Origin of the sequence: Pseudomonas sp. AFG_SD02_1510_Pfu_092, from assembly GCF_003331055.1 — a bacterium.
Taxonomy (GTDB): Bacteria; Pseudomonadota; Gammaproteobacteria; order Pseudomonadales; family Pseudomonadaceae; genus Aquipseudomonas.
Map to the genome: position 1 here is coordinate 1 of NZ_PUQD01000033.1, position 55919 is coordinate 55919.

Annotated in this window: 51 protein-coding genes and 1 tRNA gene (1 of these 52 running past the window's edge); 24 read left to right on the forward strand and 28 right to left on the reverse strand. The window is 62.7% G+C overall.

Annotation, left to right across the window (positions count from 1 at the left end; all coding sequences use genetic code 11):
• Window positions 1–199 precede the first annotated feature (199 nt).
• From C6A77_RS15095 to ttgA, 5 genes are all read right to left on the reverse strand, one after another.
• The gene (locus C6A77_RS15095; RefSeq protein WP_114170188.1) at window positions 200–1123 is read right to left on the reverse strand and encodes a LysR family transcriptional regulator; all 924 of its coding nucleotides are present in this window, start codon (window positions 1121–1123) and stop codon (window positions 200–202) included.
• 202 nt (window positions 1124–1325) lie between these two features.
• On the reverse strand, window positions 1326–2579 hold the full coding sequence (locus tag C6A77_RS15100; protein WP_114170189.1) for an OprD family porin: 1254 nt from the start codon (window positions 2577–2579) through the stop codon (window positions 1326–1328).
• 301 nt (window positions 2580–2880) lie between these two features.
• The gene (locus C6A77_RS15105) at window positions 2881–4338 is read right to left on the reverse strand and encodes an AdeC/AdeK/OprM family multidrug efflux complex outer membrane factor (RefSeq protein ID WP_114170190.1); all 1458 of its coding nucleotides are present in this window, start codon (window positions 4336–4338) and stop codon (window positions 2881–2883) included.
• On the reverse strand, window positions 4335–7487 hold the full coding sequence (gene ttgB / locus C6A77_RS15110; RefSeq protein WP_114170191.1) for a multidrug efflux RND transporter permease subunit TtgB: 3153 nt from the start codon (window positions 7485–7487) through the stop codon (window positions 4335–4337). Before ttgB ends, C6A77_RS15105 begins: the two co-directional genes overlap by 4 nt.
• 3 nt (window positions 7488–7490) lie before the next feature.
• Window positions 7491–8645: a toluene efflux RND transporter periplasmic adaptor subunit TtgA gene (ttgA, locus tag C6A77_RS15115; RefSeq protein WP_114170192.1), complete on the reverse strand. Its 1155-nt coding sequence runs from the start codon at window positions 8643–8645 to the stop codon at window positions 7491–7493.
• Window positions 8646–8902: 257 nt separating this feature from the next.
• Here ttgA and ttgR point away from each other — a divergent pair, with 257 nt between their 5' ends.
• Window positions 8903–9535, forward strand: a complete 633-nt coding sequence (gene ttgR / locus C6A77_RS15120) for an efflux transport transcriptional regulator TtgR (RefSeq protein ID WP_114170193.1) — start codon at window positions 8903–8905, stop codon at window positions 9533–9535.
• 221 nt (window positions 9536–9756) lie between these two features.
• Here the strand turns inward: ttgR and C6A77_RS15125 are convergent, their stop codons facing one another.
• Window positions 9757–11208, reverse strand: a complete 1452-nt coding sequence (locus C6A77_RS15125) for an MDR family MFS transporter (protein ID WP_114170194.1) — start codon at window positions 11206–11208, stop codon at window positions 9757–9759.
• A gap of 450 nt (window positions 11209–11658) precedes the next feature.
• Between C6A77_RS15125 and C6A77_RS15130 the strand changes: the two genes are divergently transcribed.
• Window positions 11659–12528, forward strand: a complete 870-nt coding sequence (locus C6A77_RS15130) for an oxaloacetate decarboxylase (protein WP_114170195.1) — start codon at window positions 11659–11661, stop codon at window positions 12526–12528.
• Window positions 12529–12535: 7 nt separating this feature from the next.
• Here the strand turns inward: C6A77_RS15130 and C6A77_RS15135 are convergent, their stop codons facing one another.
• On the reverse strand, window positions 12536–13441 hold the full coding sequence (locus C6A77_RS15135; RefSeq protein WP_114170196.1) for a LysR family transcriptional regulator: 906 nt from the start codon (window positions 13439–13441) through the stop codon (window positions 12536–12538).
• A 103-nt stretch (window positions 13442–13544) separates the two neighbouring features.
• Between C6A77_RS15135 and C6A77_RS15140 the strand changes: the two genes are divergently transcribed.
• Window positions 13545–14420: an MBL fold metallo-hydrolase gene (locus tag C6A77_RS15140; protein ID WP_114170197.1), complete on the forward strand. Its 876-nt coding sequence runs from the start codon at window positions 13545–13547 to the stop codon at window positions 14418–14420.
• Between the two features lie 58 nt (window positions 14421–14478).
• Here the strand turns inward: C6A77_RS15140 and C6A77_RS15145 are convergent, their stop codons facing one another.
• Window positions 14479–15354, reverse strand: a complete 876-nt coding sequence (locus tag C6A77_RS15145; RefSeq protein WP_114170198.1) for a LysR substrate-binding domain-containing protein — start codon at window positions 15352–15354, stop codon at window positions 14479–14481.
• A gap of 114 nt (window positions 15355–15468) precedes the next feature.
• Between C6A77_RS15145 and C6A77_RS15150 the strand changes: the two genes are divergently transcribed.
• On the forward strand, window positions 15469–17106 hold the full coding sequence (locus C6A77_RS15150; RefSeq protein ID WP_114170199.1) for a 5-guanidino-2-oxopentanoate decarboxylase: 1638 nt from the start codon (window positions 15469–15471) through the stop codon (window positions 17104–17106).
• A gap of 72 nt (window positions 17107–17178) precedes the next feature.
• Here the strand turns inward: C6A77_RS15150 and C6A77_RS15155 are convergent, their stop codons facing one another.
• Window positions 17179–18099, reverse strand: coding sequence for an AraC family transcriptional regulator (locus tag C6A77_RS15155; protein WP_114170200.1), 921 nt, complete (start codon window positions 18097–18099; stop codon window positions 17179–17181).
• A gap of 202 nt (window positions 18100–18301) precedes the next feature.
• On the opposite strand from C6A77_RS15155, the gene C6A77_RS15160 reads away from it, so the two are divergent.
• Both C6A77_RS15160 and C6A77_RS15170 read left to right on the forward strand, forming a co-directional pair.
• On the forward strand, window positions 18302–18595 hold the full coding sequence (locus C6A77_RS15160; protein WP_114170201.1) for an antibiotic biosynthesis monooxygenase family protein: 294 nt from the start codon (window positions 18302–18304) through the stop codon (window positions 18593–18595).
• 164 nt (window positions 18596–18759) lie between these two features.
• Window positions 18760–18993 carry a hypothetical protein gene (locus C6A77_RS15170; protein WP_114170202.1) on the forward strand — a complete coding sequence of 78 codons (234 nt, stop codon included), beginning with the start codon at window positions 18760–18762 and terminating at the stop codon, window positions 18991–18993.
• Here the strand turns inward: C6A77_RS15170 and C6A77_RS15175 are convergent, their stop codons facing one another.
• Both C6A77_RS15175 and C6A77_RS15180 read right to left on the reverse strand, forming a co-directional pair.
• Window positions 18994–19599 (reverse strand): flavin reductase family protein, encoded by a 606-nt coding sequence (locus C6A77_RS15175; RefSeq protein WP_114170203.1) that lies wholly within the window; start codon window positions 19597–19599, stop codon window positions 18994–18996. It lies immediately after the preceding gene.
• 118 nt (window positions 19600–19717) lie between these two features.
• A complete protein-coding gene (locus C6A77_RS15180; protein WP_114170204.1) occupies window positions 19718–20083 on the reverse strand; it encodes a heme utilization protein in 366 nt (121 codons plus the stop codon).
• 343 nt (window positions 20084–20426) lie between these two features.
• Between C6A77_RS15180 and C6A77_RS15185 the strand changes: the two genes are divergently transcribed.
• Entirely contained in the window at window positions 20427–21179 is a 753-nt protein-coding gene (locus tag C6A77_RS15185) for a hypothetical protein (RefSeq protein ID WP_114170205.1), read from the forward strand.
• A gap of 98 nt (window positions 21180–21277) precedes the next feature.
• Here the strand turns inward: C6A77_RS15185 and C6A77_RS15190 are convergent, their stop codons facing one another.
• From C6A77_RS15190 to bglX, 4 genes are all read right to left on the reverse strand, one after another.
• Window positions 21278–22597, reverse strand: coding sequence for an MFS transporter (locus C6A77_RS15190; RefSeq protein WP_114170206.1), 1320 nt, complete (start codon window positions 22595–22597; stop codon window positions 21278–21280).
• 276 nt (window positions 22598–22873) lie between these two features.
• On the reverse strand, window positions 22874–24208 hold the full coding sequence (locus tag C6A77_RS15195; protein WP_114170207.1) for a sigma-54 dependent transcriptional regulator: 1335 nt from the start codon (window positions 24206–24208) through the stop codon (window positions 22874–22876).
• Window positions 24202–25959 carry an ATP-binding protein gene (locus tag C6A77_RS15200; protein ID WP_114170208.1) on the reverse strand — a complete coding sequence of 586 codons (1758 nt, stop codon included), beginning with the start codon at window positions 25957–25959 and terminating at the stop codon, window positions 24202–24204. Before C6A77_RS15200 ends, C6A77_RS15195 begins: the two co-directional genes overlap by 7 nt.
• 147 nt (window positions 25960–26106) lie before the next feature.
• Window positions 26107–28398, reverse strand: a complete 2292-nt coding sequence (bglX, locus tag C6A77_RS15210; RefSeq protein WP_114170210.1) for a beta-glucosidase BglX — start codon at window positions 28396–28398, stop codon at window positions 26107–26109.
• Between the two features lie 187 nt (window positions 28399–28585).
• On the opposite strand from bglX, the gene C6A77_RS15215 reads away from it, so the two are divergent.
• Together C6A77_RS15215 and C6A77_RS15220 are read left to right on the forward strand one after the other, a co-directional pair.
• Window positions 28586–29203, forward strand: coding sequence for a TPM domain-containing protein (locus tag C6A77_RS15215; protein ID WP_114170211.1), 618 nt, complete (start codon window positions 28586–28588; stop codon window positions 29201–29203).
• Between the two features lie 68 nt (window positions 29204–29271).
• Entirely contained in the window at window positions 29272–30486 is a 1215-nt protein-coding gene (locus C6A77_RS15220; protein ID WP_114170212.1) for an SAM-dependent methyltransferase, read from the forward strand.
• Between the two features lie 17 nt (window positions 30487–30503).
• On the opposite strand, the gene C6A77_RS15225 is transcribed toward C6A77_RS15220, so the two are convergent.
• From C6A77_RS15225 to C6A77_RS15240, 4 genes are all read right to left on the reverse strand, one after another.
• On the reverse strand, window positions 30504–31415 hold the full coding sequence (locus C6A77_RS15225; protein ID WP_114170213.1) for an EamA family transporter: 912 nt from the start codon (window positions 31413–31415) through the stop codon (window positions 30504–30506).
• Window positions 31412–32143 carry a hypothetical protein gene (locus C6A77_RS15230; protein ID WP_114170214.1) on the reverse strand — a complete coding sequence of 244 codons (732 nt, stop codon included), beginning with the start codon at window positions 32141–32143 and terminating at the stop codon, window positions 31412–31414. The genes C6A77_RS15225 and C6A77_RS15230 overlap by 4 nt, the downstream gene beginning before the upstream one ends.
• 17 nt (window positions 32144–32160) lie before the next feature.
• Complete coding sequence (locus C6A77_RS15235; protein WP_114170215.1) at window positions 32161–33549, reverse strand: saccharopine dehydrogenase C-terminal domain-containing protein; 1389 nt, start codon at window positions 33547–33549, stop codon at window positions 32161–32163.
• A gap of 384 nt (window positions 33550–33933) precedes the next feature.
• Window positions 33934–34815, reverse strand: coding sequence for a DNA-binding response regulator (locus tag C6A77_RS15240; RefSeq protein WP_114170216.1), 882 nt, complete (start codon window positions 34813–34815; stop codon window positions 33934–33936).
• Between the two features lie 443 nt (window positions 34816–35258).
• On the opposite strand from C6A77_RS15240, the gene C6A77_RS15245 reads away from it, so the two are divergent.
• The 14 genes from C6A77_RS15245 to C6A77_RS15310 all read left to right on the forward strand — a co-directional run bounded on the left by C6A77_RS15245 (window position 35259) and on the right by C6A77_RS15310 (window position 48069).
• Window positions 35259–35453 carry a Flp family type IVb pilin gene (locus tag C6A77_RS15245; RefSeq protein ID WP_114170217.1) on the forward strand — a complete coding sequence of 65 codons (195 nt, stop codon included), beginning with the start codon at window positions 35259–35261 and terminating at the stop codon, window positions 35451–35453.
• 37 nt (window positions 35454–35490) lie between these two features.
• Window positions 35491–36009 (forward strand): prepilin peptidase, encoded by a 519-nt coding sequence (locus tag C6A77_RS15250; protein WP_114170218.1) that lies wholly within the window; start codon window positions 35491–35493, stop codon window positions 36007–36009.
• Window positions 36010–36024: 15 nt separating this feature from the next.
• Window positions 36025–37359, forward strand: coding sequence for an AAA family ATPase (locus tag C6A77_RS15255; protein WP_114170219.1), 1335 nt, complete (start codon window positions 36025–36027; stop codon window positions 37357–37359).
• Between the two features lie 11 nt (window positions 37360–37370).
• Window positions 37371–38183, forward strand: coding sequence for a Flp pilus assembly protein CpaB (gene cpaB, locus C6A77_RS15260; RefSeq protein ID WP_114170220.1), 813 nt, complete (start codon window positions 37371–37373; stop codon window positions 38181–38183).
• A 63-nt stretch (window positions 38184–38246) separates the two neighbouring features.
• The gene (locus C6A77_RS15265) at window positions 38247–39758 is read left to right on the forward strand and encodes a type II and III secretion system protein family protein (RefSeq protein WP_241507428.1); all 1512 of its coding nucleotides are present in this window, start codon (window positions 38247–38249) and stop codon (window positions 39756–39758) included.
• A gap of 15 nt (window positions 39759–39773) precedes the next feature.
• Window positions 39774–40055, forward strand: coding sequence for a hypothetical protein (locus C6A77_RS15270; RefSeq protein WP_114170221.1), 282 nt, complete (start codon window positions 39774–39776; stop codon window positions 40053–40055).
• A gap of 10 nt (window positions 40056–40065) precedes the next feature.
• Window positions 40066–41409 carry a TadE/TadG family type IV pilus assembly protein gene (locus tag C6A77_RS15275; protein ID WP_241507429.1) on the forward strand — a complete coding sequence of 448 codons (1344 nt, stop codon included), beginning with the start codon at window positions 40066–40068 and terminating at the stop codon, window positions 41407–41409.
• 9 nt (window positions 41410–41418) lie between these two features.
• On the forward strand, window positions 41419–41889 hold the full coding sequence (locus C6A77_RS15280; protein WP_114170223.1) for a TadE/TadG family type IV pilus assembly protein: 471 nt from the start codon (window positions 41419–41421) through the stop codon (window positions 41887–41889).
• Window positions 41889–42395, forward strand: a complete 507-nt coding sequence (locus C6A77_RS15285; protein WP_114170224.1) for a TadE family protein — start codon at window positions 41889–41891, stop codon at window positions 42393–42395. Before C6A77_RS15280 ends, C6A77_RS15285 begins: the two co-directional genes overlap by 1 nt.
• Complete coding sequence (locus C6A77_RS15290) at window positions 42389–43606, forward strand: AAA family ATPase (protein ID WP_114170225.1); 1218 nt, start codon at window positions 42389–42391, stop codon at window positions 43604–43606. The genes C6A77_RS15285 and C6A77_RS15290 overlap by 7 nt, the downstream gene beginning before the upstream one ends.
• 3 nt (window positions 43607–43609) lie before the next feature.
• Entirely contained in the window at window positions 43610–45052 is a 1443-nt protein-coding gene (locus C6A77_RS15295) for a CpaF family protein (protein WP_114170226.1), read from the forward strand.
• Window positions 45049–46035: a type II secretion system F family protein gene (locus tag C6A77_RS15300; RefSeq protein ID WP_114170227.1), complete on the forward strand. Its 987-nt coding sequence runs from the start codon at window positions 45049–45051 to the stop codon at window positions 46033–46035. Before C6A77_RS15295 ends, C6A77_RS15300 begins: the two co-directional genes overlap by 4 nt.
• 26 nt (window positions 46036–46061) lie before the next feature.
• On the forward strand, window positions 46062–47030 hold the full coding sequence (locus C6A77_RS15305) for a type II secretion system F family protein (RefSeq protein ID WP_114170228.1): 969 nt from the start codon (window positions 46062–46064) through the stop codon (window positions 47028–47030).
• Window position 47031: 1 nt separating this feature from the next.
• Window positions 47032–48069, forward strand: coding sequence for a tetratricopeptide repeat protein (locus C6A77_RS15310; RefSeq protein ID WP_114170229.1), 1038 nt, complete (start codon window positions 47032–47034; stop codon window positions 48067–48069).
• Window positions 48070–48096: 27 nt separating this feature from the next.
• Here C6A77_RS15310 and C6A77_RS15315 read toward each other — a convergent pair whose 3' ends face one another.
• The 8 genes from C6A77_RS15315 to C6A77_RS15350 form a co-directional block, all read right to left on the reverse strand.
• The gene (locus C6A77_RS15315; protein ID WP_114170230.1) at window positions 48097–49104 is read right to left on the reverse strand and encodes a DUF4917 family protein; all 1008 of its coding nucleotides are present in this window, start codon (window positions 49102–49104) and stop codon (window positions 48097–48099) included.
• Between the two features lie 80 nt (window positions 49105–49184).
• Window positions 49185–49472 carry a NadS family protein gene (gene nadS / locus C6A77_RS15320; RefSeq protein ID WP_114170231.1) on the reverse strand — a complete coding sequence of 96 codons (288 nt, stop codon included), beginning with the start codon at window positions 49470–49472 and terminating at the stop codon, window positions 49185–49187.
• A complete protein-coding gene (locus tag C6A77_RS15325; protein WP_241507430.1) occupies window positions 49469–49768 on the reverse strand; it encodes a type II toxin-antitoxin system RelE/ParE family toxin in 300 nt (99 codons plus the stop codon). Before C6A77_RS15325 ends, nadS begins: the two co-directional genes overlap by 4 nt.
• A 206-nt stretch (window positions 49769–49974) precedes the next feature.
• Window positions 49975–51681: a SulP family inorganic anion transporter gene (locus tag C6A77_RS15330; RefSeq protein ID WP_114170232.1), complete on the reverse strand. Its 1707-nt coding sequence runs from the start codon at window positions 51679–51681 to the stop codon at window positions 49975–49977.
• Window positions 51682–51845: 164 nt separating this feature from the next.
• Window positions 51846–51919, reverse strand: a tRNA-Gly gene (locus tag C6A77_RS15335).
• Window positions 51920–52030: 111 nt separating this feature from the next.
• Entirely contained in the window at window positions 52031–52918 is an 888-nt protein-coding gene (locus tag C6A77_RS15340; RefSeq protein ID WP_114170233.1) for an alpha/beta hydrolase, read from the reverse strand.
• A gap of 447 nt (window positions 52919–53365) precedes the next feature.
• Window positions 53366–54058, reverse strand: a complete 693-nt coding sequence (locus tag C6A77_RS15345) for a pseudouridine synthase (RefSeq protein WP_114170234.1) — start codon at window positions 54056–54058, stop codon at window positions 53366–53368.
• A gap of 9 nt (window positions 54059–54067) precedes the next feature.
• Entirely contained in the window at window positions 54068–54280 is a 213-nt protein-coding gene (locus C6A77_RS15350) for a cysteine-rich CWC family protein (protein WP_114170235.1), read from the reverse strand.
• 143 nt (window positions 54281–54423) lie between these two features.
• Between C6A77_RS15350 and C6A77_RS15355 the strand changes: the two genes are divergently transcribed.
• On the forward strand, window positions 54424–54873 hold the full coding sequence (locus tag C6A77_RS15355) for a hypothetical protein (protein WP_114170236.1): 450 nt from the start codon (window positions 54424–54426) through the stop codon (window positions 54871–54873).
• A 25-nt stretch (window positions 54874–54898) separates the two neighbouring features.
• On the opposite strand, the gene C6A77_RS15360 is transcribed toward C6A77_RS15355, so the two are convergent.
• Window positions 54899–55919, reverse strand: the 3' portion of a protein-coding gene (locus C6A77_RS15360) for an enoyl-CoA hydratase/isomerase family protein (protein WP_114170237.1). Its footprint extends 86 nt past the window's final position; only the last 1021 of its 1107 coding nucleotides appear in the window; its start codon lies beyond the right edge, outside the window; the stop codon is at window positions 54899–54901.

Below are 55919 nucleotides of genomic sequence, written 5' to 3' on the forward strand. Positions count from 1 at the left end.
GGCCGGGGCTTTCCTTGGTCCCCCCCCGGCCCCCGCGGGGGCCCCCCCCCCCCCCCGGGGGGGGCGGCCCCCCCCCCCCCCCCCCCCCCCCCGGGCCCCCCCCCGGGGGGGGGGGGGGCCCCCCCCGCGAAGAGGCCAGCACAGGCAACCTTTGACCGGATAATGATCAGGATAGCCCGCCCCTGCCACCATCATCAGCTCAGCGAATGGCCGCAGCCCGCAACGGCGTATCCAGCCCCACCAGCGTCTCGATCATCGCCCGCGCCGCCGGCGACAGCCGATAACCGCTGCGGCTGACCACGCCGCAGCGCACGCTCAGCACTTCCAGCGCCGGCGGCAGGTTGCGCCAGTGCAGGCGCACCAGGCGGCCGCTGGTCAGGTCTTCGGCAACGGCCTCTTCGCTGGCGGTGCCGATGGCGTCGCTGGCCTGCACCACGCTGCGCAGCACGGCCAGGTGCTCGGTTTGCAGGTGCGGGGTGAAGTCGCTGCGCCCGCTCAGGTTGGCCAGGCGCTTGCGCACGCCGGGGGCGAGCAGGGCGCTGGCCAGCGGGTAGCTGAACAGGTCGTTGGTCGACAGGCTGTCCTTGGCCAGCAGCGGGTGCCCCGGGCGGCAGAAGAACAGGCCGGGGCGCGGCGACAAGGGTTCGGTGTTGAAGTTGGGGTCGGCTTCGAACGGGCGGATGTCGTCGACGAAAAACTCGATCTGCTCGCGGCGCAGGGCCTGGCCGAGGCGTTCGGCGTTATCCACCAGCAGCGAGGTGCGGATGCCCGGGTGGCGTTCCAGGAAATGCCGCAGGGCGTCGGGCACCAGGCGCACGGCCAGTGCCGGGCCGCTGCCGAAGTGCAGCTCGCCGGCGTCGAGCTTGGTCATCTGCAGCACTTCGTTGCTCAGCTGCGCAGCGCCCTGCACCAGGCGCCTGGCATGTTGCAGCACCACCAGGCCTTCGGGGGTGGGCGGCAGGGCTTTGCTGGCGCGGTCGACCAGCGGGCAGCCGAAGCTGTGTTCCAGGCTCTGGATGGCGCGGCTGAAGGCCGGCTGGGTGATGCCCATGGCCTCGGCGGCACGGACGAAACTGCGGTATTCGGTGAGGGCGATGAAGTAGCGCAGCTGACGGAGGTCCATGTCACGGCTCTGGGGCGGGGGTAGGGGGACTATTCAAACGGTTGCTGCATATGTCGTCAAAGAAGGTTTATTGATTTGTTTATAGCTTATGGTTATTTGTCGGGCCTATTCGCGGGTAAACCCGCTCCCACAGGTACTGCACAGGTCTTCAGGCTTGTGCAGTCCCTGTGGGAGCGGGTTTACCCGCGAAGAGGCCCTCAGGTCAAAGTAGATTCAGCGGGTAACTCACAATCAACCGGTTCTCATCGAAGGCATTGGTGCTGAAGTCCCTGCGCATGGTGGAGTTGCGCCATTTCAGCGACAGGTCCTTGAAGCTGCCCGACTGCACCACATACGCCAGCTCGGTTTCCCGTGCCCATTCCTTGCCATCGTCCACGCCACCCGCAGTGACGTTGTCACCCTTGATATAGCGGTTCATCAGGGTCAGGCCGGGTACGCCGATGGTGGCGAAGTTGAAGTCGTGGCGTACCTGCCAGGAGCGTTCCTTGGCATTGTCGAAGCTTGAGTTGTAGCTGTCGTTGGCCAGGGTGCCGCCGCTGGTGCCGTTGACCCGCAGCCAGGCGTCGTCGCCGCTGACTTTCTGCAGGCCGAGGTAGAAGGTGTGGCCCAGGTAGCGTGCCGAGAGCATCGCCGAGGCGGTGCGGTTGTCCAGTTCGCCGGCGCGTTCGGCGCCGTCTTCCTTGCCGATGAAGTAGCCGAGGTTGGCGCCCAGGGTCCAGTCGCCCAGCGGCTGGCTGTGCACCAGGTTGAGGTACTGCTGGCGGTAGATGTCCTTGAGCTGGGCATTCCACAAGCCGATCAGCGTGCGTTTGTCGTTGAAGGCGTACTCGCCGCCGGCAAAGTTGAAACGGTCAGAGGTGAACGCGGCTTTGCCGTTGAGCGACATATCTTCCATGCTGGCGTCGTTGCGCGGGCTGTTGCCGCGGAACTGGCCGGCGTACAGGGTCAGGCCGGCGATTTCCCTGGAGGTCAGCTGGCCGCCACGGAAGGTCTGAGGCAGTGAGCGGCCATCGTCCGCGCGCAGAATCGGCAGTACCGGCATCCATTCGCCCACTTTCAGCTCGGTTTGCGACAGCTTGGCTTTCAATGCCACACCCAGGCGGCCGAAGTCATCGGCGGGGCGGCCATCGTCGTGCACCGGCAACAGGTGGGTATTGGTGGTGCCTTTGCCGCCATCGAGCTTGAGCGAATACAGGCCCAGTACGTCCACGCCGAAACCGACGGTGCCTTGGGTGAAGCCTGAGCGGGCATCGAGGATGAAGCTCTGGGTCCATTCTTCGGCCTTGGCCTGCGCGTGGGCCGGGTCGACGAAATTGCGGTTGATGTAGAAGTTGCGCAGGTTGAGGGTGGCCTTGGCGTCTTCCACAAAGCCACCCTCGGCGGCGAACACGGGGAGGGCGCAGGACATGGCCAACAGGCCGGGCAGCAGCTGGCGTGCGGGTTGCAAAGTGCTCATCTGTCGTGGATCTCTTGTTTTTATGGGCGAGCCGCTGCGCTGCAGGATGCGGCCTGCAGGCGCGGGTCTTGTGGGATGAACCGGGGGCAACGTTGCGTGGGAGGATGGTGCGCGGTGGGGCAGAGGCGAGGCAATTCGCTGCAAACGGAAGCGGGCGATAATCGAACGGAATGTTCTGGGTGGTTAATTTTTTACCTGTGCTGGCCCCGTGGGAGCGGGCGAGCCCGCGAAGAGGCCGGTTCAGGCCACACAAAACAAAAAGCCCACCGCGTGGGTGGGCTTGATGCTTTGACAGCTTCAATCAGCTCTTCGGTGCTTCCACCGCTGTCTGCTGGTTGTTGGCCTGCCCGGTCTGCTCGTACCAGCCACCACCAAGCGCCTTGTACAGGTTGACCTCGCTGGTCAGCTGCGAGAGGCGGTCGCCGATCAGCGCCTGCTGGGCGCTGAACAGGTTGCGCTGGGCATCGAGGAAGGTCAGGTTGCTGTCGATGCCGATGCGGTAGCGGCGTTCGGCCAGGCGGTAGTAGTCCTGGTTCGCCTGCACCAGGTCACGTTGCGCCTGCAACTGCTCTTCGAAGGTCTTGCGCGCCGCCAGGCCATCGGAGACTTCCTGGAAGGCGGTCTGGATGGTCTTCTCGTACTTGGCGACGTTGATGTCCTTCTGGATCTTCGAGTAGTCCAGGCTGGCCTTCAGGCTGCCGGCGTTGAAGATTGGCAGGTTGATCTGCGGCTGGAACAGCCAGGTGCCCTGGCCACCGGCGAACAGATGGCCCATGTCGGGGCCCAGGCTGCCAGCGTTGGCGGTCAGGCTGATGCTCGGGAAGAACGCTGCGCGGGCCGCGCCGATGTTGGCATTGGCGGCCCTGAGCAGGTGCTCGGCTTCCTGGATGTCCGGGCGCCGCTGGAGCACGTCCGACGGCAGGCCGGCCGGTACTTCGGCCAGCTGGTCGGCGTCGAGCTCCAGTGGCTTGGCCAGGTTCGCCGGAATGCCGGTGCCCAGCAGCACGGTCAGGCTGTTGACGTCCTGGGCGACCAGGCGCTGGTACTGCGAGTATTTGACGCGGGCGCCTTCCACCGCGGTGCGCGCCTGGCTGACGTCGAGCGCCGAGGCCACGCCGACTTCGTTGCTGCGACGGGTGAGGTTGTAGCTTTCCTCGTAGGTCTTCAGCGTTTCTTCGGTCAGCTTGAACAGCGCCTGATCGGCCTGCCAGGTGTAATAGGCGTTGGCCACGCTGGCGACCAGGCTGATCTGCGTGGAGCGACGCGCCTGCTCGCTGGACAGGTAGGTTTCCAGGGCCTGCTCGGTCAGGCTGCGCACTCGGCCGAACAGGTCCAGCTCGTAGGCGCTGACGCCCAGAGTGGCCGAGTACTGGCTGGTGATGCCCGCTTCACCGGTCTGCGACATGTTCGCCGGCACCCGCTGACGGCTGCCGCTGCCGTTGGCCGAAACCGCCGGGAACAGGTCGGCCCGCTGGATGCGGTACTGCGCGCGGTAGGCGTCGATGTTCAGCGCCGCGACGCGCAGGTCGCGGTTGTTGACCAGCGCGGTCTGGATCAGTTGCTGCAGCGCCGGGTCGTGGAAGAACTGGCGCCAGCCCTGCTCGGCAGCGGCAACGTCCGCCGACTGTGTCGGCGAGTACGCAGGGCCCTGCGGCCACTGCGCTGCCACCGGCGATTCCGGGGTCTGGTAGTCAGGGATCAGCGAGCAGCCGCCAAGAATGAAAGCGGTTACCGCCAGGGACAACAAAGACTTGGTCATTGCCCAGCCTCATAACGTGGAGTTTCAGGGGTGGCGTCTTTTTCCGGCTCTTTGCTGCCGAACAGCGACGACACTGCGACGAAGAACAGTGGTACCCAGAAAATTGCCAGCACGGTCGCACTGATCATGCCGCCGATCACGCCAGTACCAATGGCGTGCTGGCTGCCGGCACCGGCGCCGCTGGCGATGGTCAACGGTACCACGCCGAGGATGAACGCCAGCGAGGTCATGATGATCGGGCGCAGACGCATGCGGCACGCCTCGATCGCCGCGTCATACAGGCTGCGGCCCTGCTCGTGCAGTTCCTTGGCGAACTCGACGATCAGAATGGCGTTTTTCGCCGCCAGGCCGATGGTGGTCAACAGGCCGACCAGGAAGTACACGTCGTTGGACAAGCCGCGCAGGCTGGTGGCGATCAGGGCGCCGATGATCCCCAGCGGCACGACCAGCACCACGGCGATCGGGATCGACCAGCTTTCGTACAGGGCCGCCAGGCACAGGAACACGAACAATACCGAGAGGGCGAACAGCGCCGGCATCTGCGAACCGGAGAGTTTTTCCTCGTAGGACATGCCGGTCCAGGAGAAGCCGATGCCGCTTGGCAGTTCGCCGGCGATGCGCTCGACCTCGGCCATGGCCTCACCGGTACTGTAGCCCGGCGCCGGTGCACCGAGAATTTCCATCGCCTCGACGCCGTTGTAACGCGACAGCTTCGGCGAACCGTAGGTCCACTCGCCTTTGGCGAAGGAGGAGAACGGCACCATTTCGCCGGCGCCATTGCGCACGTACCACTTCTGCAGGTCTTCCGGGCTCATCCGCGCGTTTGGCTCGCCCTGGATGTACACCTTCTTGACCCGGCCACGGTCGATGAAGTCGTTGACGTAGCTGGCACCCAGGGCAATCGACAGGGTGTTGTTGATGTCGGCGATGGTCACGCCCAGGGCGCTGGCACGTTCGTCATCGATGGTCAGCTGGTACTGCGGCTCATCGTTCAGGCCGTTCGGGCGCACCGCACTGAGGACCTTGCTTTGCGCGGCCTTGGCCAGGAACTGGTTGCGCGCTTCCATCAGCTTGGCATGGCCGACACCGCCACGGTCCTGCAGGAACACGTCGAAACCGGTGGCGTTACCCAGCTCAAGTACCGCAGGCGGGGCGAAGGCGAACACCATCGCATCGCGGAAGGTGAAGAAATGCTGCTGGGCACGCTGGGCCAGGGCGAACACGCTGTTCTCCTTGGAGCGCTCGCCCCACGGCTTGAGCATGATGAACGCCATGCCCGAGCTCTGGCCACGGCCGGCGAAGTTGAAGCCGTTGACGGTGAACACCGACGACACGGTGTCGGCTTCTTCCTTGAGCAGGTATTCACGCATCTGGTCGACCACTACCTGGGTGCGCTCGGCACTGGAGCCGGCCGGGGTCTGCACCTGGGCGAACAGCACGCCCTGGTCTTCTTCGGGCAGGAACGCGGTAGGGATGCGGGCGAACAGCCAGATCATGCCGACCACGATCAGCGCATAGGCCAGCAGGAACGGTACCTTGTTGCGCAGGATGGTACCGACGCTGCGCTCGTAGCCGGTAACGCTGCGGTCGAAGTTGCGGTTGAACCAGCCGAAGAAACCGCCCTTGGCCACATGGTGCTCGCCCTTCTTCAGCGGCTTGAGCATGGTGGCGCACAGGGCCGGGGTGAACACCAGCGCCACCAGTACCGACAGGCCCATGGCCGAGACGATGGTGATGGAGAACTGCCGGTAGATCACACCCGTGGAACCGCCGAAGAACGCCATCGGCAGCAGTACCGCCGACAGCACCAGGGCGATACCCACCAAGGCCCCCTGGATCTGCTCCATCGAGCGCTTGGTCGCTTCCTTGGGCGGCAAGCCTTCCTCGGACATTACCCGCTCGACGTTCTCCACCACGACGATGGCGTCGTCCACCAGCAGGCCGATGGCCAGCACCATGGCGAACATGGTCAGGGTGTTGATGCTGAAGCCCGCTGCGGCAAGGATGCCGAAGGTACCCAGCAACACCACCGGTACGGTCATGGTGGTGATGACGGTGGCGCGGAAGTTCTGCAGGAACAGGTACATCACCAGGAAGACCAGGACCACGGCTTCGATCAGGGTGTGGATCACGCCACTGATGGATTCGGTGACCACCGGGGTGGTGTCATACGGGAACACCGCTTTCACCCCGGGCGGGAAGAACGGTTCCAGGTCGGCAATGGTCTTGCGCAGGGCCTTGGCGGTGTCCAGGGCGTTGGCGCCCGTCGCCAGTTTTACCGCCAGGCCGGAAGCCGGCTTGCCGTTGAACTGGGCGCTGACTGCGTAGTTTTCACCCCCCAGGCCAACCTCGGCGACATCACCCAGGCGCACCTGCGAGCCGTCGCTGTTGACCTTGAGCAGGATCTTCTCGAACTGCTCGGCCGTCTGCAGGCGGGTCTTGCCGATGATGGTGGCGTTCAGCTGCGTGCCTGGCATGGCCGGCAGGCCGCCGAGCTGGCCGGACGACACCTGCACGTTCTGCGCGGCGACCGCGGTCTTGACGTCGACCGGGGTCAGCTGGAACTTGTTCAGCTTGGCCGGATCGAGCCAGATACGCATGGCGTACTGGGCGCCGAACACCTGGAAGTCACCCACGCCTGCGGTACGCGAGATCGGGTCCTGCATGTTGGAGACGATGTAGTTGGCCAGGTCGTCCTTGCTCATGCTGCCGTCTTCGGACACCAGGCCGATCACCAACAGGAAGTTCTTCACTGCCTTGGTGACACGGATACCTTGCTGCTGCACTTCCTGCGGCAGCAGCGGGGTAGCCAGGTTCAGCTTGTTCTGCACCTGCACCTGCGCGGTGTCGGGGTTGGTACCCTGCTCGAAGGTGGCGGTAATGGTCATGCTGCCGTCGGAGTTGCTTTCCGACGACACGTAACGCAGGTTGTCGATGCCGTTGAGCTGTTGCTCGATCACCTGGACCACGGTGTCCTGCACGGTCTGCGCCGAGGCGCCCGGGTAGGTCACGGCGATGGCGATGGCCGGCGGCGCGATGCTGGGGTACTGGTTGATCGGCAGCTTCAGGATCGACAAGGCGCCGACCAGCATGATCACCAAGGCGATCACCCAGGCGAAGATCGGGCGATCGATAAAGAACTTCGACATGGTTTACTCCGCTTTGCCGTCTGCTTTCGCCGCGTTGGCCTGATCAGGGCTGGCCGGCTTCTTGACGTTGGTGGCTTCGCTGACTTTTACCTCCACGCCCGGGCGTACGTACTGCAGCCCTTCGGTGATCAGGCGGTCGCCCGGTTTGAGGCCTTCCTCGATCAGCCAGTCGCTACCCAGGGTACGGTTGGCCTTGAGCTGGCGCAGTTCGACCTTGTTTTCCTGGTTGACCACCAGCGCGGTCGGCGCGCCCTTGAGGTCGCGGGTCACGCCCTGTTGCGGCGCCAGGATGGCGTTGGCGTTGACCCCGGCCTTGAGCCGCGCATGCACGAACATGCCGGGCAGCAGGGTGTGGTCGGGGTTGGGGAACAGCGCGCGCAGGGTGACCGAGCCGGTTGTCTCGTCGACCGCGACCTCGGAGAACTCCAGGCGGCCTTCCTGTTTGAACAGGCTGCCGTCTTCCAGCACCAGTTGCACCGAGGCAGCGTTGTCGCCGGCCTTTTGCAGCTGGCCGCTTTCCAGGTCACGACGCAGCTTGAGCAGCTCGGCAGTGGACTGGGTGACATCGACGTAGATCGGGTCGAGTTGCTGGATGGTCGCCATGGCATTGGCCTGGCCGTTGCTCACCAGGGCACCTTCGGTGAACGAGGAACGGCCGATACGGCCGCTGATCGGGGCCAGGACCTTGGTGTAGCGCAGGTCGATCTGCGCGCTTTTCAGCGAAGCCTCGGCCTGCAATCGTTTGGCATTGGCGTCGTCGTATTCCTGTTTGGAAACAGCCTGTTCGTCGATCAGCTGCTTGTAGCGTTCGGCCAGCGAGCGGGTAGCCTGCAGGTTGGCCTGGGCATTGGCCAGGTTGGCTTCGTACACGGCAGGGTCGATCTGGTACAGCTGCTGGCCTGCCTTGACCTCGCTGCCTTCCTTGAACAGGCGCTTGAGGATGATGCCGTTGACCTGCGGGCGCACTTCGGCGACGCGGTAGGCAGTGGTACGGCCCGGCAGTTCCGTGGTCAGGGTGAAGGCTTGCGGCTGGATGGTCACGACGCCGACCTGAGGAGCCTGCGCCGCTGGCGCTGCTTCTTCTTTCTTACAGCCACTGAGCAGGGTTGCCAGGGCGACGGCGGAAACCAGAGCGGTGACGGCTGGCTTGAATTGCATGAGGATCCTCGGGTCGCTGGAGCAGGGAGACGCTCAAGAGTAATGGAAGAGTCTTGATCTGGAAAAATTGCTATCCGGTGGATAAATAGCTTGCTAAGGAATATACTTACATTCATGGTTGTTTGTAAATACCGCTGGGTTGTACTTAGGTACTGCCACAGCCCTTGATTAGTTCATCCGCGAGGCACCCTGCAGAGGTGCCCCCGGAGCGTTCCCCGCCGCGCCGCGCGTTCGGGGCAGATGAGGTTTGTACTGCCATGGTCCGTCGAACCAAAGAGGAAGCCCAGGAAACCCGCGCCCAGATCATCGAGGCGGCGGAAAAGGCCTTCTACAAGCGCGGGGTCGCGCGCACCACCCTGGCCGACATCGCCGAACTGGCAGGTGTGACGCGCGGGGCGATCTACTGGCACTTCAACAACAAGGCCGAGCTGGTCCAGGCGCTGCTCGACAGCCTGCACGAAACACATGACCACCTGGCGCGGGCGAGCGAAAGCGAGGACGAACTGGACCCGCTTGGCTGCATGCGCAAGCTGTTGCTGCAAGTGTTCAACGAGTTGGTGCTCGATGCCCGAACCCGGCGTATCAATGAAATCCTGCATCACAAATGCGAGTTCACCGATGACATGTGTGAAATTCGCCAGCAGCGCCAGGGTGCGGTGCTGGATTGCCACAAGGGCATCACCCTGGCGCTGGCCAATGCCGTGCGCCGGGGCCAGTTGCCAGGCGAGCTGGATGTCGAGCGCGCGGCGGTGGCCATGTTTGCCTATGTCGATGGCCTGATCGGCCGCTGGCTGTTGCTGCCTGACAGTGTCGATCTGTTGCAGGATGTCGAAAAATGGGTCGACACCGGGCTGGATATGCTGCGCTTGAGCCCGGCTCTGCGCAAATGACACTTTGTTAAGGATTGTGAGGGAGTGTTTCCCCTTTGTGTTAAGGGGGGATTAATGCTTTCGGGTGACCTTGAACAAATCAAGGATCCTGTGGGAGCGGCCTTGTGTCGCGATAGGGCTGCGCAGCAGCCCCGACAATTTGTGCATCACTGCTGAAATCCTGGGGCCGCTTCGCGGCCCTTTCGCGACACAAGGCCGCTCCCACAGAGATCGTGTAGCTTCTAGCGTCCGCGCAGTTGCCGGTCGGGCAATGCAAACGCAGCAAACAGTCCCAGCACAGCTACCCCGGCACTGGCCATCAGCAACTGCCGGAACGTCTCCAGCAAGCGCCCCTGGGTCACCAGGTCCACCTCGCCCGCTTTCAGGCTGCCCAGCAACGGATTACCCAGCGCCCCGAACCCGCCCTGCTGCAGCAGCGCCAGCAGCAGGCTGGACATGCACGCCACGCCCATGGCCCCGCCCAGCGAACGGAACAGGTTGGTGGTGCTGGTAGCCACGCCGATGTCCTTGCCGGCCACCGCGCTCTGCGTACCGACCAGCGAGGTGGGGAACTGCAGGCCGCAGGCGATGCCGGTCAGCAGCATGAACAAGGCACTGGCCACGACCGATTGCGGCGGGGTGATCGCCATGGCGAAAATGGCCAGCGGCATCAGCAGCGCGCCGGCCAGAATCTGTGGCTTGTAGCGCCCGGTCCGGCTGGTCATGCGGCCACCGCTGAAGGCGCCCATGGGCAGGCCCATCACCAGCGGCAGCAGGTGCAGCGCGGCGCTGTCGGCGCCGGCGCCGGTGATGGCCTGATAGCGCAAGGGCATGAGCATGGTCAGCGAGATCGACTGGAAGCTGGCGAAGAAGATTACCCCCCAGCACAGCACCGCCACGCGGTTACCGAACAGGCCGAGCGGCAGCAGCGGCTCCGGGCAACGGCGCTCATGCACAATGAACAGCGCCAGGCCCAGCGCGGCGCAGGCAAACAGGGCCAGTACCGCCGGGTCGCCCCAGGCGTGGCCCTGGCCGACCAGGGTGATGCCCAGCAGCAGGCTACCCAGGCCTAGGACCAGCAACACGGCGCCGAGGTAGTCGACCTGCGCCTGGCGACGCTGCGCCGGCATGCCGCCGAGGGCGCGGCGGATCGCCCACAATGCGACCAGGCCCAGCGGCAGGTTGATCCAGAACACCCAGCGCCACGACAGGAATTCGGTCAGCCAGCCGCCCAGCACCGGCCCGGCGACGCTGGCCACGGCATACATGCTGCTGAAGTAACCCTGGTAGCGGCCGCGTTCTCGCGGTGGCACGTAATCGCCGATGATTGCCTGGCTCACCGAGACCATGCCGCCCGCACCAATGCCCTGCAGGACCCGGGCCAGCACCAGCTGCTGCATGTCCTGGGCCAGGGCGCAGGCGATCGAGGCCAGGGTGAACAGGCTGATGCCGGTCAGGATCATCCGCCGCCGCCCGTACAGATCGCCGAGTTTGCCGTAGATCGGCACGGCGACGGTCATCGCCACCATGTAACCGGAGATGACCCAGGCCAGCAGGCCGACGTCGTTGAACTGCGCCGAGATGGCCGGCAGCGAGACGGCGACGATGGTCTGGTCCAGGGCGCCGAGGAAAATGGCCAGCATCAGTGCGGTGAGCACGTTGCGCAGGGTTGCAGGGGGGAGGGCGGCGGTCACGGCAATACCTTGTATGACGGCGGCGGCCTTCTTCGCGGGTAAACCCGCTCCCACAGGCCCGGTGTCGCTCCTGAGGGCGGGACTTACCTGTAGGAGCGGGTTTACCCGCGAAGAGGCCATCAAGAAGTATGCGGATTGTACCCTGAGTTAGGTAGCTTCCTATGTACTATCTGCATCCCCTATGCAAGATCGGCATTGGCGCATTCATCCAGTGCGGCATGGCTGCGTGATATCGTTGATATGCCACAGAGGCTGAAAACCGCGGCCTGCACCAGCATGGTGCAGCATTATGCCGCAGTTTTTTCGCGCCTCTGTCTCCCACACCTTTTATTCCTCTGCCTGCATGTCGAGCATGACCGCCCGGATGGCGACGGTTGGAACAGGCCAGGTAGACCCGATTACAGGGGTCGGTAGTTACCGTTCGATTTTCCATTATTTTGCGGAGTGATCATGCCCAAGGCTTCCCATCAAGATCTGCGTTTTGCCTTCCGCGAGCTGCTCGCTTCAGGTTCCTGTTACCACACCGCCTCGGTGTTCGACCCGATGTCGGCACGCATCGCCGCCGACCTGGGTTTTGAAGTCGGCATCCTGGGCGGCTCGGTCGCGTCGCTGCAGGTGCTGGCCGCGCCGGACTTCGCCCTGATCACCCTCAGCGAATTCGTCGAGCAGGCCACCCGTATTGGCCGCGTGGCGCAACTGCCGGTGCTGGCCGACGCTGACCACGGTTATGGCAACGCGCTGAATGTGATGCGCACGGTGATCGAGCTGGAGCGTGCCGGCGTGGCCGCGCTGACCATCGAGGATACCCTGCTGCCAGCGCAGTTCGGGCGCAAGTCCACCGACCTGATCCCGGTCGAAGAGGGTGTCGGCAAAATCCGTGCTGCCCTGGAAGCGCGGGTCGATTCTTCGCTGTCGATCATTGCCCGGACCAATGCTGGCGTGCTCACCACCGAAGAAATCATCGTGCGTACCCAGAGCTACCAGAAGGCCGGTGCCGATGGTATCTGCATGGTCGGGGTGAAGGACTTCGAGCAGCTCGAACAGATTGCCGAGCACCTGACGGTGCCGCTGATGCTGGTGACCTACGGCAACCCGAACCTGCGCGACGACGCGCGTCTGGCACGGCTGGGCGTGCGTATCGTGGTCGACGGCCACGCGGCCTACTTCGCTGCGATCAAGGCCACCTATGACTGCCTGCGACTGCAGCGCGGCCAGCAGAACAAATCGGAAAACCTCAGCGCCACCGAGCTCTCGCACACCTACACCCAGCCTGAGGATTACATCCGCTGGGCCAAGGAATACATGAGCGTCGAGGAGTGACAGCGCGTCACAGGTCCCGATCCCACTCCGGTTCGTCCTTGAACCGCTGCACCAGAAAATCCAGCATGCTGCGCAAGGTCGCCGGCATGTGTTTGCGTGAGGTGTACACCGCATTCAGGTTCAGCTCGCGTGGCCTGGCCTCTGGCAGCAGGCGCACCAGTTCGCCCCGGCGCAGGGCCTGCGCGGCCTGGTAGGTCGGCAGCATGGCGATACCTGCGCCGGCCAGCGCCGCCTTCTGCAGGGTCATCGCCTCGTTGGCGCTGATGTTACCTGCCACCGGCACGGATACCTGCTGGCCGGCCACCTCGAAATGCCACAGGCTGTGGCCGAAGTAGGCGTGGGTCAGGCAGTTGTGCCGGCTCAGTTCCTCGACCCGTTGCGGCGTGCCGTGCTCGCGCAGGTAGGCCGGTGCAGCACACACTGCCGAGCGGCATACGCTCAAGCGCCGGGCGATCAGGTTGGGGTCCAGGTCATTGCTGGTGCGGATTGCCAGGTCGATGCGCTCGTCCACCAGGTTGACCGTGCGATCGAGCATCTGCAGTTCCACCTTTACCCCGGGGTAGCGCCGGACGTAGGCGGCCACTGCATCCACCAGCTGGGCCTGGCCGAATGAGGTGCTGACGCTGATGCGCATCGCGCCCTTGGGCGCGTCATCCGGTTGCTGCACCGCGGCTTGCAGGTCGCCGGCCAGTTCCAGCAGTTGCCTGCAGCGGGGCAGGGTTTCCTGGCCGGCGGCGGTGAGGCTGAGCTTACGTGTGGTGCGCTGCATCAACCTTGCGCCAACCCAGTCTTCCAGCTCTGCCAGGTAGCGCGACACCACCGGCCGCGACAGTTGCAGATGATCCGCCGCCGCCGATTGGCTGCCCAGGTCGACGACGGTGACGAAAACGCGCATGGCGTTGAGACGATCCATGATTTGTCCGGTTTCAGAAACAAACTATGTCCGAGCATCGCATTTTTTGTCACGGATTGGGCAACTAAGCTGTTGGGCATTGTTCATCTGACGGGCGTTTGCGATGTCGCTTTTCACTCCCTTGCATGGCCTGTTGCTGGCCTGTGTGACCCTGGCCGGCCCGGTGTTGGCCGCCGACCCCTTGCGGCTGGAGGTTTACAACCCCGGGCATGAGGCAATCTTTCCGGTCAGTTCGGTGATCGTCAGCGGCGAGCACGACGCCATTCTCGTCGATGCCCAGTTCGGCAAGGTCCAGGCCGAGCAGCTGGTGCAGCGCCTGCGGGCAGGTGGCAAGCAGCTGACCAGTATCTACATCAGCCATGGCGACCCGGACTACTACTTCGGCCTGGATACTCTGACCCAGGCCTTCCCCGAGGCCAAGGTGCTGGCGTCGGCCGCCACGGTTGCCCATATCCGCCAGACCATGGATGCCAAGTTGGCCTACTGGGGCCCGCAGATGGGCGCGGACAGGCCGGCGCGGCTGGTGCTGCCGCAGGTGCTCGAAGGCAACCGCCTGATGCTGGAAGGGCAGGCCCTCGAGGTGGTCGGCCTCGACGGCCCGCAACCTGATCGCAGTTTCGTGTGGGTCCCGTCGATCAAGGCGGTGGTCGGTGGCGTGGTGGTGTCGGAGAACATCCACGTGTGGATGGCCGACACGCAAACGGCCAAGTCCCACGCCGACTGGCTCGGCACTCTGGCGAACATCGAGGCGTTGGCGCCGCGCACGGTGATCCCCGGGCACTACCTGGGGGACAGCAGCCGATCGCTCGAGGCCGTGCGCTTCACGGCGAACTACATTCGTGATTTCGATGCCGAGACTGCCAAGGCTAAAGACGCCGGTGCGTTGATCGCGGCGATGAAGCGACGTTACCCGAACCTGGCCGATGAAAGCTCGCTGGAGCTGGGAGCCAAGGTCGCCAAGGGCGAGATGAAGTGGTAATTCCGTTTCCGATGGCGGTGTAGCACTTGTGGGAGCGGGTTTACCCGCGAAGGGGCCCTTACAGGCTGGCCCGATCCTCCAGCCAATCCAGCAATTCCAGCAAACCCGGCGGCAAGCTCTTGCTCTGGCTCACCAGGTAATACCCCTTGCCGGTCATCACCTTCAGCGCGAACGGCATGCACAACCGCCCCCCGCGCAAATCATCGCCGATCAGCGACCAGTCGCCGATGGCCACGCCGGTCCCCTGCGAAGCCATGGCCATCGCCATGTCCAGCGTCTCGAAATGCTGCTTCGGCCCTTGCTTGGCCAGCGTCACCCCGGCCGCCTGCAGCCACAAATGCCAGTCGTGTTCATCCCGCGACGGGTGCAGCAGCATGTGCCGCGCCAGGTCCTCGACCTGCCGCAACGGCACCGGCCCCTGGCGCAGCGCCGGTGCGCACACCGGCGTCAGTTGCTCATCGAACAGCTTGCGTACGCGCAGCCCGTGGTTCGGCGCATCGCCATACACCACCGCTGCATCGAACCCCTCGCGGCGAAAGTCCACCCCGTGCTGCACCGTGGTGGTCAGCTCCACCGGCACATCCGGGCGTAGCGCCTGCCATTCCATCAGCCGCGGCAACAGCCAGCGCATCACGCAGGTCGGCGCCTTGAGCTGCAAGGTCGCGCTGCGCCCACCCACCTCGCGTACCCCCTGCTCGATCAGCGCGAACACCTGCTGCACCCTTGGCAGCCAGTCCTGGCCTTCACGGGTCAGGCTAAGCCCGCGGGCCTGGCGCTGGAACAAGGCATAACCCAGATGCTCCTCGAGGGCCGCGATCTGTCGGCTGACGGCGCCCTGGGTGATGTGCAACTGCTGCCCGGCACGGGTGAAGTTGCAGTGCTGGGCCGTGACCAGAAAGGTGTGCAAGGCAGGCAGGGGCGGGAGGCGTTTCATAGTCGCAAGCCATGATTAAAGGACATGCCTAGTATGTGTTTTTTTGCATTGTGGCGATAGCTGTGGCTTGGGTCCAATAACGGCATAACCCAACAAGATTAGTGGTGACACCCGATGGCAACCTGCGGCGAAGTACTGGTAAAACTCCTTGAAGGCTATGGCGTTGATCATGTCTTCGGCATTCCCGGTGTACATACCGTGGAGCTCTACCGCGGCCTGGCGGGCTCGTCCATCCGCCACATCACCCCGCGCCACGAGCAGGGCGCCGGGTTCATGGCCGATGGCTACGCACGCACCCGCGGCAAGCCCGGGGTGTGTTTCATCATCACCGGCCCGGGCATCACCAACATCACCACCGCCATGGGCCAAGCCTATGCCGACTCGATCCCGATGCTGGTGATTTCCAGCGTGCAGTCCCGCGATCAGCTGGGCGGCGGCCGTGGCAAGCTCCACGAGTTGCCCAACCAGGGCGCGCTGGTGGCGGGTGTGGCCGCGTTTTCCCATACCCTGATGCGTGCCGCTGACCTGCCGCAGGTACTGGCGCGGGCCTTCGCGGTGTTCGAAGGCGCCCGCCCGCGCCCGGTGCATATCGAGATCCCGCTCGACGTGCTGGTCGAGCCGGCCGATCAACTGTTGCCAGCCCGCCCGGTGCGCAGTAGCCGAGCCGGGGCCGCGCCGCAGGCCGTGGCGCGCATGGCCGAGCGCTTGGCCAGTGCCCGCCGGCCATTGATTCTGGCCGGCGGTGGGGCCCTGGCAGCAGGTGCCGCGCTGGCGCGTCTGGCCGAACACCTGCAGGCTCCGGTGGCACTGACCATCAATGCCAAGGGCTTGTTGCCAGCCACCCACCCGCTGCAGATCGGCTCGACCCAGTCACTGCCGGCCACGCGCGCGCTGGTGGCCGAGGCCGATGTGGTGTTGGCGATCGGTACCGAACTGGCGGAAACCGACTATGACGTGACCTTCAAAGGTGGTTTCGAGATACCCGGTAGCCTGTTGCGCATCGACATCGACCCGGACCAGACCGTGCGCAACTACCTGCCGGAGCTGGCGTTGGTGGCTGATGCCGCACTGGCCGCCGAAGCGCTGCTCGGTGCCTTGCAGGCCCTGCCGCAAGCCCCATGCGAAGGCGCCTGGGGAGCGGCCCGCGTGGCCAGCCTGCGCCAGGCATTGGCGGCAGAATGGGACCAGCCGACCCTTAGCCAGACGCGCTTGCTGCGGGCGATTCTCGAACGCTTGCCCAATGCCGTTCTGGTGGGCGATTCGACCCAGCCGGTGTACACCGGCAACCTGACCCTGGACATGGACCAGCCACGGCGCTGGTTCAATGCCTCGACCGGTTATGGCACGCTGGGTTATGCCTTGCCGGCGGCCATGGGGGCCTGGCTGGGCAGCGCCGAGCAGGCCGGCGAGCGTGCACCGGCGGTGTGCCTGATCGGTGATGGCGGGTTGCAGTTCACCCTGCCGGAGCTGGCCAGTGCGGTGGAGGCGCAGGTGCCGCTGATCGTGCTGCTGTGGAATAACCAAGGGTACGAGGAAATCAAGAAATACATGGTCAACCGGGCGATCGAGCCGGTCGGTGTGGATATTCACACCCCGGACTTCATCGGTGTGGCGCGCGCGCTGGGGGCGGCGGCGGAGAACGTGGCGGATGTGGCGCAACTGAAGGCTGCACTGGGGCAGGCGGTTGAGCGCAAGGGGCCGACCTTGATCCAGGTTGACCAGAATCAGTGGCAGCGGACTGTGCTGGGCTGAAGTAGCGCTGTTGCCTGTACTGGCCTTTTCGCGGGCAAGCCCGCGAATAGGCCAGTACTGCCATTCAGAACTTCAACCAGCAGTCGCCCGCAACCTGGCCACATCCCGAATCGGTGGCGCGCCGTACAGCCGGCTGTATTCCCGGCTGAACTGTGACGGGCTTTCATAACCCACCCGATAGGCCGCCACCGCCGCCTCGAGCCCGTCGTTGAGCATCAACCGCCGCGCCTCTTGCAGGCGCAATTGCTTCTGGTACTGCAACGGGCTCATCGAGGTCACGGCCTTGAACCGATGGTGCAAGGTCGAGGTGCTGAGGTTGACCTCGCGGGCCAGGTCCTCGATGCGCAGCGGCTGTTGGTAGTTGTTGTTGAGCCAGGTAATGGCCTGGCAAACCCGGTGGGTCTGGCTGTTGGCCAGGGCGATTTCGTACAGCCGATAGCCCTGCGGGCCACGCAACAGGCGGTAGAGAATCTCCCGGCGGAACAGCGGCGCCAGCATCGCGATGTCACGCGGGGTATCCAACAAACGGATCAGCCGCAGCAGGGCGTCGAGCAACGCCGCATCGGTCCTCTCCACATACAGGCCACGGCCGGACGGCCGGTTGGGTACCAGCATCGGCCCACTCTCGGCGATCAGTTGGCTGATTTCGGCCGGGTCCAGGTCCATGCGCAGACCGAGGCTGGGCTGCTCCGGGCTGGCGTCGAGCCGCACGCCGCTCAGCGGCAAGGTCACCGAAACCACCATGTAGTGCAACGGGTCGTAGGCGTACTGCTCGTCGCCGAGGAACAGGCTTTTACTGCCTTGGGCGAGGATGCACAGCGCGGGTTGTGCCAAGGTCGGCACCGAGCGCACGTTCTCGGTGTAGCGCACCAGGTACAGGTCATCGATGGCCGAGGCGGGGCCGTAGGGGTCGCCGGCATGGCGACGAATCAGCTCGGCCAGCTCCTGGCGTTGCAGTTCCAGCGTCGGGTCGATGGGCGTGGCGGTGGTCATGATGGCTTTCCTCTGCTGACCGACGCAGCATAGGTTTGGGCAATGGTCGGCGCTAGTCGAAAGCTGCACGTGGATTGCCTGATCCTGCCGTGCTGCAGGATCAGGCAATCCACGTGCAGTAATGGCCTAACGCGGCGCGCGGGTGGCGGCCTAACCTCGGCAGCCTGGCTTTTCCGTTCGCCTGCTTCAAGGAGATTGAGCAATGACCCCGACACAACCGGTCACCCACCTCGCTTTCATCCGTGCCAGCAGCGGGCGCTCGGCGGAGCTGGGCGCGCGCCTGCGTGACCTGCTCGAGCCCTCGCTGCGTACGCCGGGTTGCCTGAGTTTCACGGTGCAGCGTTCGCAGGCCGATGCCGACCTGTGGCTGCTCAGTGGCAGCTGGCGGGACCAGCAGGCGATGAGTGGATACTTTGCGTCGCCGACGCTGGAGGTGTTTGGCGAGCTGGTGCAGGCGCAGGTGGTCAGCAGCCTGGACCTGCATACCTTTGATTGACCTGTCGCCTGTACCGGCCCTATCGCCGGCAAGCCAGCTCCCACAGGTACTGCACTGCCCTCAAAACCTGTGATTACTCTGTGGGAGCTGGCTTGCCGGCGATAGGGCCGGTACAGGCAAATAGGGTAAAATGCCGCCCTTCGATCAACCTGGCGGATTGCAACATGGCACGTAGGGAATTCCCGCATTTCGAAGCGGTTTCGGCGATGGTCCCGGTGGAAGGTGGCGGCTATCACGCCGCTATTGCGGTCAAGGCCTTGGGCATGGGCGGCGCGCCGCGCTTTCACAAGGTGCTCGATGGGCAGGTGTTCAAGGGCGCCGTGGCCGCCGACGAAGCGGCCACGGCCGAGCTGCAACGCCTGCAGGGCGTCAGTGAAGAGGGCGAGCTGATCTGGTGATCAGGCCGGCGGCCGGGCCATCTTGAACAGGTTGCCCAGCTCGAAATAATCCGCCGGGCCACCACCTCGCAGGATCGGTTCGGCGGCTGCGGTATCGTAGATGCCGTTGTTCAACAGGTGCTCGGCAATGTGCACCGCCACCACTTCGCCGAGGATCAGCCAGCTGGGTACCGGTTGCTGATCAGCCCGCTTGAGCTGGACGATCTGGCTGACCTTGCACTCGAACGCCACCGGCGTTTCGCCAACACGCGGCACGCCGACAACGCGTGAGGGTGTGGCGGTGAGGCCGCTCAATTCGAATTCGTTGATCTCGGCGGCAACCGGTGCGCAGCTCTGGTTCATCTGCTCGGCCAGCGAGCGAGTGGCCAGGTTCCAGACGAATTCGCCGGTCTGCTCGATATTGTTCAGGCTGTCTTTGCGCCCGACGCTGCAGAAGCCGATGATCGGCGGGATGTAGTTGAAGGCGTTGAAGAAGCTGTAAGGCGCCAGGTTCAGGCGGCCTTCGCGGTCCTGTGAGGAAATCCAGCCGATCGGGCGGGGGCCGACGATGGCGTTGAACGGGTCGTGGGGCAGGCCGTGGCCTTTGGCGGGTTCGTAGTAATACATCTGTGCTGGGCTTGCTGGCCCTACCTCTGGGTGGACAAGACCCCTAGTGTGCCAAGCCTGTGCCCGCCTGCAAATGATCAAGCCCGGCCAAAGCCGGGCTGGGTGCTCGCATCAGTGATCAGCTGATGCGGTGGGCGTTGGTGCGGTCGAAGCCATCTTCAGCGAAGCGCTGGCCACCGGTGCGGTCGAAGCCATCTTCAGCGAAGCGCTGGCCGCCGGTGCGGTCGAAGCCATCTTCAGCGAAGCGCTGGCCGCCGGTGCGGTCGAAGCCGTCTTCAGCGAAGCGCTGGCCACCGGTACGGTCGAAGCCGTCTTCAGCGAAGCGCTGGCCACCGGTACGGTCGAAGCCGTCTTCAGCGTAGGCGGCGGATTGGCTCTGGGCCGCTGCGAAGGTGTGGCCATTGGTGCGGTTGAAGCCGTCTTCGGCAAAGGCGCCAGTAGCGAAAACCGAGAGGGCCAGGGTCAGGATCAGTTTGTTTTTCATGGTCGTTGCTCCAGGGGTTCGAGAGGTTGTTTGTTTCTATGGGTTTAATCCTACGCCGATAAATCCGATTAAAAAGCGCAAAAAATAGCACTGAATAATCGTTTTATTCGATGCGTTAGGGCGCGCCTACTGTGGTCAAACGAGGGTCGCATTAAGGGCGAACCGACTTGCACATCGACGTTCTGTCAGCCGTGTCAGCTTGAGGGGGAGGGATTAATCCGGCGTTAAACAAGCCAACAATCTCTTATCGAAACCCGATCAACGCATTTTTCATCTATCGACCACCGATTTTTCAGCCACCGCTCAGCACCATCGCCGCATCTCAAACCGGAGCGGCACAACAATGAACAAACTCCCGCAAATCACCTTGGCCTTCTGGGTCATGAAGATCTGCGCCACCACCCTTGGCGAAACGGCGGGCGATCTGCTGTCGATGACCCTCGATATCGGCTACGCCCTCAGTTCGCTGCTGCTGATCAGCGTGTTCCTGCTGACCTTGCTCGGCCAGCTGTACTCGCGGCGTTATCACCCGATGCTGTATTGGCTGGTGATCCTCTCGACCAGCACCGCCGGCACCACCATGTCCGATTTCATGGACCGCACCCTGGGCCTGGGCTATGCCGCAGGTTCGGCCATCCTGATCGGCATTCTGTTGCTGACGTTCCTGGCCTGGCGCCTGAGCGGCAACCCGCTGGATGTCACGCGCATCAAGAACCGCTCGGGCGAGCTGTTCTACTGGGTAGCGATCCTGTTTTCCAACACCCTCGGTACCGCCCTGGGCGATTACCTGGCCGATGACTCGGGGCTGGGCTTTGCTGGCGGCGCGCTGTTGATCGGCAGTGCCATCGCCCTGGTTGTGGTGGCGCGTTACTGGACGCGTATTTCGGGCGTGGTGTTGTTCTGGATAGCCTTCGTGCTGACCCGACCGTTTGGCGCCACGTTGGGCGACTTCCTCACCAAGCCCCATGAAAAGGGTGGGCTGGACTTCGGCACGGTCGGTTCATCGGCGGTATTGGGCGGGGTGTTGCTGGTACTGGTGCTGATGGCCACCTGGTACCAGCGGCGGGAACCGCGTCAGGCGCTGGAGATGTCCTGAGCCTGCTTGCAGCTGCTGACCAGCCGATGGCCTGGGCTGTTCGGCTCGAAGGGCGCCCCGGAAACGGTGCGCCCTTTTTCATTGCGGCAAACGCGCACTCACTCGGTGGTGATGCGCGAATGCTGTTTGGTGTCCTTCATGGTGGCGTAAACCAGCAGCGAGCAGGCGATGCAGGCGGTCACGTACCAGTAGAAGCCGCTCTCCATGCCGGCGCTCTTGAACCACAGGGCCACGTACTCGGCAGTGCCACCGAAGATCGACACGGTCAGGGCGTACGGCAGGCCGACGCCCAGGGCGCGGATTTCGGTGGGGAACAGTTCGGCTTTGACCACGGCGTTGATCGAGGTGTAGCCGCTGACGATGATCAGCGCTGCCATGATCAGGAAGAACGCGCCCCACCAGGTCTGGATGGTGTGCAGGGTGCTGAGGATCGGTACGGTGAACAGGGTGCCGAGCACACCGAAGGCGATCAGGATCGGGCGACGGCCGATCTTGTCGGACAGGCCACCGATTACCGGCTGCAGGCACATGAACAGGAACAGCGTGGCCGCCGAGATGGTGGTCGAGTCGCTGATGCTCATGCCCACCGTGTTGACCAGGTACTTCTGCATGTAGGTGGTGTAGGTGTAGAACGCCAGGGTGCCGCCCATGGTCAGGCCGACCACGGTCATCAGTTCCTTGGGGTGGCGCAGCAGGGTGCGCATCAGGCTTTCCTTGGCCTTTTCCTTCTTGGTGAACGAGGCAGTTTCTTCCATGCCGCGACGCAGGTACAGGGCCACCACGGCGCACAGCGCACCGATCACGAACGGCACACGCCAGCCCCAGGCATACAGCTGCTCGGTGGTCAGGGTCTGCTGCAGGACGATCAGCACCGCCAAGGCGATGAGCTGGCCGGAGATCAGGGTCACGTACTGGAAGCTGGAGAAAAAGCCACGGCGGTCCTTGCTGGCCATTTCGCTGAGGTAGGTGGCCGAGGTGCCGTATTCGCCGCCTACCGACAGGCCCTGCATGAGGCGGGCGACCACCAGCAGGACCGGCGCGGCGAAGCCGATGGTTTCATAACCTGGGGTCAGGGCGATGACCAGCGAACCGGCGCACATCAGCAGTACCGAGGCCATCAATGCGGCCTTGCGGCCCTTGCGGTCGGCGTACAGGCCCATCAGCCAGCCACCGATCGGGCGCATGAGGAAGCCGACGGCGAAGATAGCGGCGGTATTGAGCAATTGAGCGGTGGAGTCGCCGGCGGGGAAGAAGGCCTTGGCGAAGTACAGCGAGAATGCGGCGTAGACGTACCAGTCGTACCATTCGACCATGTTGCCGATGGACCCGCTGAAGATCGACTTCAGGCGGCTGGCGGTGGTTTTTTCTGTGGCAGGCGCGGTGGCCGCCCCGGCGGGCAGGGAGGTGGTGTTATCCATCTGGGATACCTTCTCGTTGTTTTTGTGGAGCGCGCCGTGGCGCAGCTTGCACAGGTGATTGCAGAAGGTGTGCCAAAGGGGGGCGGCGTGACCCAGATGGGGGCGCCTTGCGCCCTTCGCGGGCGCGCCCGCTCCCACAGGGACTGCGCGACCTCTGACTTGTCGCGTTTCTCTGGGGGAGCGGGCGTGCCCGCGAAGGGCTGTAACGCACCCCCAAAAAAGCTGTTCATAAGCGGTTTTTTGCTTACTGGCTCAGCGCGATAGGCGGATTTCCGCTCATTCTCGCCCGATAAAATCCTCGCGCACCAAACCATGCCGCTGCATCTTCTCGTTAAGCGTGCGCCGCGGCAGCTGCAAGGCTTCCATCACCGCCTTGATCTCGCCGCCATGCTGGCGCAACGCCGCGCGCAGGCATTGCGCCTCGAACGCTTCCATCTGCTCGCTCAGCGACTGCCCGGCAGGCGCCACCTCGATACTCGGCGAGCCCAGCCCCAGCGCGTGCCGCTCTGCCGCGTTGGCCAGCTCGCGCACGTTGCCGGGCCAGTCATGCGCCAGCAACTGCGCCAGTTGCGGGCCTGACAGCGGCGCAGGCGAGCGCCCGAGTTTGGCTGCGGCGGCCCGGGCAAAGTGCTCGAACAACAAGGGTATGTCTTCACGCCGCTCGCGCAGCGGCGCCAGGCGCAACTCGGCCACGTTCAGGCGGTAGGCGAGGTCTTCGCGGAAGCGCCCGGCGCGGGCTTCTTCGAGCAAGTCGGGCTTGGTTGCGGCGATGATGCGCAGGTCAACGCTGATGCTCTGGTTGGCGCCCAGGCGCTCCAGCTTCTGCTCCTGGATCACTCGCAGCAGCTTGGCTTGCTGCGCCAGTGGCATGCTTTCGATCTCGTCGAGGAACACCGTACCGCCGTTGGCGTACTCCAGCTTGCCGATGCGCTTGCCCTGGGCACCGGTAAAGGCGCCGCTTTCATGGCCAAACAACTCCGCCTCGAACAGCGCCTCGGGGATCGCCGCACAATTGAGGGCGACGAAGGGCTTGCCGGCGCGTGGGCCGAAGTCGTGCAGGCAACGGGCCACGCGCTCCTTGCCGCTGCCGGTTTCGCCACGGATCAGCACATTGACCGGCAGGCTGGCCAGCTCCAGCACTTGTCGGCGCAGCTGTTGCAGGCCCTGGGACATGCCGAGCAGCGTGCCTTCCAGGCGCGACCTGAGGTCGGCCTGCTCGTGCAGCCGGCGGTTCTCCAGCACCAGCTGGCGCTTTTCCAGGGCCCGGCGCAGGCTGCCCAGCAGGTGCTGCGGGGTGAACGGTTTTTCCAGAAAGTCATAGGCCCCGCTGCGCATGGCTTCCACCGCCATGGGCACATCGCCGTGCCCGGTCAGCAGGATCACCGGCAGGTCGGGGTCGTCCGCCTGCAGGCGTTCGAGCAGCTGCAGGCCATCCATGCCCGGCATGCGCACATCGCTGATGATCACCCCCGGAAAGTGCCGCGGCAGGTGTGCCAGGCACTCTTCGGCGCGGGCGAACAGCTGCACGCTGAAGCCGGACAGGCTCAGCCATTGTTCGACCGCGGTGCGGATACTGGCTTCATCATCGACGACGATCACCGAATTCAACATACAGGCTCCAGGTCGCGGGGCAGGGTAAGGCTCAGGCGCGCACCGCCGGGCAGGTTTTCGGCCTGCAGCTGGCCACCGGCCTCGTGGACGATGCCATACGAAATGGCCAGGCCCAGCCCCAGCCCTTCGCCCACCGGCTTGGTGGTGAAGAACGGGTCGAAGACCTTGGCCAGATCGGCCTCGGCAATGCCGCCGCCCGAATCCAGCACGCTCAGGCGCCACAGCTCGCCGTCGCGCTCGATGCGGATCTCCAGGCGTTTGTAGCGCTTGTCGGCCATGGCGTCGAGGGCATTGCGCAGCAGGTTGATCAGCACCTGCTCCAGGCGAATGGCGTCGCCGCGCACCCAGGCCGGGCGCGCCAGGTACAGGGCGACTTCCACCGCTTCGCTGCGAATGCGTGCCTCCAGCAGCAGCAGGGCCTGGTCCACCACAGTGGCCAGGTCGAGGCGCTCGCGCAGGCCGACCGGGCTGTTGCGGGCGAAGGTCTTCAGATGGCTGGTGAGCGCAGCCATGCGCGTGAGCATCTGCTCCAGGGGTTCCAGCGCCTGGCGAGCTTCGTCATGACGGCCATGGTCGAGCAACAGGCGCAGGGTTTCCAGCTGCATGCGCTGGGTGGTCAGCGGCTGGTTGATCTCATGCGCCATGGCCGCCGACATCTGCCCCAGCGCAGCCAGCTTGGCCGATTGCACCAGGCCCTCCTGGGCGGTTCGCAGCTCGCGGGTGCGCTCCTCGACCTGGCGCTTGAGCTCCTGCCGGCTGCGCTGGCGCAGGCGGGCCAGGCGCAGGCGCTGGCTGACGAACAGCGCGGCGAACACCAGGCTCAACCACACGGCTGCGGCGCCAAGGGCAGCCGTGCGGCCGTCGGCAGCGACCTGCGGCTTGCGCAGCAGGTGCAAGGTCCAGGCTTCACTTTGCAGTGGCAGGCTTTCCCACAGGTATTCGGCGCTGCCCGCCGGGCCTTGCACGCGGCTGAGGGTGCTGTTCTCGTCAAAGCGGGTCAGCACCTGATGCTGCAGCGCCACCAACGGTTGCTTGTCGTACTGGCGGGTTGCGGCCAGCTCGGCACGGTCGGCGCCGGTGAGCGGGCGCAGTTCACGGTAGCGCCAGCCGTCCTGGTTGGCGATGAAGGTGATACCGCGAGCGTCGCTGACCAGCAGAATGTCGCTGCCCTGGCGCCACTCGCGTTCCAGTTCGGGAAACTCCAGCTTCACCACCATGGCGCCGAGAAAGCGACCCTGTTCGTCGCTCACCGCGCTGGCAAGGAAGTAGCCCGGCACGCCGCTGGTCACGCCCACGGCATAGAAGCGGCCACTGCCCTGGCTGCGGGCTTGCTTGAAGTACGGCCGGAAGCCGTAGTTGGAGCCGACGTAGCTGCTGGGCAGCCGCCAGTTGCTGGCGGCGATTGCCAGCCCGGTGCGGTCGAGCAGTTCGAGGGTGGAGGAGTTGGCGGCGCCATTGATGCGCTCGAGCTTGCGGTTCAAGGCGTCCTGCTGCGCTTCGCTGAGCGGGCCGCGCAGGGCGGCGATCAGCTCCGGGTCCAGCGCCAGTACGGCGGGCAGGGCACGGTAGCGGTCGATCAGGGTGTGCAGGGCATTGGCGTACAGGCCCAGCTGCTGGCTGGCACGCTGCGCATCGTCTTCCATGGCTTGGCGCTTGGCCTGGTGCATGGCCCAGCCGGCACTGAGGGCGGTGCCCAGCGCGATCAGCAGGGTGATCAGCCCCAGACGCAGGGCGCGAAAGGAAAAGTGCATTGGGGGCGGATCCGGATGATTGGATATCGGGGCCGGCCTCTTCGCGGGTGAACCCGCTCCCACAGGTACCACGCAGGTCATCTGCTTGCGGAGTACCTGTGGGAGCGGGTTTACCCGCGAAAGGGCCAGTACAGGCAAACCTGTCAGTTACAGCAGTTCAAAGCTCTGCTGCTGCACCGCCTGCGAATCCAGCCCGACCTGGACGTTGAATTCCCCAGGCTCGGCAACCCGTTGCAGCTGGCCATTGTAGAACTTCAGGTCTTCCTCGCTGATGCGGAAGCTCACCGTGCGCGATTCGCCAGGTTTAAGCATCAGCTTCTGGAAGTTCTTCAGTTCCTTCACCGGGCGGCTCATCGAGGCCGAAACATCCTGCAGGTACAGCTGCACTACGGTCTCGCCTGCCACCTTGCCGGTGTTCTTCACCGTCACCTTGGCTTCCAGCGTATCGCCACGCTTGAGGTCCTTGTTCGACAGCTTCAGGCCCGACAGCTCGAAGCTGCTGTAGCTCAAGCCATAGCCGAACGGGTACAGCGGGCCGTTGGGCTCCTCGAAGTACTGCGAGGTGTAGTTGCCCGGCTTGCCTGGGGTGAACGGCCGGCCAATTCGGGTGTGGTTGTAGTACATCGGAATCTGCCCGACCGAACGCGGGAAGGTGATGGCCAGCTTGCCGGACGGGTTGTAGTCGCCAAACAGCACATCGGCAATCGCATTGCCACCTTCGGTACCGGCGAACCAGGTTTCGAGGATGGCGTCGGCCTGTTCGCGCTCCCAGCTGATCGACAGCGGTCGGCCGTTCATCAGCACCAGCACCAACGGCTTGCCGGTGGCCTTCAGCGCCTTGATCAGCTCACGCTGGCTGGCCGGGATTTCCAGGGTCGTGCGGCTCGACGACTCGTGCGACATGCCGCGCGACTCGCCGACCACCGCCACCACCACATCGGCCTGCCTGGCGGCGTTCACCGCTTCGTCGATCAGCACCGCAGGCGGGCGCGGGTCATCGACGATTTCCGGCGCATCGAAGTTGAGGAAGTTCAGGTAATCGAACATCGCCTTGTCGCCGGTCACGTTGGACCCTTTGGCGTAGACCAGCTTGGCCTTGCCTTCCATGGCGCGGCGCAGGCCTTCGCGCACGGTCACCGAATGTGCCGGTTTGCCGTCGGCGGCCCAGCTGCCCATCATGTCGATCGGGGCATCGGCCAGCGGGCCGACCAGGGCAATCGTCCCGGCCTTTTTCAGCGGCAGGGTCTGGTTGCGGTTTTCCAGCAGCACCAGGCTGCGGCGCGCCACGTCACGCGCGGCTTCGCGGTGCAGGCGGTCGTTGCCGTAGTAGTCCTTCAGGTCGGTTTCGGCCTTGCCGATGCGCACATAGGGGTCCTTGAACAGGCCCATGTCGTACTTGGCACCCAGCACCTCGCGCACTGCCTGGTCCAGTTCGCCCTGGCTCACCTCGCCGGACTTCAGCAGGCCCGGCAGTTCTTCGCCGTACAGGGTGTCGTTCATGCTCATGTCGATGCCGGCCTTGATCGCCAGCTTGGCGGCTTCGCGGCCGTCGCGGGCGACGCCGTGGCGGATCAACTCCTGGATCGCGCCGTGGTCGCTGATGGTGACGCCCTTGAAACCCCATTCCTTGCGCAGCAGGTCGTTCATCAGCCAGGTGTTGGAGGTGGCCGGCACGCCGTTGATCGAGTTCAGCGCCACCATCACCCCGCCGGCACCGGCGTCCAGCGCGGCACGGTAGGGCGGCAGGTAGTCGTTGTACATTTTCGGCAGGCTCATATCGACCGTGTTGTAGTCGCGCCCACCTTCCACCGCGCCGTACAGGGCGAAGTGCTTGACGATGGCCATGATGCTGTCGGGGTTGGCCGGGCTGCTGCCCTGGAACGAGCGCACCATCACCTGGCCGATCTTCGAAGTCAGGTAGGTGTCTTCGCCGAAACCTTCACTGGTGCGGCCCCAGCGCGGGTCGCGAGCGATGTCGACCATCGGTGCGAAGGTCATGTCCAGGGCGTCGGCCGCGGCTTCGATGGCGGCGGTGCGGCCGACCTTGGCGACGGCGTCCATGTCCCAGGTCGCGGCCATGCCCAGGCCGATCGGGAAAATGGTGCGCTCACCGTGGACCGTGTCGTAGGCGAAGAACATCGGGATCTTCAGGCGGCTGCGCATCGCCGCGTCCTGCATCGGCCGGTTCTCGGGTGCGGTCCGCGAGTTGAAGGTACCGCCGATGCGGCCGGCGGCGATTTCCTCGCGAATCTTGTCGCGGGGCATTTCCGGGCCGATGCTGATCAGGCGCAGCTGGCCGATCTTCTCGGCTTCGGTCATCTGGCTGATCAAATGTTCGATGAACGCCTGCTTGTCCTGCAGGGGCGGGGCGGAGGGGGCGGCAAGGGCCGCCTGACTGGCAAGGCCCATGGCCAGGCCCAGCAAAGACAGTTTCATCATCAATTCCGTTGTGGGGCCTCTGCCGTATCCAGGTGGTACGCGCGCGCGGCCGAGGTTTTCAGGCGGCTATTGTTGTACGATTTGCAGGCATTTCTTCCTGCGGCGGATTATGCCTGAATATCGCGCCAGCGGATGAAGCCCCGAATGCCGGGACAACAACTATAAGAACGCTCAAGAGACCGATGGCATGACCCCCCTCGACGAATACCATCAGCGCCAGATCGCTGAAGCCATAGCCCGTGCCGAGCGGCGCACCGATGCCGAACTGGTGACGGTGCTGGCTCGCCGTGCCGATGATTACGCCTATTGGCCGTTGTTGTGGGCCGCTGTGCTGGCGCTGGCCGTGCCGGGCCTGTTGCATTGGCTGCTGGGCTGGCCTGGCGTGCGTGGTTTGCTGGTGGCCAACGTGCTGCTGTTTATCGGCCTGTGCCTGTTGCTGCGTAGCCCACGGCTGGCCGGCTGGCTGATACCCCGGGCGCTGCGCCGCTGGCGCGCTTCGCGCCTGGCCCGGCAGCAGTTTCGCGAACAGAACCTGCAGCGCACGGCGGGAGCCACGGGGGTGCTGATCTTCGTCAGCGAGGCGGAGCGGCATGTGGAAATTCTGGTCGACCGCGGCATTGAGCACTACCTGGATGCCGCCACGCGCGCGACGATTGTCGCCCGCCTGGCCGAGCAGGTGCGCCAGGGCCGCACCTTGCAAGGGTTTGTCGAGTGCATCGAGGCGTGCGGCGAGCTGCTCAGCGAACACGTGCCGCCGACCCATGCGCGCAACGAGCTGCCTAATCGGCTGGTGATTCTCGACTGATCGGTAGCGCCCTGTAGAATGCGCACATTGCGCCCTGCGCTTCCCGTTATCCGAGGCACCGCTTTCCCATGTCCGCCAGTTCTTCCGCTCCCTCCGCGCCGGATGCGCGCGCCCGGTTTCTCGACCTGCTGAGCGCTGCCCTGCACGGCAACACGCTGGTCAAACTGGTGCTGGCGCGCCATGTCGGTGCCGACCAGACCCTGCAACGCATCATTGCCAAGCCCTTGCAGGTCAAGGGCCAGCCGTGCCTGTCGCTGGTCTATCGCCATCAGACCCGCGACATCACCCGCAACCTGCCCCTGGACCAGGCCCAGGCCCTGGTTGCCGAGTTGCTGCCCGACAGCTTCCGCAACGCCCACCTGTTCGACGCCGACGGGGAAACGCAACTGACCATCAGCAAGAAGGGCAAGCCGATGCTCCAGCGCCACGGCGCACAGGCACCGCGCGAAGCCGCGCCGAGCAATGGCCATGATCGCGAGAAGAAGCGCTACCTGGAGCTGTCACGGCCGTTTCTGCGTGACCTCGGCGTGACGGATGCACAAGGCGCGCTGATCCCGTCCATGTCACGCAAGTGGAAGCAGATCAACAAGTTCATCGAGGTTTTCGACCACGCCCTGGCCAGCGCCCCGCTGGCGGCGGAACAGGCACTGCGGGTGGCCGACTTCGGCTCGGGCAAGGGTTACCTGACCTTTGCCATGCACGACTACCTGCGCAACAGCCTGGGCCGTGAAGCGCAGGTCACCGGCGTCGAATTGCGCCAGGACATGGTCGACCTGTGCAACGACGCCGCTTCGCGCCTGCAACACCCGGGCCTGGTGTTCCAGTGCGGTGACGTGCGCAGCGTGGTGCCCGAGGCCATCGAGGTGATGATCGCCCTGCATGCGTGCGACATCGCCACCGACTACGCCATCCACACCGGCATCCGCTGCAACGCCGCGATCATCATGTGTTCGCCGTGCTGCCACAAACAGATCCGGCCGCAACTGCACAGCCCGGGGTTGCTGCAGCCGATGTTGCAATACGGCCTGCACCTGGGCCAGCAGGCCGAAATGCTGACCGACAGCCTGCGCGCGTTGTACCTGGAAGCCTGCGGTTATGAAACCAAGGTATTCGAGTTCATTTCGCTGGAACACACCAACAAGAACAAGATGATTCTTGCGGTGAAGCGGCGCCAGGCAGGGGATAGCGCAGCGATGCTGGAGAAAATTGCCCAGCTCAAGGCGTTTTATGGGGTGCAGGAGCATTGTCTGGAGACGTTGTTGCGGGCGGACGGGTTGCTTTGATTGTCCCTGTTCCCGTTTCAGCCATCATGCAGTGATATGACTGCAACGCCAACCACGATGACCAAGATGGAAGTGATCTTGCGAGACAGACTGGTTGGCGCAATATCCTCGGTCAAGAAATTTGGAAAATAGCGTGTGGCTATGAAGCCGAATAGCAGAACGAATAACGGGTGTATGCTGACGACGACGGACACCAGCGCAGCCCCACCACCCGCCGACAGTGCAGCCATGAAGAATATGTAACCGCCGACATCAAAGGTGTTGGTGAGGCCAAAGATTGCAAATTGCCGCAGGTTCAGTTGTTTCAGGTCATGGAAGATCAGGCGTCGACAGCAAGGTATCGAGAGCAGTAAGAAGCCGCCCAGTGCATAACCCAGGAAATTGAATAGCAGTACGGATTCCAGGCTCTTGAATTTAAGTATCTCGTCCGAGATCATCGTTGATGTTGCACCAAAAAACGCAGAAACCAGAATCATCAGAATATGCTTTTTCTGGCCTAGCCCTTCGACGGTCTTGCCTGATGCACATAACAGTAGGATGCCTCCCGTTATCAAAAAAATGCCGCCTGTTTGCCAGTACGTAGGGATAGCATTGAATAGAAGCGCTGAAGCAATGAGAACGAACAGTGGCTCTGATTGGTGAATCGGAATCACGACCGATACGTCCATGTCTTCTAACGAATAGCTATAGGCGAAATACTGCATGAACACAGCGAGTCCAGAAACTACGTTGAGGCTTGCGGTTGTCAGGTCCAGGTCGGTTGGTTGTGTTGTGATATAAATTATGGCGGCAAAAAATATATTTCCAGCGCTTAATAGAAATATGAAAGAAATGTAGTTGGATGTGATGTTGTTGATCGCAAATTTATCGATCATGTTTGACAGGCTCCACAGAAGTGGAGCCATGAGTGAAAGATACAGCCAAGTCATGATGGTCTTCTCAATAGTTCAAGAATCGTATGCCTACTGCGATTCAGGAGGTCTAATGAGAAATCGTCGGTGTCGTGATCGAAAATGAAAGTGTTTTGGTATGTGAATCTGTGAGAGGTTTCGAAGTTGATGATGTCGTCCAGAAATCTTGGCGCTTCTTCGAATCGGCACGAGTGATGAAGTTTCAGAAGTTTCATGGCATTGCCATAATGTGCTGCCTCATCCCTTGCTGCATATCTTATCCATGTGGACAAGCAGCAGGGGCCAAGGCTGTCAAAAAGATCGAAGTCTTGTTTGTAAGCTCTGGTGCTGGTGATTTCGTCGAATGCTATAGACAATAATATCGTAAATTCGTCGCGAAGGAATGTCGAGACTGAGCCGAAATCCGGCTTTCTGGATTTTATTCTTTGATCAATCAGGTTTTCACTTTGGTTGTAGAGTACGCTGTTTATCTTGCGAAGCCCTCGGTAGTGATTCTGCTCGTCAAGATGCCATAGGCAAACAAATTCTAGAAACTCATCGCTGAGATTCAAGTCTGTCCGTTTCATGAGGTAATTGAGAAAGTGCTTTGAGTCGAACTCTGAACTCATGTCGTGCCAAAAATGTTGTTGTCGCGCCTCGATTTTTTTCTTGCAGCCGACAATTGTCTGCGGGCTCAAGTTTTTCAGCAAGTCGACAGATGACCAGTCATAGCATTTTAGGCCGATTGCTGTTTTTTTATAGCTCATGTCAGCGCTCCTTGTGCTTATTCCAGGAAATTTGCAAACTGCCAGACATCACCCATGTCGGCGTCGCACGAAAAAAACGGGCCATTTATATTGGTTGGGTTCCAGTCCGTGTAAGTGCCTACCATGTCGCCCAAGTATCTATGGGCAACACCCAGTATAAAATGAAAGTCCATTTCCTCCGACTCTACAATGCCTTGTCGCGGATGCTTGAGTGCCCACTTCACTCCAGCAAGTACACCAGCTGCTACTTGTAAGGTTGTGGCTGAACTTGCAGGACTGAGGGATTGGGCTATGGAGTTTTTTAGGACGGATCCGTACCAGTAGGCGTTTTTCTCGTGCCCCATTAAAAGTACGCCAAGATAGTCGGCTCCACCAATAATGTCATGCCCTTGTAATACCCGATGCTGCTGCTGTGGGCGCAGTGAGTTGCCGTTGAGCTCATGGATAGAAAGAATGGCATCATTGCAGGGATGATAGGCATAGGCGACAGTCGGCCTATAATGCTTTTCGCTACTTATGTTGTAAGTCAGGTAATCTGCTAATGAAATTGACTCGTTGTGTGTGATAAGAAATCCTAAGCTTGGCCCATAAGCAGGTGTCCAGGTTTTCAAACGAACAGAAGCACCGGGGCGGTTCAGATAAATTGTCTTCTTAGTGGCAGGGTTATGGAAAACGGCTTCCGCAGGTAATTTGACTTCGTGAGTACCCCAGCCAAGTTCAGAGGGTTGGCAGGCTTCTCCGATGAAACCAGCTACAGACCATGTATTTACAAACTCGCCAGGTGCTTTTACATGCTTGCTCGCTTGAGTGTCATGTTCGGCTATATGGATGGCTTTTATGTTGAGTTGCCAAGCCAGTCGCGCCCATTCTTGACGTGTGACAGGTACTGGATCATGTGGGCTGTGCAATTCGCGTCGAAGGTTGAGTAATGCTTGCTTGACGAAATGAGATACCAGTCCGGGGTTGGCCCCATGAGCGATGACTGCAGTCGGTCCATTTCGAAGAATTTTCTTCTTTGCCAGCAGGCTCTCGCGTAATGAATAGTTGGTTCTGTGCCGCAGGTCGATTTTATTGTCAGTATATTCTCCGGCCCAGGGTTCGATGCAGGTGTCTAGATACAGTGCGCCTTTTTCGTGGCAAAGTAATACGAGTGGGAGGCTGGCTACATCAACTGAAAGGTTGATGAGAAATGTATCCTCATCCAGATCATTGAGAATGCTCTTGTAGTTTTCTCTCGTCAGCGTTTCGGTGCACCAGACGATTGTGAGTCCATGCTCGTGCGTGCATTTATTCTGAATGCATGGGGCGATGATTTTTAGTGAGCTGATTTCGTTTCGAAGTTCGCTGGCCAGAAGGGGGAGGAGGGCTGAGGATACTGAACCGTAACCGACAATAACTATTTTCATTTTTTGGCTCCGGCTGGGCTTTTTGTTGTTTGCTCGGATGGGTTGGGTTGCTTGATTTTCAGGCATTGGAAGCAAGCGGTATGCGTGTTCAGATAAGGCTGTAGTGGCGGCGGGTGTCAATGTTTTTTGTGGATTTCATCGCAGTTTCAAATATGATTTACAGATAGGTATTAAAATTTTGTAAGAAACTTCTTAAATATTAAGTAGTGGATGATTTTTGATCTAGGTTCGGGTTCTAGATAAGTGCGGCACAAAAGGGGGCATGACACCGGCTATGGAGGTGCTTGCGGTTTACGCGCTTCTCGATTAGCGGGATATGCCGAACGGCGACGGTCGGCATCGTGGTCCGGCAGCAGGTGGCGCGAGCTTAGGCGAACTGAAGTTTCAGCGGTTCTTGTGAAACGCCGTACTTGTCAGGACGCCAGCCACTGCAGATGCGTTTGCATCTTCCAACGGCTCGGCTTCTCGGACCGCCCCTCCCGGCTGGCGGGCCTGGCGGTATTCGCTGGGGGTGCAGTTGGTGAACTGCTTGAAGGCGCGGGCGAAGTAGGAGGGGTCCTTGAAGCCGGCCTCATAGCCAATGCTGGTGATGGGCATCTGGCTGTTGAGGAGCAGGTCCATGGCCAGGTTCATGCGCTTGCTCAGGATGTAATCCAGAAAGCCAAGGCCGTTGATTTCCTTGAACAGGCGGCTGAAGCGGGCAGTGGTCATGCCGCAGCGCTGGGCCAGCGCCTTTTGATCGATGCATTCGCGAAAGTGCTGGTCGAGGTAAGGCATGACCGTGCTCAGCGCCTTGTGCTTGTGGTGTTCGCCGGTCAGGCGAATGCTGTCCGGCAGTGACGGCAGGTGATCGATCTGCTGCGCATTTGTCTGGCTTTTGACCGTGCGGCGTACCTCGCAGAGTTGCTTGAGCACCTCCAGGTAGCGACTCATCTCGCTGGTTGTAAGCGGCAATACCAGGTATTCCCAGACCCGCGAACGCATGGCCCAGACCGCCAGTTCTTCGGAGTGCTGTACCGTGAACATGGTGATCGGAATGGCAGGTGAGTTGCGCTTTACCTCCAGCAGCAGATTGAGGTTGAGGGTGTCGGGGCGATCGAAGTGCATGCAGATCATGTCTGCCTGGTGGCGTTCGGCATGCGCAACGGTCTTGGCCAGTTTGCATTCGCAGACATGGCTGAACTGTGCCATCAACGCTTCGGTGGAACGATCCCGTGTCAGATCGAACCACAGCAACAGGGGCTTTATGCCCGGGTTAGACATCATGCTTAACCGGCTCCTGGCGGGTTTCCCTACCTGCTGCAGTATTGACAACATGCCATCGGCTCGCTGATCGATTTGGTTATTAGTGCAGCTTATTTTTGCCTGGCAGATTCTATGATGCCGCCTGAACCCTGATGCCAGACGGGCTTGGGCTTTTTCTCTCGCCACGGCCCGGGTGACCGCCTGTCGCTTTTTGCCGACGGGACGCGAGGCCTGTTCGCCAGCGAGTGCGAATGCGTTCGCAAGTGCTTCTCATGTTTGCTTTTCGCGCCTGTTGCAAAGGGGGATGTGGCCTCTCTTCGGGTGATGGCACATGGCCGCAAAAAAGTCCTAGTGATTCGCAAAAGACTCCTAACGACTGTTGCATCGCCCTGACTAGGATTCCCCTCAGGCAGTGCAACACCACTGCCGGGAATAAAAATAAAGTCCTTAGCGAGGTGAGCGAAATGACTCTGCAAACTATCAAGGCTTCGGTCCTGAAGTTCGTCGAAGATGAAGATGGCCTGACCGTCGTGGAATATGCGGTGGCCGGTGGGTTGGTTGCCCTTGCCCTGATTACTGCGTTCACCAACTTGGGAACTGCAGTGAAGGGGAGGATCAACGCGCTGATTACTGCGCTTGGCGGCACACCTGCCCCTTGAACTGACAACTTCATCAAGCCCCAAGGGGGATGCAGCAATGTCAGCAGAGTCTCTGTTCGCCATTGTCGTGCTGCTAGGGCTGCTGGGTATCGCGGTGGTGGGGGATCTTCGTAACCACCGCATTCCCAACTTTCTGGTCTTGCTGGGGCTGGGGCTGGGGTTGGCCGGCCAGGTCCATGCCGCGGAACTTGCCGGGCTGGGTTATGGCGTGCTGGGCATGTTGATTGGCTTTGCCGTGTTCATTCCGATGTACGCGTTGGGAGGCATGGCAGCCGGCGACGTCAAGCTGATGGCCATGGTCGGTAGCTTTCTTGCGCCACAAGACGCACTTGGCGCAGCACTGTTCAGCCTGATTGCCGGTGGTGTATGCGGCATGTTGATAGTGCTGGTGCGCGGGCAGTTGAAACAGACCCTGGAACGCTACTGGTTGATATTGACGGCGCAAGCCTACTTCGCGCCGAAGGCGAATGAAGTAGCAGGCAAACCGTTCCCTTATTCAGTCGCGATCCTGTCCGGAACCCTTGGCAGCCTTATTTGGCAACCGCTTGGCCTATAGCCTGGGAGGCTAACGATGTACGCATTCAGAGACCGTGGTGCCTGCGCCTGTGACAAGGATGCAGTACAAAGCCTGGCACCTCAGCCACGTACAGTTCGCGAGACCGGCCTGGCGGAAAGTTTCCTCGGTGATCTGCTGTGCAAGCACCTGCATGACGCCGGCACGCTGGACCTGTCGCGCCTGGTGGAGCGCCTGGCGCTGACCGGCGCGGTGGTGGAAGAAGTGCTGGCCTTTCTGCGCAAGGATGGCCGCGTCGAAGTACTGGGCCAGGTCGGTGTACAGACGGGTGGGCAGGTGCTGCGCTACGGCTTGACCGAGCGCGGCCGCAGTACTGCCCGCGATGCCCTGGCGCGCAGCGGCTACATTGGCGCGGCGCCTTTCCCGGTAAATGCCTACCGTGACCTGCTCAAGCTGCAGACCATTCACCATGGCCGCATCACCACGCAGGACATGCATGCGGCCTTCACGGGCGTGGTGCTCTCCGAGAGCATGCTCGATCAACTGGGCGTAGCGCTGAATTCCGGGCGCGCGATCATGATTTATGGCCCTGCAGGCACCGGCAAGACCTACGTCAGCAGCCGGCTGATCCGCCTGTTCGGCGAGTCGATCTGGGTCCCCCATGCCATCGAGATCAACGAGTCGGTCATCGAGGTGTATGACCCCCAGGTGCATCAGCGCCTGGAGGAGGAGGGCCAACCCGCCAGCCTGTTGCTCAACGAAGGTATCGATCGGCGGCTGGTGCGCTGCAAACGTCCGGTGGTGATCACCGGCGGCGAACTGGGCATGGAGCAACTGGATGTCCGCTTCGATCCCAGTACCCGGCAATACCAGGCCTCCCTGCAACTCAAGGCCAGCAATGGCCTGTTCATCATCGACGACCTGGGCCGCCAGCGCATGGCCCCGGCCGAACTGCTCAACCGCTGGATCGTGCCGATGGAAGAGCAGCGCGACTTCCTCAGCCTGGGGGGCGGCCGGCACTGCGAACTGCCATTCGACCTGGTGCTGGTGTTCTCCACCAACCTCAACCCGCTGGAGCTGGCCGACGAGGCGTTCCTGCGGCGTATTGGCTACAAGCTGCAGTTCAGCTACCTGAAAGTCGACCAGTACGAACGCATCTGGCGCCAGGAATGCGAACGCCTGGGCCTGGCTTACGATCCCTCGTTGTTGCGTTACGCGCTCCAGGCGCTGTACGAGGCCGAAGGCGTGCCGCTGGTGCCTTGCCACCCTCGCGACCTGCTGAACATGGCCCTGGACCGCCAGCGTTACCTGGGTGGCGATGGCCCGTTGTCGGAGCAGGAACTGAAATGGGCCTGGCATAGCTACTTCGTCCAGATCGACTTCCTTGGTTAAGGAGATCACACATGAGTGCCCGTACGCTTACCCTGGTTGCCGTTTCCCTGACCTTGGGGCTTGGCGCTGCCTGGATGGCCAACAACTGGCTGGATGGACGGCTCAACAGCACCCCTGATGACAACATGAAGAACGTGGTGGTCGCCACGGTGGAGATCCCGTTCGGGCAGATGATCGAGGCCCAGCAGGTCGCCATCGTTCGTATGCCCAAGGACGCAGTGCCCGACGATGCGTTCGACAGCAACGAAAAGGTGTTGGGCAAGATTGCCACCTTCGCCTTGCTGCGCGGCGACGTACTGCGCAGTGCGCGCCTTGCCGAGCACTTGGGCGGCAGCACCCTGGCGTCGTTGATCGCCCCCGACAAACGGGCCATTTCGGTGCGGGTGGACGATGTGGTGGGCGTGGGCGGGTTCCTCTTGCCGGGTAACCGGGTCGATGTGCTGGCGACCAGGCAGAGCGATGGCAGCAGCAATGACGCCGAGTCCAGAACCCTGCTGCAGAACTTGCGAGTACTGGCCGTGGACCAGACGGCGGGTACCGACAAGACCCAACCGGTGGTGGTCCGTGCCGTGACCCTGGAGATGTCGGCCAAAGAGGCCGAGGTGCTGGTCAAGGCGCAATCGGAAGGCAAGTTGCAACTGGCCCTGCGTAACCCGCTGGATGCTCGCAAACAGCCGCCAGCCATTGCCGCTGTCGAGCCGGTCAAGGCCGCGCCAGCAGCCGTCAAACCACAACCCAGGCCGGTCGTGCAGCGCAGCAGTGACGGTGGCGCGGTGACGATTATCCGCGGCACTGAAGTCGAAGTCGCGAAAACCAGGTTTTAAGGCGGACGAGATCCGGATAGCCATCCTTCGGCGGGAACAAGATCACCTCGCAAGGAGTAGTGAATGAATACTTTGCAGAGATTAGGGCTGTACCTGTTGTGCGGGCTGGGTACGCAGCTGTCGTTCGCTGGCCTGGTGCAGGCAGCTGAACCGGGGGCGGCATACAGCGCCCTGCCGGCCGCCAACACCAACATGGTCCAGGTACCCATCTACAAGTCGCGCACGCTCAGCACCCGGACGCCGGTGCGGAAAATCTCGGTGGGCAACCCGGAAATCGCCGACATCCTCATCACCAGCCCGACTCAGCTCTACCTGCTCGGTCGCTCGCTGGGCACCACCAACGTATTGCTGTGGGACGGCAGCAACCGCTTGATCGACACCCTCGATGTGGAGGTGGTGCATGACTTGACCGGGCTCAAGACCAAACTGCACCAGCTGTTGCCCGAGGAGAACATCGAGGTGTTCAGTGCCCAGGGCGCGTTGGTGCTGCGCGGCCAGGTACGCAGCGCGGCGGCCATGGACACGGCGATGAAAGTGGCCAAGACCTACGCCGCACAGACTTCGAGCGTGGTGCAAGGCAAGGGTGAAGCCGCCGAGGTGGCCCCGGCCCAGTCGCTGGAGGTGATCAACCTGCTCAGCGTCGGTGGTAGCCAGCAGGTGATGCTGGAGGTCAAGGTGGCGGAGATGCAGCGCAGCCTGATCAAGAACCTCAATGTGCGCTTCAACGCCCTTGGCAGCTCCGGCAACTGGAGCGGTGGTGGCTTCAACAACGGCCAGGGGCTGGGCCTGAGCCCCGGTGGCGGCTCGATCCTGTCGCCAGGTTCGCTGATTGGCGGCGGCAAAGGCTTGTTCGCCCAGTTCCTGTCCGACGATTTCCTCTTCAACGTGGTGCTGGAAGCGTCCAAGGACAATGGCTCGGCCAAGGTACTGGCCGAGCCCACGCTGACCACGCTGACCGGCCAGCAGGCGGAGTTCATTTCCGGTGGCGAATTCCCCATCCCGATCACCGAGGATGACGGCATCACCATCGAGTACAAGGAATTCGGTGTCGGCGTGAAGTTCCTGCCGGTGGTGCTCGACTCCGGGCGCATCAACCTCAACCTGAATGTCTCGGTCAGTGAGCTTTCCAACGTCAACTCGCTGGTGCTCGACACGGGCCTGAACAGCATTCTGGGTGATGGTGTGACCCAGGTGATTCCGTCGCTGACCAAGCGCAGCGCCGAGTCCACGGTGGAACTTGGCAATGGCCAGACCATCGCCATCGCCGGCCTGATCAGTGAAAACACCCGCGATTTCGTCAGCCGTTTCCCCGGGCTGGGGGACCTGCCGATACTCGGCCACCTGTTCCGCAGCCAGTCGTTCATCAACGGTGAAACCGAACTGGTGATCCTGGTGACGCCGCACCTGGCCAAGCCTGTGGATGCCAAGGCGGTGCGCCTGCCCACCGAACGATTCGTCGAACCCAGCGACCGGGACTTCTACCTGCTCGGCAAGACCAAAGGCAGCGAGCCCGGGCGCGCGGTGCCCGTCAGCCTCGGGGTGAGCGGTGGCAACTTCGGCCATGACCTGAACTGAGCGGAGAGTACCAGCATGAAAAGCATGATCGTGTGTTGCGCGCTTGTAGCGGGGTTGTCCGGCTGCATGTCGTACGACGAAGGGCGGGTGGGCCCGCTGGGCTACAGCGTCTACCAGACCACCTACCAGCAGATCGCCGACAAGCAGACGGCTGCCAACCCAGGGACCGAACTGCCGGCCGCTGGCGCCGATGGGCCGTTGCTGGAGAAAGTGATCAACGGTTACCGGGGTGTGACCGGCGATGCCCAGCAAGTCGGCCAGCCGATCCAGATTCAAGTCACTGACTCGACTGATTGAGGGCGTGGCCATGACTCCTCGAGCCCAACGCATGTTCACCGCGCCGCCCGGCCAGCAGCGGGGCGCAGTGACTGTGATGATCGTGATCGCGCTGTTGGCGATCTTGATGATGGCAGCGTTGGTGCTCGACGGCGGCCACATGCTGTTGAACAAGACGCGCCTGCAGAATGCCGTGGACGCTGCCGCGCTGAGTGGCGCCAAGACCCTGAGCCAGGTAATGGGCTCTGGCAATGCCGCCACTACCGCACGTGATGCGGCACTCTTTACCCTCAACGAAAACGGCAAGGCGGCGGGCAACCAAGAACTGTCGACAGCCATCGGCGGCACCCCCGCAAGCTTCGCCGTGGTGGAGCTGGCAGACAACGTCTATGGGCCTTTCTCCTTCCCAGGGCCGGCCAACGCCACCTATGTGCGGGTCTCGGTACCGAACTACGCGCTGGCGGGCTTTTTCTGGAACTTCGCCCAGACATTCGGTACCGGCGCCCTCGGTGCCAAGAACGTGGCGGCGATTGCCACTGCCGGGCCGAGCCCGACCAGCCCTTGTGACCTTGCGCCGCTGCTGGTGTGCGGCAACCCGGCTCAGTACAACCCGGATGCCGGGGTGTTCTGGGGCTATCGCTTCGGTGATCTGGAGGTGTTGAAGTCCGCCGCCAAGAACAGCGACCCCATTGGCCCCGGCAATTTCCAGCTGCTCGATTTTGGCGCGGGCGGCAAGGCGGTTGGCGAGCTCATGGCCGGTGGTGGCTCGGTTTGCCGTAATGTCGGCGATAACGTCGATACCAAGCCAGGCAACACCGTCGGCCCTTCGGTTCAAGGCTTGAACACGCGCTTCGGCGATTACACCGGGTCGTTCAAGAATACCGACTATCCGCCCGACCTGGTGACTACCTACAACAACCCCCTGATGAAGTACAACGACACCACGACCCCGGCGCAGGTGGAATTCCAGGGCCAACCTGTCACGTCGAGCAATGGCAACCTCACCGCTGGCGGTACGCCATTGTTCGATTACAACGACTATGCCGCGCGCACAGTTGCGTGTGTCGCCGGGAGCGGCACGGGGTGCCAGTCGAACGGGGTGTTCGAACGGCGGATTCTGAAGATCGTGATGGGCGACTGTTCTGGAAAGAACGCCGGCGCCACCTCGATTCCGGTCATCGGTTTTGGTTGTTTCTACGTGCTGCAACCGGCCGAAAGCAGCGGTGGCGATTCGCAGATTTTCGGCCAGTTCGTCAAGCAGTGCGAAGGCGACAACGTGCCTGGGCCCACGCCACAAGATGATTCGGGGCCACAGATCATCCAGCTGTACAAAACCTTCATCAATGGCAGCGGCACACCGAGCACCGACTCCTAGGAGCGTGTCATGCAACTTCACCGGCTCAAGCGTGCGCAGCGCCAGCAAGGGGTGGCGATCGTCGAGTTCACCCTCACCCTGCCGCTGCTGTTACTGACGTTGCTGGCCTTCGGCGAATTCGGTCGCATGCTTTACCAGTACAACAGCTTGCTGCAAGGCAGCCGTGATGCCGCGCGCTTTGTCGCCAGCCAGGCCTGGAACCCGACCCTTGGCAAGGTCGAGGTCACTGCCGAACTCGAATGCATGACCCAATACGTCGCGCTGTACGGTGCGCCCACCACGCCGCCCTGCAGCCTGCCGAGCATGCCGGCCAACACCACGGTGCAGGTGGTCAAGGTGGCGGGCAGCAACGACCACGTGCAGGTGACCATCAGCCAGGTCTTTTCGCCGCTGATCGCCAGCGGCATTCCAGCCTTTGTCGGCAATGGCATAGCACTGAACGTGCCGTTGGTCGCCACCACCGTGATGAGGGCACTTTGATGAAGCGCAGAGGCATGCAGGAAGGCGTCTATGTGGTGGAGTTCGCGATCATCAGCGCGTTGCTGTTCACGCTGTTGTTCGGGGTGCTGGAAATTGGCCGGCTGTATTACACGGTGAACGTGTTGAATGAATCGGTACGCCGTGGCGCACGCCTGGCAGCGGTGTGCAACATCAGCGACCCGGTGGTGCTGCGCAGGGCGATATTCAACGGCGCGGGCGACAGTGGCGCCAGCAGCCTGCTGGCCGACCTGGATACCGCTGATCTGACCCTGCGCTATCTGGACCAGAACGGGGCACAGGTCGCCAACCCCGCAGACCTGGTCAGCGCCACCGGGTTTCGCGCCGTCCGTTATGTGCAACTGACCCTGCAGAACTTCCAGTTCAGCCTGTTCATTCCAGGATTCGGGGTGCCCATTACCTTGCCAGTATTCAAGGCGACCTTACCTCGCGAGAGCCTCGGGCGTCATACCGAGGCGGATGTCGTACCGGAGATCACGCCATGCTGAACCTTAGGGAATCTTCCGTATCCGCTACTTCCAGCAAGCCTGGCAGGCGTCTGCTGATCAGCAGCTCTGACGCCCTGGCCTTGCGCCAGTTGCAGGAAATCTGCCAGCGCATCCCCGGCCTGGAGGTCAATGCCCGCCAGGTCAGCAATGGCCATTGCGACCCGCTTTACGGGCTGGACCGGATGCCCGATTTCTTGTTGTTGCGCGTCGGTCAGCTGTGGCGTGAGGAGCTGGCCGCCCTGTTGCAACGCCCGGCCCATGAGCGCCCGCCGTTGCTGGTGTGTGGTCTGCTGGACGATCGCGAAGGCATGCGCCTGGCAATGCAGGCAGGCGCCCGCGATTTCCTGCCAGAGCCCGTGGTTGCCACGGAACTCATTGCCGCCTTGGGCCGTATGGTCGTGGAGACCCAGTCCAGCAGCGAGACGGGCGGGCGGCTGATTGCGGTGATGAATGCCAAGGGCGGCTCTGGCGGCACGGTAATGGCCTGCAACCTGGCGCATCAGCTGAGCCTCGAGGGCAACGCCCTGTTGCTTGACCTGGACCTGCAATTTGGCAGCGTGTCGCATCATCTGGATGTGGCGCAGTCGCACAGCCAGCTGGATGTATTGCAGCAGATAAAGGAAATGGACGGGGTTGCACTGCGCGGGTTCTGCAGCCATTTCAGCCCGTCGTTGCATGTGCTTGGCAGCCGGGCCAACGAGCTTTGCCTGCCGCAGGATGTCCAGGCCGAACAGCTCGATGCGCTGTTGCAGCTGGCCCGCGCCAACTATGACTGGGTGGTGGCGGACTTGCCACGGCAGATCGACCACATTACCGCGTCGGTGCTGGAGCAGGCCGACCGGGTTTACATGGTGGTGCAGCAGAGCGTCAACCACCTGCGCGACGCCAGTGCCCTGGCGCGCATCCTGCGTGACGACCTGGGCGTGCGTGGCAATCAGCTGGAAGTGCTGGTCAACCGCTACGACAAGGCGGCGCCGGTCACCCTCAAGGACATCGGCGAGGCGCTGCGCTGCACCAATATCGTCAAGCTGCCCAATGACTTCAGCGTCATCAATCAGAGCCAGAACACCGGTGTGCCCTTGGGCCTGCAAGCCCCTCGCTCGGCTATCGCCCAGGCGCTGCGCGGGCTGGCCGAGGAGTTGGTGGGCAAACAGGTGGACACTGACAGCGGGCTGTTCCAACGCGCCTTCAAGCGTGTTTTTCGGGGGTGAACCATGCTTAGTGATTTCCGTAACCGTTTGCGCAAACAGGCCGTCAGCGCCGAGGCATCGACGCCATCGAAGCACCCTGGCGCTGCGCAGGAGCCGGCAGAGGCGTTGATGGCATGGGAGCATGCAGCGCCGGATGTGCTTTTTGAAACGAAAAGTCAGGTCACCCAGGTAGAAGCCGAGTGGCGCGAGAAGACCTATCAGCAACTGCTCAAGGTCATGGACCTGTCGCTGCTCGATTCGCTCGAGCAAGCCGAGGCAGTGCGGCAGATTCGTGATATCTGCCAACGGCTGCTCGACGAGCATTCAGCGCCGGTGAGTTCTGCCAGCCGCCAGTTGATCATCAAACAGATCACCGATGAAGTGCTGGGCCTTGGCCCTCTGGAGCCGTTGCTGGCGGACCACACGGTGTCCGACATTCTGGTCAACGGCCATGACTCGGTGTACGTCGAACGCTTCGGCAAGTTGCAGCGCACCGATGTGCGCTTTCGTGACGATCAGCACCTGCTGAACATCATCGACCGCATCGTTTCCAGCCTGGGCCGGCGCATCGATGAGTCTTCGCCGCTGGTCGACGCCCGGCTCAAGGACGGTTCGCGGGTCAATGCGATCATCCCGCCGCTGGCCATTGATGGGCCAAGCATCTCGATCCGTCGGTTTGCGGTGGACCTACTCAATACCGACAGCCTGATCCAGGCGGGCGCGCTGACGCCGGCCATTGCCTTGCTGCTCAAAGCCATCGTGCGCGGCCGGCTGAACGTGCTGATCTCCGGGGGGACCGGCTGCGGCAAGACCACCATGCTCAACGTGCTGTCCAGTTTCATTCCGCATAACGAACGCATCGTCACCATCGAGGACTCCGCCGAGCTGCAACTGCAGCAGCCGCATGTGGTGCGCCTGGAAACACGCCCGGCGAACATCGAGGGGCGCGGCGAGGTGGGCCAGCGCGAGCTGGTGCGCAACAGCCTGCGGATGCGCCCGGACCGTATCGTGATCGGTGAGGTGCGCGGCGCCGAGGCGCTGGACATGCTGACGGCGATGAACACCGGTCATGACGGCTCGCTGACCACCATTCACGCCAACACCGCGCGCGATGCGCTGGGCCGGGTCGAGAACATGGTGCTGATGTCGGGTGCCACGTTCCCGATCAAGGCCATGCGCCAGCAGATCGCATCGGCCATCGATGTGGTGATCCAGCTGGAGCGCCAGGAGGATGGCAAGCGGCGCCTGGTCAGTGTGCAGGAAGTCAACGGCATGGAAGGCGAGATCATCACCATGACCGAGATCTTCTCGTTCGTTCGCAATGGGGTAGGCGAGCAGGGCCAGGTGCTTGGTGACTTCCGGCCCAGTGGCATGGTCCCGGCTTTCCGCGATGCATTGGCCAAGCGCGGCATCGAATTGCCGCTGGCGATGTTCCGGCCCGAATGGATGGAGGCTCGCCAGCCATGAGCCAGATCCCCGTCGAGTACATCCTGATATTCCTGGGCATGGTGTTCGTCGCCGTGTTTCTCCTCAGCCAGGGGCTGGTAGTGCCGGTGTTCGGCGAGGCGGGCAAGGTACGTAAACGTATCCGCGGCCGCCTGGTGATCCTGGAGCGGGCAAGCCATCTGCCGAACATGCAGACCGTGCTGCGGCAGAAGTACCTGGTCCGCCTGTCACCGTTGGAGGCGTGGCTGGAGCAGTTGCCTTTCATGGCCACGCTGACACAGCTGATCGAGCAGGCCGGGCATGAGTACCGGGCCTATCGGGTGCTGCTGGTGGGGGGGGTTCTGGCTGCGGCTAGCGCGATGCTGGCCTGGTTGTTCTTTCCTTACTGGTGGCTGGCGCTGGCGGCTGCGTTCGTGGCGTTCTGGCTGCCGCTGCTGAAAATCATCCATGACCGTGGCAAGCGTTTCGCCAGGTTCGAGGAAGGCTTGCCGGATGCGCTGGAAGCCATGTGCCGGGCATTGCGCGCCGGGCACCCCTTCAACGAAACCCTGCGCCTGGTGGCCGAGGAACACAAAGGGCCTGTGGCGCATGAGTTCGGCCTGACCTTCGCCGATATCAACTACGGCAACGATGTGCGCCGGGCCATGCTTGGCCTGCTGGAGCGGATGCCGAGCATGACGGTGATGATGCTGGTCACCTCGATCCTCATTCACCGCGAAACCGGCGGCAACCTGACCGAAGTGCTGGAGCGCCTGAGCAACCTGATCCGCGGGCGTTTCCGCTTTCAGCGCAAGGTCAAGACCATGTCGGCCGAGGGGCGGATGTCGGCCTGGGTGTTGGTCGCCATACCCTTCCTGTTGGCGGCAGCGATCATTATCACCAGCCCGGATTACCTGACGTTGCTGATCAAGGAGCCTACCGGGCAGAAGTTGGTCATGGGGGCTTTTGGCTCCATGTTGGTGGGGATTTTCTGGATTCGAAAAATCATCCGTATCCAGATTTAGGCAGTGCTGGCAGGGGAGCGGCGGTCATGGACTATTTGCTCGGTTTGTTGAGTGGGGTGACGGACAACGAGGCAGTGGCACGCCTGTTGATCGTCGGTGCGATCGGGGTGAGCACGGTCATTGCGGTCATTACCGTGACGCTGCTGGTGCTGGGGCTGCAGAGCCCGCTGCAGCGCCGTCTGGCATTGATCAAGCGCGACAACTCCAGCGCCGCGCCGGGGCGGGAGGCGCCAGGCAACCTGCAGCTGTTGCTTGAGCGGGTAGGTCGGCGCGTTACCCCGACCGCGCAGGGGCAGGTGTCGGCCACCCGCAGTCTGCTGACCCACGCCGGTTATGGTTCGGTGTCGGCGGTACAGGTGTACTGGGCGGTGCGTTTGCTGTTGCCGCTGTTGCTGGTAGGCGTCTCGCTGCTGGTACTGCCACTGGTGCCGAATCTTTCGCTGATGACCGGCATGGGGATCGTGGCCATGGGGGCTGCCACCGGATGGCTGCTGCCGGCAATGTATGTCGACAAGCGCAAGATGGCTCGGCAGGGGCGCTTGCGTGCGGCCTTTCCCGATGCCCTGGACTTGATGGTGGTTTGCGTGGAGTCGGGCCTGGCGTTGCCCCAGGCGATCGAGCGAGTGGCTGAGGAAATGGCGGTAAGCCAGGCCGAACTGGCCGAGGAACTGGCGTTGGTCAATGCGCAGATCCGCGCCGGCATCTCTAGCACCGAAGCGCTCAGGCAACTGGCGGATCGCACCGGGCTGGAAGACATTCAGGGCTTGGTCAGCCTGTTGGCCCAGAGTATCCGCTTCGGTACCAGCGTGGCGGCTACCTTGCGCATCTATGCCGAGGAGTTTCGTGACCGGCGCATGCAGGCCGCCGAGGAAATGGGCGCGAAAATCGGAACGAAACTGGTTTTTCCGCTAATTTTCTGTCTGTGGCCAAGCTTCTTTCTGGTAGCCATCGGCCCGGTAATCATCGGGATACTTAAAACCTTCGGGAATCCATGACATGAACAGGATCAGTTTGCTGTTGATGATGATAGCCGTGCTGTCCGGGTGCCAGAGCACGGGCCCGGAGGTGAATGGGATGCGCTCGGTCTATTCCGGCGGCAATTCGGTGCTCTACCAGGTGCAGTCGCAGAGCAATTCACCCGACCAGGCGATGCAGGTGGCGGCGATGGCTTACCAGGCCGGTGACCTGGACCAGGCACTGTACCAATACCTGCGCGTCCTCGAGCTGGCGCCGGAGCGTTATGAGGCACTGGTCTGGGTTGGCCGTATCCACCGCGAACGGGGCAATAACCAGCTGGCCGAAATGGCCTTCAGCGAGGTACTGGGCAAGGCACCTGAAAACGCCGACGCGCTGACCGAAATGGGCCTGCTGAACTTGTCCATGCGTAAACACGAGCAAGCCAAGGCGATGTTGTTGAAAGCCGTTGCCGTCGACCAGCAACGCTTCGCCAAGGACTCGGGCCAGGCCGGGGCGGCTGCGCTCAGGGTCGATGGCAAGTCGCCGCTCAAGGCGTACAACGGGCTGGGGGTGCTTGCGGATCTGCGCGACGACTTTGCCGAGGCCCAGATGTACTACCGCCTGGCCGAGCTCATCGAACCCCGTTCAGCGCTGGTGCAGAACAGCCTGGGTTACTCCTACTACATGGCCGGGCAATGGTCCGAAGCGGAACTCAGGTACAAGCGCGGTGTGAGCTACGACGGCACCTACAAGCCGCTGTGGCGCAACTATGGCTTGCTGCTGGCGCGCATGGGGCGTTACGAAGAAGCGGTGTCTGCCTTCGAACAGGTCGAAAAGCGCGCCGAGGCCAGCAATGACGTCGGCTATGTCTGCCTGGTGGAAGGCAAGCTGGATGTGGCCGAGCAGTTCTTCCGCAGCGCGATCGAGTTGTCACCGGGGCACTATGCCGTGGCCTGGGAAAACCTGAACAGGGTGCAGCAGATTCGCCAGATCCGGCAGATGGGTGGCAATGCGGCGATGCCTGAGCCAGTTGCAGTTGGCCCGGTGGAGCAGGTGATTACGGCATCGGCGCCTTGACGCGGTCGGCTTGATCGGCTGGATGGTTCAGCGGGTTGGCGGCACACCTGTCGCCAACGCCGCGCCACCCAACGGATGGGTAGTGGCATCGAAGAAATGGAGCTGCGTCCCGGGCATACCGGCGAACCGATCAACGAAGTGCTGCTTCTGGTTGATCACCGACGCCTCGCTCAATGGCCGGATGGCAACCGCCAGGTGTGTCGGCCGAGCCAGCCGGATGGCCTCCAGCAGATGCTGGTCGCTGTTGTCCAGGTGCTGCCCGAACAGGCACAGCCCGCCGTTTTCCTGCGCCAGTTGCCCCAGGCACCAGCTCAGGTAGTCCGAGTTGCGGATGGCGCGCAGTTTCTCGTCGCTGCGGTCTTCGTTGACGAACAGCGGCACTTCGCCCGGGATGTTGACGGCAAAGCCATCGAGCAGTTCGGCGCTGTCGGCGCTGCGTTGGCGGGTAGTGCCGTCGGGCAGCTTGAGCAGGTGCAGACCGCCATGCAGGTGCAGCACCCGGGTGCCTTCGCTGCCGGTGCGCCGCACATCGAAGAAGCCTTGCTCGTCGAACAGTTCGGCGAAGCCGTGCGCGGCGTGCTGCACGGCCCACGGCACCAGCAGGTCGTAGTTGCTGGTGTAGACGCTGCGGTAGCCGCGCAGGGCCTGGTTGAGGCTGGCCAAGGTGGCCGCCGGCATCAGCGGCCACGGCAGGTGCACGGTGCGGATGGCGTGGATCAGCGCTTCCTTGATCGAGTAGTAGCGGTTCAGCGGAGCGGTGGAGTTGATGGCCAGCGCGGCGTTGGCGCGCACCGTGGTGTTGAGGGCGCTGAGCACCGGCTCGAACAGTTCTGTGCCCAGCGACTTGAACAATGCCTGGTCGCTGACCGCCAGGCCTTTCTTGCGCCCGGCGCGTTGCGCCTCCTCGAACAGCGAGAAGTAGCCGAACGGCTTCCACAGCGCGCGGCTGGCGCCGTTGCCCAGCAGCAGGGCGTCGCAAGGGTGGCGGTCGGCGAGTTCTGGCCAGGGGGTGAGGGTGGCGTCGAGTGCGGGCATGCTGGGGTCCGTTGGGTGGAGCGGGAACGGGGGCGACTTTAGCATGCCCTGCCACGGGTGCGCGGGTTGGCGTGCAGGCGTCAGTGAGCGAGGGCCTTGAGTACATGATCCGGATCGTTGCGTATCGCACGTAGCAATGCTTTGGCCGGCCCGGTCGGTTCTCGCCGCCCTTGCTCCCAGTTCCTCAACGTGGCTACTTGAACATCGATCATCTCGGCAAAGCGTGCTTGTGAAAGTCCTGTTGCCCTGCGGATGTTACGTACCTGAAGAGCATCGATCTTGAACTCGCGAGACGGCGCGCGCTTGCCCTGGACGATATCGTCCATCTGGTGAACGCTCTCCATCAGCTCTTCAAAAAACCGGTTCATGCTTGCCTCCAGTGTTCAATGATGGATTTCAGCGCCTTTCGCTGTTCGCTGGACAGGTCGGACTGCTCATTTTTGCCGTATATGTAAAGCATCGCTATCTGTGATCTGGATATGAAGTGGTAGTAAATAACCCCGGCACCGCCGCGTTTGCCATGCCCGTTTGCGGACACGCGTATTTTGCGCAGGCCACCGGTTCCCTCAATCAAGTCACCTGCCTCAGGCGATGCCATGAGCCTGACTTGCAGCACGCGATAGGCGTCGTCAGCGAGAAGCTCTTTTACTCGCTTAGTGAACAAGGTCGTTTCAGTGAAAAGCCTAGCAGGGTATACGTCATTGGCGTAGCTTCCGGATCTCCGGAGCTACACATAAAAGGAGTGCCCGGCCAGTTTTCAGAACGGGATAGTGGGGCTAACGACCCCCGTGGTCGCTGGCCGATCATCCTTTTCCGACTGCCATGTAGTCCTTCTCTTTGTGGGGCCAAATGGGTGGCTCAACCTCGCTATCAGCGCTGTTCAGCCGTCTGCACGCTGCGCTTGCGGTTACGCCACACCCGATATGCCCGGATACCCGCCCGCACCGAGCCGAACAGCAGCTTGTCTTCCATTTCCCGCGCCAGCCCCGAGCGCACCAGCATGCGCAGGAAGGTGCCACGGGCGCGGGCGATGGCGAAGAAGATGCCTTGCGCCGCCAGGGTGTCGCGCACTTCGCGCAGCGCGGCAATGCCGCTGACGTCGATGCTCGTTACCGCTTCGGCATCGAACAGCACGGCCTTGGGCTGGTCCTGGCTCTGGACGGCTTCGAGCAGGCGCATCTTGAAGTAGTCGGCGTTGAAGAACAGGATTGCGTCATCGAAGCGGTACACCACCAGGCCTGGCACGGTCCGGGCATCCTTGTGCTTGCGGATGTCCACCTGGCCTTCGGTGCCCGGCAGCCAGCCCAGTACCGCGTCGGTCGGCTGGTAGATGCTGTACAGCAGGCGCAGGATCGCCAAGGTCACGGCAAAGACGATACCCGGCAGCACACCCAGGCCCAGCACCCCCACCGTGGTCAGCAGGCACAGCCAGAATTCGAAGCGGCTCAGGCGGCGAATGTGCCCCAGCGATTTGATGTCGATCAGCCCCCAGCCGGCCATCAGCAGCACGGCGCCCAGCGCGGCCTGCGGAATCCACGCCATCGGCGCGGTGAAGAACAGCAGGATCAGCGCGATCACCAGCGCGGCGATGATGCCCACCAGCTGGCTTTTGCCGCCGACCATGTCGTTGACCGCGGTGCGCGAGTCGGCACCGCTGATGGCAAAGCCCTGGGAAACCCCCGCCGCCAGGTTGCTTACCCCCAGGGCAACGAATTCGTGGTTGGCGTTGATCGCGTAACCGTGCCGGGCAGCAAAACTGCGTGCGGTGAGCATGGCGCTGCAGAAGCTGACGGTGGCGATACCCAGGGCGTCGCGCAGCAGGCTTTTCATTTCTGCCAGGCTGCTATGTGGCCAAGCCAGTTGCGGCATGCCCGCAGGCACCGGGCCGAGGATGGCGACGCCAAAGCGGTCGAGGCCGAACAGGCCGACCAGTAGCATGAACAGCGCCACCACCGTCAACGCCGAGGGCAGGCGCGGGTAGCGCCTTGGCAGCCAGATCAGCAGGCCCAGTGCGGCCAGGCCGATGAGCAGCGTCAGCCAATGGATTTCTCCCAGGCGCTGGAAAAAGTTGATCACGCTGAGAATGAACCCGTCGCCCTCGATCTTGAACCCCACCACCTTGGACAACTGCCCGGCGATCAGGCTCAGGCCGATGCCATTGAGGTAGCCGATCAGGATAGGCCGCGAAAAGAAGCTGGCGATGAACCCGGCACGGGCCACGCCGGCGGCGATCAGCATCACCCCGACCAGCAAGGTGACGATCACCGACAGTTCGGCAATCCGCTGCGGCTCGCCCATGGCCAGCGGCGCCACGGCACCGGCGATCATCGCGCAGGTAGCGGCGTCGGGGCCGACCATCAGCTGGCGCGAGCTGCCGATCAGGGCATAGACCATCATCGGCAGCACACAGGCGTACAGGCCGTACTGCGGCGGCAGGCCGACGATCTGCGCGTAGGCAATGGCGATGGGGATCTGGATCGCTGCCACCGAGAGACCGGCCTGCAGGTCGGCGTGGAACCACTCGCGGCGGTAGTGCAGCAGGTTGGCAAGGCCCGGTAGCCAGCGGGAGAGAAACATGCGTCGTCCTTTCGAAATGTTCCACGAATCCATCTTGCGCATTGAAGCGGATCGGCAGGCAAATGGCCATGGGACAGGTCAAAGGAGATGCAGAAACGAAAAAAGGAGCCAGGGCTCCTTTTGACAGCGATGACGTCAATGAAACGCCATGCGGTGAGGCGATGTGGAGCGGGTAGAGGGAATCGAACCCTCAACTAAAGCTTGGGAAGCTTTCGTTTTGCCACTAAACTATACCCGCATCTGCGATGCACTTTTTACCAGAACCCTCCGCGAATTAGAAGCCCGAGTTATAAAAAAGCTTGTCGGCACCCCGTAGCCTGCGGGTATCGGCTACAGGGCGCCGAGGCGCTCAGATGGCCAGTGCATGCTGCCCCTGTTGGATGTGCTGGTAGCGTTGACGAGGCTCGCGCACGGTCGGCTTGAGGAAGCCCAGCAGGGCGCTGCGGGTGTCCTCGCAGGCGGCCTTGTTCTCCATATCAAGGAAGTGGCCGGCATCACGGATCACGCTGAACTGGCTGTTGCCCACATGCTTGCCGAACTGCCGGGCATCTTCGACCGTGGTGTACTCGTCGCGGTCACCGTTGATGAACAGCACCGGGATGTCGATGTTGCGCGCGCCATTCAGGGCCCGTTGCAGGTCGTGCTGCAGCACTTCAGTGATGTGGAAGTGCATTTGCGCGTACTCGTGGCTGTCCAGGCTGCTGACGTGCCGGTAGTTGAAGCGCTTGAACAGCGACGGCAGGTGCTTGCCGATGGTGTCGTTGACCAGGTTACCGACCTGATAGCGATCGCAGGCGGCCAGGTACTGGCAGCCACGGTCCAGGTAGTCGCGCATCGGTTCGTTGATCACTGGCGAGAACGAACTCACCACTGCTTTCTTCACCCGCCGCGGCTGGTGCGCCAGCGCCAGCAGCGTACTCGCGCCACCCCACGAGAACGACATCACGTGGTCTGCCCGGAAGTGCTCGATCAGCTCGAGCAGAATGTGCGCCTCGGTCTCTTTGCTGATCAGCCGCTCCTGGCGATTGTGCGGCTTGGACTTGCCGGCATACGGCTGGTCGAACAGTACGACGTTGAATTGCGGGTGCAAGTTACGCACCGTCTGCGCGAACGAGGCGGTCGTGGCCAGCGAGCCATTGATCAGGATGATCGTTTTCTCGGCCGCATCCGCGCGATAGAACTCCGTGTAAACCCGATACTGACCTTGGATATCAAGTACAGCGATTTCTGGCCTCATGTCATCGACTCCTGGCGCAAAAAGGGTATTCGCGTCACCTAGGGTGCACGTTCTTTATGACAGGTAGGCATTTGCCTGAAGAGAAACCGGGGCCCTGTGTCGATCCTTGGCACGTGTGTCGACGGGTGTTGTTTTTGGCGGGCAATTTGCCGTGCCCCAAGGCATCGAGGCCCTGGGTGGCCGGCAAAAAGTGTCTTCGACCGCGGTTGTGACTTGGTAGTCACATGCGGACTGACGATTTGGATTCAAGCAGCGGGGCGCCGATCCTGCAAGTGCCGTTCGGGGGGAAATGTGACTTTTGTCGCTGAGCGGTCGTGTAGCGAGGCTGTGTCGCCTGTGCCGGCCTCTTCGCGGGTGAACCCGCTCCCACAGGAATGTCACATCTTCGGACTTACAGATGACCCCTGTGGGAGCGGGCGAGCCCGCGAAAAGGCCGGCACAGTCAACCTAGACCGTCGCTACTTCATCCGCAGTCAGCTCGCGAAACGCCCCCGGTGCCAACCCCGGGTCCAGGCGGATGGTGCCCATGCTCTCCCGATGCAGCCCCACCACCTTGTTGTCGAAATGGCCGAACATGCGCTTGACCTGGTGATAGCGCCCTTCGACGATCGCCAGCCGTGCCTGGCGCGGGCCCAGGATATCCAGTTCGGCAGGTTGCGTAGTCAGGCCCTCGAAGGCGAAGTAGAACCCCTCGCGGAACCTGGCCACATAGTGCGCGCCAATCTCGTCCTCGGTTTCCACCAGGTAGTGCTTGGGCAGCTTGGTCGCGGGCTGGGTAAGCCGGCGGGACCATTGGCCATCGTTGGTCAGAATCATCAGCCCCGTGGTGTTGAAGTCCAGACGCCCGGCTATGTGCAGGTCATCACGCAGCGCAGCGGGCAGCAGGTCGAGCACGGTGCGATGTTGCGGGTCGCGGGTGGCGCTGACGCAGCCGGCGGGCTTGTGCAGCATCAGGTAGCGCGCCGGGCGGCCGGCCTGCAACAATTGCTCGTCCAGCTCGACACGGCTGAATTCGCGCACTTCGGTCAGCGGGTCGCTGGCCACCTGGCCATCCACCCGCACGCGGCGTTGCGCCAGCATCAGGCGAACTTGCTGGCGGTTGTGGCTGGGCAGGTTGGCAAGGAAACGGTCGAGGCGCATGGCAAACGGTCAGTGGGCAGTGGGGTCGCGCAGTTGTGCTTCAACGGCGGCGCAGCGCGGGCACAGGCAGGCCTTGTCGCGCAATTCGGCCGGCAGTGCCTGGAGCACCGCCGGGTCGATGCTTACGCTGTAGCACCAGCAGGCCTGGGTGGCGCGGCGTGGGTCGGCCAGGCTGCATTGATTGAGCGCGCCACAGGCAGGGCAGTGTTGGTCGTCTGGCATGGCGGCCGTGCACCTGTATCAAATTGTTGCGGAAATGGCACTGCACCTCGGCGCCACGGTCTTATTCAGTGCCGATGATCGCATTTCGCATCGACGCTCGCCAGCGCCGCTGTTCGGGCACTCCAGCGGTCCAGGAGGCCGCCATGTTCCATCGAATCCTGTTGATCGCCCTGCTGGGGCTGATGACCTCCGCCTGCGTTCCGTACTACGAGGACGGGGGCTACTACCGTTCGGACCGTTACTACTCCGACCGCTATGTTTCGCCGGGTTATTACCGTTATGACCGTTACTATGTGACGCCGCAGCCGCGCTATTACTACCAACCGGCACCGCGCCACTACTACCGCTCGGCGCCTGCGCCTCATTACCGGTCGTATCCGCAGCCGGGAATGAAACAGTGGCGTGGCAACCCGCGGGATGACTATGGCAACCGCCAGCGCTATGACTATGGCCGCGACCGGGATCGCCATGACTATCGCGGCGGCGGCCAGCGCTACCAGAACGAGCGTTGGCACTCCAACGGGCGCGGCGACGGTGACCGCCGTTGGGATGGCCGGCGCGGGTCGGGGCAGGGAGGCAACTGGCGGCGATAGCATGCACTGAACGCAGGGGCTGCATTCAACCCAGGTCCGCCAGCGGATGCCGCCCCTCCCATACCTTGGCGAAATGCGCCTCGACCACCGCCGCCGGCACTTGCGCCACATCGGGCCAGTGCCAGCGCGGCTGGTTGTCCTTGTCCAGCAGGCGCGCACGCACGCCTTCGCTGAATTCGGGGTGGCGGCAGCAGTTCAGGCTCATGCTGTATTCCATCTGGAACACCTGCGCCAACGACATGTGCCGCGCCCGGTGGATCTGTTCCCACACCAGGTGTGCGGTCAGCGGGCAACCTTCATGCAGGCGTTGGCCGGCCTCGGCCAGCAGCGGGTCGTCATGCTGCTTTAGCCCCTCCAGTGCCCGCCAGGCGGCGGCCGCATCGGCCACGTCGAGCAACTGGTCGATCACCTGCCGGCGCGGCAGCCAGCGTGCCTCCGGCAATTCGGCGCAAGCGCGGCGCTGTTCGGCCTTGAGCAGGCTGTTCAGCTGCAGCGCCGTCTGTTCCTGCCAGTTCAATTGCAGCAGTTCCTCGATCAGCGCCTCTTGCTGATGTTCCCCCAGAAAGCGGTCGGCCAGCCCCAGGTCAAGGGCGTCATGAGCGTTGATCGGCGCGCCCGTCAGGCCGAGGAACAACCCCAGTTTGCCCGGCAGCCGGGCCAGGAACCAGCTGGCGCCTACGTCCGGGTACAGGCCGATGCTGATTTCCGGCATGGCCAGCCGACTGCTCGGTGTGACGATGCGCACATTGGCGCCCTGCAGCAAGCCCATGCCACCGCCCAGCACATGCCCGTGGCCCCAGCACAGTAGCGGCTTGGGGTAGGTGTGCAGGGCGAAGTCCAGGCGGTATTCGGCGGCAAAGAAAGTGGCGGCCGGTGGCGGCACGCTGCCGGGCTGGTCGCGGCAGGCCTGGGCCAGCGCGCGCACATCGCCGCCGGCACAGAAAGCCTTGGCCCCGGTGCCGCGCAGCAGTACACAGACGATGCCCGGGTCGCGGGCCCAGGCGTGCAACTGTTCGCCCAATACCTCGATCATCGGCAGGTTCAGG

Excerpts from the sequence above, each read along its gene's own strand:
- C6A77_RS15160 (WP_114170201.1), top strand. The coding sequence starts at position 18,302 with ATGACCCCGACACAACCGGTCACCCACCTCGCTTTCATCCGTGCCAGC.
- C6A77_RS15270 (WP_114170221.1), top strand. The coding sequence starts at position 39,774 with ATGAAAAGCATGATCGTGTGTTGCGCGCTTGTAGCGGGGTTGTCCGGC.
- ttgR (WP_114170193.1), top strand. The coding sequence starts at position 8,903 with ATGGTCCGTCGAACCAAAGAGGAAGCCCAGGAAACCCGCGCCCAGATC.
- C6A77_RS15345 (WP_114170234.1), bottom strand. The coding sequence starts at position 54,058 with ATGCGCCTCGACCGTTTCCTTGCCAACCTGCCCAGCCACAACCGCCAG.
- C6A77_RS15245 (WP_114170217.1), top strand. The coding sequence starts at position 35,259 with ATGACTCTGCAAACTATCAAGGCTTCGGTCCTGAAGTTCGTCGAAGAT.
- cpaB (WP_114170220.1), top strand. The coding sequence starts at position 37,371 with ATGAGTGCCCGTACGCTTACCCTGGTTGCCGTTTCCCTGACCTTGGGG.
- C6A77_RS15275 (WP_241507429.1), top strand. The coding sequence starts at position 40,066 with ATGACTCCTCGAGCCCAACGCATGTTCACCGCGCCGCCCGGCCAGCAG.
- C6A77_RS15145 (WP_114170198.1), bottom strand. The coding sequence starts at position 15,354 with ATGAAACGCCTCCCGCCCCTGCCTGCCTTGCACACCTTTCTGGTCACG.
- C6A77_RS15200 (WP_114170208.1), bottom strand. The coding sequence starts at position 25,959 with ATGCACTTTTCCTTTCGCGCCCTGCGTCTGGGGCTGATCACCCTGCTG.
- C6A77_RS15295 (WP_114170226.1), top strand. The coding sequence starts at position 43,610 with ATGCTTAGTGATTTCCGTAACCGTTTGCGCAAACAGGCCGTCAGCGCC.
- C6A77_RS15305 (WP_114170228.1), top strand. The coding sequence starts at position 46,062 with ATGGACTATTTGCTCGGTTTGTTGAGTGGGGTGACGGACAACGAGGCA.
- C6A77_RS15340 (WP_114170233.1), bottom strand. The coding sequence starts at position 52,918 with ATGAGGCCAGAAATCGCTGTACTTGATATCCAAGGTCAGTATCGGGTT.
- C6A77_RS15220 (WP_114170212.1), top strand. The coding sequence starts at position 29,272 with ATGTCCGCCAGTTCTTCCGCTCCCTCCGCGCCGGATGCGCGCGCCCGG.
- C6A77_RS15310 (WP_114170229.1), top strand. The coding sequence starts at position 47,032 with ATGAACAGGATCAGTTTGCTGTTGATGATGATAGCCGTGCTGTCCGGG.
- C6A77_RS15135 (WP_114170196.1), bottom strand. The coding sequence starts at position 13,441 with ATGGATCGTCTCAACGCCATGCGCGTTTTCGTCACCGTCGTCGACCTG.
- ttgA (WP_114170192.1), bottom strand. The coding sequence starts at position 8,645 with ATGCAATTCAAGCCAGCCGTCACCGCTCTGGTTTCCGCCGTCGCCCTG.
- C6A77_RS15140 (WP_114170197.1), top strand. The coding sequence starts at position 13,545 with ATGTCGCTTTTCACTCCCTTGCATGGCCTGTTGCTGGCCTGTGTGACC.
- C6A77_RS15185 (WP_114170205.1), top strand. The coding sequence starts at position 20,427 with ATGAACAAACTCCCGCAAATCACCTTGGCCTTCTGGGTCATGAAGATC.
- C6A77_RS15355 (WP_114170236.1), top strand. The coding sequence starts at position 54,424 with ATGTTCCATCGAATCCTGTTGATCGCCCTGCTGGGGCTGATGACCTCC.
- C6A77_RS15265 (WP_241507428.1), top strand. The coding sequence starts at position 38,247 with ATGAATACTTTGCAGAGATTAGGGCTGTACCTGTTGTGCGGGCTGGGT.
- C6A77_RS15100 (WP_114170189.1), bottom strand. The coding sequence starts at position 2,579 with ATGAGCACTTTGCAACCCGCACGCCAGCTGCTGCCCGGCCTGTTGGCC.
- C6A77_RS15240 (WP_114170216.1), bottom strand. The coding sequence starts at position 34,815 with ATGATGTCTAACCCGGGCATAAAGCCCCTGTTGCTGTGGTTCGATCTG.
- nadS (WP_114170231.1), bottom strand. The coding sequence starts at position 49,472 with ATGAACCGGTTTTTTGAAGAGCTGATGGAGAGCGTTCACCAGATGGAC.
- bglX (WP_114170210.1), bottom strand. The coding sequence starts at position 28,398 with ATGATGAAACTGTCTTTGCTGGGCCTGGCCATGGGCCTTGCCAGTCAG.
- C6A77_RS15300 (WP_114170227.1), top strand. The coding sequence starts at position 45,049 with ATGAGCCAGATCCCCGTCGAGTACATCCTGATATTCCTGGGCATGGTG.
- C6A77_RS15215 (WP_114170211.1), top strand. The coding sequence starts at position 28,586 with ATGACCCCCCTCGACGAATACCATCAGCGCCAGATCGCTGAAGCCATA.
- C6A77_RS15190 (WP_114170206.1), bottom strand. The coding sequence starts at position 22,597 with ATGGATAACACCACCTCCCTGCCCGCCGGGGCGGCCACCGCGCCTGCC.
- C6A77_RS15170 (WP_114170202.1), top strand. The coding sequence starts at position 18,760 with ATGGCACGTAGGGAATTCCCGCATTTCGAAGCGGTTTCGGCGATGGTC.
- C6A77_RS15150 (WP_114170199.1), top strand. The coding sequence starts at position 15,469 with ATGGCAACCTGCGGCGAAGTACTGGTAAAACTCCTTGAAGGCTATGGC.
- C6A77_RS15195 (WP_114170207.1), bottom strand. The coding sequence starts at position 24,208 with ATGTTGAATTCGGTGATCGTCGTCGATGATGAAGCCAGTATCCGCACC.
- C6A77_RS15330 (WP_114170232.1), bottom strand. The coding sequence starts at position 51,681 with ATGTTTCTCTCCCGCTGGCTACCGGGCCTTGCCAACCTGCTGCACTAC.
- C6A77_RS15315 (WP_114170230.1), bottom strand. The coding sequence starts at position 49,104 with ATGCCCGCACTCGACGCCACCCTCACCCCCTGGCCAGAACTCGCCGAC.
- C6A77_RS15180 (WP_114170204.1), bottom strand. The coding sequence starts at position 20,083 with ATGAAAAACAAACTGATCCTGACCCTGGCCCTCTCGGTTTTCGCTACT.
- C6A77_RS15105 (WP_114170190.1), bottom strand. The coding sequence starts at position 4,338 with ATGACCAAGTCTTTGTTGTCCCTGGCGGTAACCGCTTTCATTCTTGGC.
- ttgB (WP_114170191.1), bottom strand. The coding sequence starts at position 7,487 with ATGTCGAAGTTCTTTATCGATCGCCCGATCTTCGCCTGGGTGATCGCC.
- C6A77_RS15230 (WP_114170214.1), bottom strand. The coding sequence starts at position 32,143 with ATGAGCTATAAAAAAACAGCAATCGGCCTAAAATGCTATGACTGGTCA.
- C6A77_RS15175 (WP_114170203.1), bottom strand. The coding sequence starts at position 19,599 with ATGTATTACTACGAACCCGCCAAAGGCCACGGCCTGCCCCACGACCCG.
- C6A77_RS15155 (WP_114170200.1), bottom strand. The coding sequence starts at position 18,099 with ATGACCACCGCCACGCCCATCGACCCGACGCTGGAACTGCAACGCCAG.
- C6A77_RS15255 (WP_114170219.1), top strand. The coding sequence starts at position 36,025 with ATGTACGCATTCAGAGACCGTGGTGCCTGCGCCTGTGACAAGGATGCA.
- C6A77_RS15235 (WP_114170215.1), bottom strand. The coding sequence starts at position 33,549 with ATGAAAATAGTTATTGTCGGTTACGGTTCAGTATCCTCAGCCCTCCTC.
- C6A77_RS15350 (WP_114170235.1), bottom strand. The coding sequence starts at position 54,280 with ATGCCAGACGACCAACACTGCCCTGCCTGTGGCGCGCTCAATCAATGC.
- C6A77_RS15280 (WP_114170223.1), top strand. The coding sequence starts at position 41,419 with ATGCAACTTCACCGGCTCAAGCGTGCGCAGCGCCAGCAAGGGGTGGCG.
- C6A77_RS15285 (WP_114170224.1), top strand. The coding sequence starts at position 41,889 with ATGAAGCGCAGAGGCATGCAGGAAGGCGTCTATGTGGTGGAGTTCGCG.
- C6A77_RS15250 (WP_114170218.1), top strand. The coding sequence starts at position 35,491 with ATGTCAGCAGAGTCTCTGTTCGCCATTGTCGTGCTGCTAGGGCTGCTG.
- C6A77_RS15095 (WP_114170188.1), bottom strand. The coding sequence starts at position 1,123 with ATGGACCTCCGTCAGCTGCGCTACTTCATCGCCCTCACCGAATACCGC.
- C6A77_RS15225 (WP_114170213.1), bottom strand. The coding sequence starts at position 31,415 with ATGACTTGGCTGTATCTTTCACTCATGGCTCCACTTCTGTGGAGCCTG.
- C6A77_RS15290 (WP_114170225.1), top strand. The coding sequence starts at position 42,389 with ATGCTGAACCTTAGGGAATCTTCCGTATCCGCTACTTCCAGCAAGCCT.
- C6A77_RS15130 (WP_114170195.1), top strand. The coding sequence starts at position 11,659 with ATGCCCAAGGCTTCCCATCAAGATCTGCGTTTTGCCTTCCGCGAGCTG.